This is a genomic window from Pseudoalteromonas sp. OFAV1, assembly GCF_021532595.1.
GTDB classification, from domain to species: domain Bacteria; phylum Pseudomonadota; class Gammaproteobacteria; order Enterobacterales; family Alteromonadaceae; genus Pseudoalteromonas; species Pseudoalteromonas lipolytica_C.
On the sequence record NZ_JAKGBG010000018.1, the window covers coordinates 1 to 57,671 of the forward strand.

A 57,671-nucleotide genomic window follows, 5' to 3' on the forward strand; every position below is an offset into this window, starting at 1 on the left:
ACTTGTCGCTCTTTACCTATTTTACAAACTTGATAATTATTTTTTGCTAAATCAATCGCAATAACGTTAAGATTCACCATGTATGGACTCCTTTTGTAAAAGTTTTGTCGCTTATTACGTTACCCCCCCTGTGGGAGGGGAGTCCATACATCTCTGTGGTTCAAATTATTTTCACAAAGAGAAGTTAATGAGAAGATAAAGAGGAAGTGAAAACACCTCCTCCATAATTGTAATATTTTTGCTATTTCGAACTACTAACAACTCGCTCGCATATCTCGCGCATTTGTTGTTTAATTTTAGGCTCTTTTTCTTCAAACAGCTTATTAATGCAATCGATATAGGCTTGGTTCTCTTCAAACGGTACGCCTATTTCGTAAGCGTCTGCTGCTTCTCTAAGCATCTCTTTATCAAATTCACTGAAGATATCGACCATTTCTTGGGCTTTTTCTCGCTCAATACCAAGCGCTTCAAAAGCAGAACGGCCCATCCGCATAGTGCTGTCGTACGTTTCGCGAATAATATCGCGACAACCGTATGTCCATAATTCATACACATGGTGACGGTCTACTGCACGGGCAACAACATGTAAATGCGGGTAATTTTGCATAGCATAACGCACGAGTTTAGTTATTTGCTCGGCATCATCAAGTGCTACAACCAGTAATTTTGCATCCCCAATGCCAGCTGCACTGAGTAAATCTGGACGAGTTGCATCACCAAAGAAGTTACGAATACCAACATGTTCAAGTGCTTCAAGTTGTTTATAATTATAATCAATTACGGTGGTGTTATATCCACCTGCTTGCAAAATACGGTCAACAAGGCCACCCATTCTGCCTGAGCCTGCAATGATCACATGGCTATCATCAGGAAACTCTTCTTCATCTCGCTTGGCTTGCTCACAAATAAAGCGAGGCGCTATCACACGTTGATACAGAATGAATAAGCCCGGTGAGAGCAGCATTGATAAGGTCACAACCAGTAATAACTGGTCGGCAAGGGCTGCTGCCAATACATTGTTAGACACACTGTAAGCAAGTAATACAAAACCAAATTCACCAGCTTGCGCAAGCCCCAGTGCTAGCAACCAGAGTGAGGCGCCTCTAAGGCCAAAAACACGGCCTAAAATTAACAACACAGCTGTTTTAGTTGCAATCAGTGCCCCAGTTAATAGCACAATAGTAGCGAGGTTATCAGCGAGTAATTGAAAATTGATGCTCGCACCAACGGTAATAAAAAATAGACCTAGTAATAGCCCTTTAAAGGGATCGATATTGCTTTCGAGTTCATGTTTATAAGGTGAATTTGCAAGCACAACACCTGCCAAAAAAGTGCCAAGCGCAGGTGATAAGCCAACCAATGACATCATCAAAGCGATACCAATAACAAAGAATAAAGCCGTTGCGGTAAATAGTTCGCGAAGCCGTGCTTGTGCGACAAATCTAAAAATCGGTGCTGTTAAGTAGTTACCACCAAAGATCACTAGTGCAATCATACCCAAGGTTACCAGCGCAGCTTGCCAGCCCTCAAGATTTGCCACTAAACTTAAACCAGCATGCGCGTCTTCGCTTGCATGGGCTGTATCTGCAATTGCGGGCGCTAATTCTGGTAAAGCAAGCAATGGAATAAACGCAAGCATAGGTATTACAGCAATATCTTGGGTGAGTAATACGCTAAATGAGGCTTGGCCGCCATCTGACTTTAACAGCCCACGCTCTGAAAGCGTTTGCAGCACAATCGCGGTAGATGAAAGCGATAATATTAAGCCTATTGTAAGAGCTGTTTGCCAAGCATGACCAAACGCTAAGCCTATACCTGTAAAGGCGGCAGCGGATAAAATTACTTGCCCACCACCTAGACCAATAAGCTGTTTTCGCATAGACCACAGTGCTTTGGGTTCAAGCTCTAAACCAACAATAAATAGCATCATTACCACACCAAACTCAGCAAAATGCTGGATGGCAATCACATCAACATTTAAAAATGTCAGTGTTGGCCCAATAACAATACCTGCGAGTAAGTAGCCAAGCACAGAGCCAAGCCCTAATTTACTTGCAATAGGTACGGCAATAATGCCGGCCAGAAGAAAAATGTAGGCGATTAAGAGAAAGTCAGTCATCGTAATCCTGTTTTTTTAATTAACTATGGTTGTTTTTGCTAGTTTTGCCAGCAGTTAGGTAGTGAATGCAATCAAAATGCGAATTTAGTCTATAAAATGACAACAAGGTATGATGTTTAGTAAAAGTGCTTAAGATAAAGTGAGGGGTAAAAAATCATTGTTTTTTCTTAAAAATCGCTTGCGTAGAGTTTGGCTAGGTATATACTCGCAACACATTTAATAGGAGCAAAAAATGAGCAAAAAGAAACAACGCACACAAGGCCAAGTTGATACTGGTCGCGGTGTAATTAACGACAATGTGTACGCCGCATTGGTGACATCTAAGCTGTTTGCAGCAAAAGTAGAGAAACCAAAAAAAGGTAAAGGCGCTTATCAACGTAAGGCAAAACATGCAGGACGAGAGTCCTATTTAATCGCTGCTTAATTAAGTTGTGATCAAATAGGATTTTTGTGAAAAGCAAACACTCAGTGTTTGCTTTTTTTTTACCTAAAATTCGCGTTAAGAATAATTTTAAGTCAATTTTTTTAGAAATTTTTATCTAAAAACTAATTTATTCGTTATATACCTAAAATAGATACTTCAATTATTTTTGTTTTTCCTAATACAAGCTTTGCCTGTTTTTCATACAACCCAGATGTACTGCACTTCCTTTGGTTAATTTATTGTTAATTTTATGTTCACTTTTGCCTTGTAGAATCAGTTTGTTTTTTGCTGTTTGATATAAATAATTAATTCTTTTTTAGTGTTTTTCATTTAATTATACATAAAAAATAACTGGTAATTTACCGCTTATGGGTAATTTGAGCTTGACGTGATAGTGCTTTGTGTTACTTTAAAGTTGGATTTGTAAAATAAATGTTATCAAAACTTTGGGCGGAGGGAGCGAATGAGCTCGCATAAATTAATAAAAAATGCCTTTAAACTGAGTGCGCTGTCGCTAGGTTTATACGGCTTTACAGCACAGGCTGCGATTGATTGCAGCAACTTAGAAGTGTGGCAACAAGGGCAAACTCATGTTGGTGGTGATCAGGTTCAAGCACAAGGTAGCGCTTATGAAGCGAAGTGGTGGACGCAAACCAATCCTGTGGAGACCTCTGGTGTCGATCAAGAGTGGCGTTTATTGGGCGCTTGTGACAGCGTTGTCAGCGAAAATCAAGCACCTCAAATTAGCAGCTTAACACCAGTAGAAGGTTCTTTATTTACTAGTGGTGACAGCGTTGTCATAAATGCGGTCGCTGTGGATCCGGATGGCAGCGTGGCAAATGTTGAGTTTTTTGTTGATGGTACATCGCTGAGTGTTGTGACAAGCGCACCTTATTCAGCGAGCTGGCAAGCAACGCAAGGCAGCCATGTGATAAGTGCGGTCGCAACGGATGATTTAGGGCTAACCTCTACAGCGGTCGCACATTCAGTGAGTGTATCTGATGACGTTGAGCCGGTTAACCAAGCGCCCGTGGCGAGCATTGAATTTAGCTCACTACCATCACAAGTAACGGTGGGTGACAGTGTGGTGTTTGCGCTTTCTGGCACTGATAGCGATGGCCAAGTAACTGCGTTATCGTTAACTGAAAACAGCACTGAAGTTCATCAAGCCAGTGCCGCTTCTTCAAGTTATACGTGGCAGGCTCCAGCACTTGGACAATTTTCATTTACCTTAACGGTGACCGATAACGAAGGCGCGACGAATACGCAAAGCAAAGTTGTGAATGTTGTTGAAGCAACAGAACCTGGTAGCGATTGTAAACCGCAAGGCTTATACCAAACACCGGGTGTGAATACCCCATACTGTAGCGTGTATGATACAAATGGCCGTGAGAAAATGGGCGCCGATCATCCACGTCGAGTTATTGGTTATTTTACGAGTTGGCGAAATGGTGCCAATGGTCAGCCAAGCTACTTAGTGAATGATATCCCTTGGGACAAGATCACCCATATTAACTATGCCTTTGCGCATGTTGATGGCAATAACAAGGTCTCGATTGGTGATCCCAATGCAGCTGGCAACCCAGCGACAAATATGACTTGGCCGGGCGTTACAGGTGCTGAAATGGATCCAAGTTTTAGTTACACAGGTCACTTTAACTTACTCAATAAATTCAAAAAACAACACCCAGATGTAAAAACCTTAATCTCTGTAGGTGGCTGGGCTGAAACAGGTGGTTATTTTGGTGAAGACGGTACTCGCGTAAACAGCGGTGGTTTCTACACGATGACAACCAATGCCGATGGCTCTGTGAACCAAGCGGGAATTGATGCTTTTGCGAAAAGCGCGGTTGAGTTTATTGAAACCTACGGTTTTGATGGTGTCGATATTGATTACGAATACCCATCGTCAATGAACGACTCAGGCCACCCTGATGATTTTCCTATCTCTAATGCACGTCGCGCAGGTCTTAATGCCTCGTATCGTGTATTGATGCAAAAACTACGCGAAGAACTTGATATTGCAGGTGAAAAAGCAGGCAAGCACTACTTATTAACGATTGCTTTGCCATCTTCAGGTTACTTATTACGTGGCATGGAAACATTCCAAAGCGTGAAGTATCTCGACTACGTTAACATTATGTCTTATGACTTACATGGTGCATGGAATTCACATGTAGGCCACAACGCAGCCTTGTTTGATACTGGCCTTGATTCTGAATTATCGCAATGGGGCGTTTATACCACTGCAGAGTTTGAAGGAATTGGTTATTTAAATACGGATTGGGCTGTGCGTTATTTCCGCGGCGCGGTTTCTGCGGGTCGAATCAATATTGGTATTCCATATTACACCCGTGGCTTTAAAGATGTGTCGGGTGGTACTAATGGTTTATGGGGCCAAGCAGCGCTGCCAGATCAATCAAAATGTGCGAAAGGGACTGGCGTTGGTGAGAAAAACCAATGCGGTAATGGTGCACTTGGCATAGATAACCTATGGCACGATAAGAACGATGTGGGTGAAGAAATGCCAGCAGGTTCGAACCCACTATGGCATGCGAAAAATCTCGAAAACGGCATTAACCCTTCTTACCTTGAAATCTATGGTCTAACGCCAGAAACCGATGCAGATGATGTGTTAACAGGTACTTATACACGTTTTTACGATGATGTAGCAGTTGCTCCATGGCTTTGGAATGCAGAGAAAAAGGTTTTCTTATCAATTGAAGATGAGCAATCAATGGCAACCAAAGTTGATTATGTTATCAACAATGGCCTTGGCGGCATCATGTTTTGGGAGCTTGCCGGTGACTATGATTATGACTCAGCGAAAGGTGAGTACTTCATGGGCTCAAGCTTAACTACACTTGCTTACGATAAATTTAACCAAAGTGGTGTGGCTTATAACACTCATCAAGGTAATGTTGATTTTACCATTCCAAGCGAAGCGGTTGACGTAAGTTTTACGGTGAAAGACTTCCCAATTGGTGATGATAACTACCCGATTTCACCTACATTCGCATTCACCAATAACTCAGATATCGACTTAAGCGGCGCGAAAATCAGCTTTGATGTGCCTGTTTCTACCTCTGCAATTTTCAAATCAAATTGGAATGCACAAGAAAAGCTCGGCATGGCTGTTGAAGCGAATGGCTCGAATGCAGCTGGCGATAATATCGGCGGCTTTGAAAATGAGTTCCATCGTTTTTCAATCACCTTAGTGAATGAGTGGGGCGGTATCGAAAAGTCATTTAACACAGGTGAAACCGTTGAGGCACAAGTTATGTACTACATGCCAATTACGGGGCCAACTAACTTCACCATTGAGAAAAATGGCAAAACCTACGCCTTCAAATACGAATACCCAATGCTACCAGATGGCACTCCTGGCAGTGGTGATACTGGCGGTGACACCGGTGGTGATACGGGTGGCGAGGGAAGCTGTAATGGTGTTGATGTAGCAAGCATCCCTGTGTATCCAAATTGGCCGCAAACTGATTGGGCTGGCAATCCAAGCCATGCTGTTGGCGGCGACCTAATGAATCACAACAACGTGATTTACGAAGCAAAGTGGTGGACGAGCACAGAGCCAGGCACATCGGCTGACTGGACGGTGAGTTGCACGCTTTAACCAACTAAGCGGAGCAAGGACTTTGCTCCGCATTTCTACAGCGAGAACAACAATGAAAGTAATGAAATCAAAGGCATTGTCTTTATCGGCAGTGGCAACCAGCATGCTGTTTGCCTGTGCATCAAGCCATGTGAATGCCCACGGATTCTTAGAAAGCCCGAAGGCGCGCCAAGCATTTTGTAATGCCGATGGCGGTTACTGGTGGCCTGCAGATGGCACGGGTATTCCTAACCTTGCTTGTCGTGCAGCATTTGTTGAAGCAGGACATGTGCAGTTTGTGCAAGACATTGAATTTTCAGCTAATACCATTGAATACACAAACCTTGATGCAGTAAAACAAAGTGTACCTGATGGCCGATTATGTGCAGCAGGCGACCCAGAAAAACGCGGTATGGATTTACCTTCAGCGCATTGGCAACGCAGTGAAGTTATTCCTAATGCTAAAGGCGATATTTTAGTGCGCTTTTTAGCGAGTACGCCGCATAACCCAAGTTTCTGGCAGTTTTATTTAACAAAACCGGGCTTTGATAGTGCGACTCAAGTGCTTACGTGGGATGACCTAGAGCTTGTTGAAGAGTACGGCAATGTTGATTTTAGCATTGACGCTAACAACGACCGTTACTATGAAATGAGCGTGTCGATTCCACAAGGACGCAGTGGCGATGCCATTTTATACACGCGCTGGCAACGAGATGATGCCGGTGGCGAAGGCTTCTACAACTGTAGCGATATTAATATTGTCAACGATGCGACCCCGACAGAGCCAACCGATTGGACAGCAATCAGCTACTTTGTTCGTCAAGGGCAAAACGGCGAGGTTGGCGGTAGTGTGTCAGCGCGGTTATTTGATGAAAATGGCCAAGAGTTACTTACTCAACAAATGCAGATCACAACTGATAATCAAGCTAATTGGCAGGCTGAATTTGCAGCGCTGTTAAACCTTAATTACGCGCACTTAGTTAATATTGGCGTGCAAAATAGCGCCGGAGATATTGCCTTTGATGCGTCTGATTTAATGACTAATCAGGTCTTTACAACGAATGCAAACTACAGCTTTGCACTAAGCGTACAAGCGGCTCCTGAAAATACCGCGCCAATTATTCATCAACCAGATGACCTTCAAGTCGAAGAAGAAAGCAGCACAGCGATACACCTGCACGCCTTTGATGATCAACAAAGCACCTTAACTTATAGCTGGGATGTACCTGCACCACTGAGCTTTACGGGCAGCGATGCCAACATCACGCTAACTGCCCCTGCTGTGGATGCTGATACAAGTTACACCGTGAGTGTATCGGTGTCAGATGGCGAGCTCACAAGCCAAGTAAGTTTTACCGTGACTGTACTTAATAGCACTGTAATCGACCCTGACCCTGTTGATCCGAGCGTGCCTGTTTGGAATAGCACAAGCCAATACAACACGGGCGATAAAGTGAGTTTTAACGGCGGAATCTACAGTGCGAAATGGTGGAACCAAGGCGCACAACCAGACAGTAGTGATGCATGGCAGCTTGAATCTGGCAGTGCATCAATCGAGTGGAAAAGCGGCAAAGCCTATCAAGGCGGCGACGAAGTAACCTATCAAGGACAGCGCTATCGAGCGCAGTGGTGGACCCAAGGAGATGTACCGGGTGCCAGCCAAGTATGGACAGAAATCTAAAGTTTTGTAGTTCAAACTTTATCAATAACAGCGTAACGCTATATAAAAACAGATAAGAGAGAATCATGAATATAAAACAATTAACTGCAGCCATTGGTGTTGCACTCTTTGCAAGTGCAGCGAATGCAGCACCTTCAACACCAACCATTATTTGGGAGCCACAAGAATACTCATTTGTTGAGGTTGATCTTGAGGGTACAGGTTCATATAAGAGCTTGGTGAACCGTGTAGATGAAGTCACCATCAGCATTGAATGGAACGCATGGAGTGGGGATGGCGGCGACAGCTACAAAGTGTATTTCGATGATATGCTGGTTAATGAAGGGTCACTTGCAGCAGGCACCAAAAGTGGTGTTATTAGCTTCCCGTATGATAAAGCCGGTCGTCACACATTATATTTAGAACTATGTGAAGGCGGTACTACCTGTGCTCGCAGTGAAGGTAAGCCAATTGTTATTGCCGATACAGATGGCGGTCACTTAGCGCCATTACCGATGGATTATGATCCAAACAACCAAGATATTGGCACCAAAGACGGTCTTGTAACCGGTGCCTACTTTGTTGAGTGGGGTATTTATGGCCGTGACTATGATGTAACCAATATTCCAGCGCAAAACCTCAGTCATATCTTGTATGGATTTATTCCAATTTGTGGACCTAATGACTCGTTAACAGGTGGGCCTAAAAACGCGCTAAATACTGCCTGTGCAGGCTCGCAAGATTTTGAAGTGGTGATCCACGACCCATGGGCTGCGATTCAAAAAGCGCTACCAGGTGTTGATAGTAATGACCCAATTCGTGGTACGTATTCGCAGTTAATGGCGTTAAAGCAGCGTTATCCTGATCTGAAAATTTTACCATCAGTAGGTGGTTGGACTTTATCAGACCCATTTGCTTACTTTACCGATAAAGCCAATCGCGACACGTTTGTGGCATCAATGGAAGAGTTTTTAAGAACGTGGAAGTTCTACGACGGTGTTGATATTGACTGGGAATACCCGGGTGGTCAGGGTGCTAATCCAAACTTAGGCGACCCAGTTGCTGACGGCCCAGCATACGTAGCGCTAATGCAAGAGCTGCGCGCGATGCTTGATAAGCTTGAAGCCGAGACAGGCCGTGAGTATGAGTTAACATCAGCGATTGGTGCAGGTTACGACAAAATTGAAGATGTCGACTACTCACAAGCTCAACAATATATGGATTACATTTTCTTAATGAGCTACGACTATTATGGTGCATGGAGTAATGTAACGGGCCATCAGGCTGCGCTTTATTGTTCATCGCATTTCCGTGTTGGTCAGTGTGATGGCACAGGTGTTGATGAAGAAGGCGTTCCATATAAAGGCCCTGCTTACACAACCGATAACGCAGTGCAAAATCTACTTGCGCAAAACGTACCGTCGAAGAAAATCGTGGTAGGTACTGCTATGTATGGTCGTGGCTGGGAAGGTGTTTATCCAGAAAACGCGACTATCGCTGATAACCCAATGACAGCCCCCGGTAATGGCAAGCTAAAAGGCACTACAGCGCAAGGTGTATGGGAAGACGGTGTTATCGATTATAAAGGCATCAAAACTTACATGTTGGGAGCTGCTGAAAATGGCATCAATGGGTTTGAAACAGGTTATGACGAACAAGCCGAAGCTGCTTATGTATGGAACCGTAGCAACGGTAAATTAATTACATACGATAACCGTCGTTCAGTTTTGGCAAAAGGTGCTTATGTTAATCAATATAACCTAGGTGGCTTATTTGCATGGGAAATTGATGCTGATAATGGTGATATCCTCAACGCAATTCACGAAGCACTTGGCGGCACAGTCACTGAGCCTAGCAATAGAGCGCCCGTGCTATCTGTATCAAGCACCGTATCTGTTAATGCGGGCGAAAGTGTATCTGTTAGTGCATCGGCAACTGATGCGGATAACGATCCGCTAAGCTTTAGCTGGACAGCTGACAGCGCGTTAACAGTAACAGGTGAAAATTCAAATACCCTTGTTATCACAGCGCCATCAGTGATTGCTGATACGCAATACACGGTTGCTGTGAGTGTGAGCGATGGCGAGGCAAGTGTAAGCCGTAACGTTACAGTGAATGTTGTAGCACCAACAACAGGTGAGAACCAAGTACCAGTGGTTGCGGCAATTGCAGATAAAACCATGGCAGAAGAGGCGAGTGTGGCTGTTGCGGTTTCGGCATCTGATGCTGATGGCGATGCGCTTTCATACAGCTGGACAGTGCCAGCAGGCTTAACGTTAGTGGGCTCAGGAGCTGATGTGAGTTTACAAGCGGGCAGCGTTGATGCAGATACTAGTTATGTTGTATCGGTTTCGGTAAGTGATGGTCAAACTGCAACAGCAGTGAGCTTTAATGTCACCGTGACAGATTCTGGCACAACAACTCCGCCAGATGGTGAAACCAGCTGGAGTGATACTGCAATCTATGTAGGTGGTGATAAGGTAACGTACAACGGCGTAGAGTACACAGCTAAGTGGTGGACACAAGGTGACCGCCCTGATTTAGGTGGCCCATGGGAAGCAAGTTCACAACCAACCGATGGGAACGGTGATGTTGTGTGGCAAGCGGCGGGTATCTACAACGGTGGCGACCAAGTCACTTACCAAGGTAATAAATACGAAGCGAAATGGTGGACTCAAGGAGACGAGCCAGGTGTCGCGGATGTATGGAAAGCACTTTAAGTGTAATAACCACATTTAATGCCCATCATTAAAATGTGATTTCCCTTCAAAGCAGCCGCATGGCTGCTTTTTTGTGGGTAGCAGTTAGCGAGATGCGATAAAAGAGCTAATGACGGGGTGTAAATGTGCTGCTACGAGTTTGCTGCCGGATTAGAAGAAAATAGGCAAAAGTAGTTATGAACCATATCCTAAGCGAATTCGTAAAATTGTTTATGTAACAACCAATTTAATAAACAGAACAAGTACCATGAAAAAATTTATATATTTAGCCGTTTTATTGCTTATACACACTACCTTTAATAACACAGCATTAGCTCAAGAAGATAAGACAGTTTTAGTTCCCCTTCCATCTATTGATGATTTCACCAAAGGTGAAGATGGCTGGGCATTTGGCTTAGGTGTGGGGTTAGAATATGAATCTGCTTACGAAGGATCTGATGAATTTGGACTGGAAGCACAGCCAGCCGGTGCCGTGCAATGGCGCAGTGGTGATAATATTTATTACTTTGCAGGAGAAGCATTTGGCTGGCGAGGATTACTTAATGATCAATGGCTGCTAGATGCTTTGATTGGATTTGAAGAAGGTCGAGAAGAAAGTGATTCTGACGATGGCAGATTAGATGGCCTTGGTAATCAAGAAGAAGGGTATGAAATAGTTTTACAAGCTCGCCGCTCATTTACCCAAGATTGGCGTTATTGGTTAGTTAGTCGTTTCGTTGCCAGTGAAAACGGCAATTTAGCCTTATTTGGTGTTGGACGTCGATTCGGTGAGCAAACGGACGGCACAGGCTCTGAAATCAATCTTGTGTTTGTAGTACACGACAGTGAATACGCCAATAATGGCTTTGGTGTTGATGCTATGCAATCAGCGTCATCAGGCCTAGAAGAAACAAATTTAAGTGGTGGATTGCGCTCGTTTGGTATTGATTATAATTACCGACAAAACCTCAACAGTGATTGGCAAATCTATGGTGAAGCGTTGTTCGAGTATTTTAGTAGTGAAGTCAGAGATAGCCCTATAGCACGCAGTGATTACGAAGCTGAAGTGGGCGTTGGGGTTATTTATACGTTTTAGTTTAACCACTTATTTATTAACTGAACTAGGTAAACCAACAGCTTACTTTGGTAAATGCTAAGCCATATTGCCACCCTCTGAGCGCAATGAAATGACCATTCATTGCGTTCACATAATCTTTTTATACTACCTAAGGCTAACTTAAAATCGTAAAAAATGTAGCCAACTGTTTCGATTAAAAACAACACCTAATTATTAGCAAAATAAACCCCAGAAATAGAAACCTTGATTCGGCTTTGATAAGCACAGCTAACAATTTACTAGAAGTGGTTTTATGTTTGCTTCATGCTCATCGCAGCCTGTCGGATGAAGCCCTTCCTATTCATAGACACAGCAGGAGAGCTTCTGCACTACACCCACGTAGCAGAGGCTTTATGCCGCGAAGATTAACGCGATATAAAATCGCTACTACATGCTCTAATCTTGAAACTAGTAACTTTCCCTTTCTTATTTTATACACTGGTCTTTCAGGTATTATCAACCATACTTGAATAAAGCGGTCTGTAGGTAGTTAAGCTAAGGTGGGTTGATGGGGTTAAAAGCGCTGTTTTTACTTGTTGTTGCTGTAGTAAGCAACTCGGCTTTTAGCTGCGATAAAACCTTAAAAGTGGGAATTAGTCAGCAGTGGGCGCCGTATACTTTTACGCAAAATGGAAAGCTCACAGGTATTGATATAGATGTGGTTAACTTAGTACTTAAAGAAGCTGGGTTTTGCGCTAAATACGTCATTATGCCTTCGTCAAAACGGGGCTTTGCTGAACTAAAGCATGGCAATGTTGATCTGTTGCCTGCGGCGAGTTATAGCAAAGAACGAGATGCATTTAGTTATTTTTCAGAGCCTTATCGTCTAGAAGTCATGCGGTTATTTTGGTATCCGAAACCATTTTTAGAAAAGCTTGATCTGCAAGGCTTGCTTGAACAACAACAAATTATCTTATCAAACAGCGGTAGTTATTATGGCCCCGAATTTTCACACTTTAGTACTGTGGAAAAATATAAATCGCAGCTGATCACTGTCCCTTCGTTACGTCAGCGCGTTGCTATGCTTAGCGCTAAGCGGGTTGATTTTTTTATTGATGACGAATTAGCAGGGCTTTATTTAATTCAAAATAATCAACACAGTGGTATCGCCCTTCACCCCTATATAATACACAATAACGATGTGTATTTGATGCTGAGTAAAGTAACTTTGGATGCTAATGAAAGGGCTGCGATTAGCCAAGCAATTGTGTCGAATAAGCAAGCGATAAAAGAAATTATCGCTCGCTATGTTACAAATTAACCTAATCGCGTAACACGAAGTTTTATGCGGCCCGCGTTTGCACCATAAAAGCGGTTTAGGTCGTTGGCAAAAGGGCAAAACTCGCCTGATTTTGCAATCCGAATATCGGCACCTTCGGCAATCTCAAACAAGTTTTCATCGTTGTTGTCTATTGCGCCAATCAGCGCAAACCATTGTGCGTGTGGCAAACGTCTAAATGGTTCAAGCACTGCCATTGGAATTTCTTTCACTCCAAGTTGAATATTGTCGCGATGCCAACCGCCGGGCCCACAGCTGATACCATCGTCATACCAAATTTGTTCTGGGTAGGGAGTGAATCGATAGGTACCACCTTGCTCTAACATTAAGCCTGTATGATTGTACTTTTCGGCGCCATACACAAATACATCTTTACTTTCATCTATGCTAAGTACCGTCATATTTTGTTTATCAAGTGCAATATGTGGGCTTAATCCTGTAAAACTTAAACGAGTTTCATCACTGTAAAGTACATCATAATTAAGGCTCTTTAGTGATTCAGGACGGTAACTTGTTAAGCGATTGATACGTTCTGCAACCGTGTAATGAATAGTAGGTGGGTGTTCGCTTTGTTCGTTATCAACCAACACGCAACACTCGCGATCTACAAGCTTGAATAACGGATTGAACCAAAAATAATTTTGCTGATGGCTCAGAGCAAGCGGATCTGGGGTTACTGTCACATCATCTTGCGCTATCAAATTGCGATGCTCAGCTGGGAGCAAACTGTTGTAGTTTATTTCTGCGCTTGTCAGTAGATTAAGTGAGACACTTTGTTCAATCAACCACTCAATGGCATAACGTAAGCAAATATCTGCTAATCCATCACGATAATAACCGCCACCTACGTCTGAATGAGCTCCCGCAAACCATATTTCTTCAACATGGGGGGCTTTGTTAATTAATGTTGGCTCAAAAGCACGGCGCTTTTCATCAAGAGCCACGCAATGAAGGGCTGATTTTATATTGCTTGCTAGCGTGTAGTTTTCAAAAATAACATGCTCTGCACCGCGAGTTGCTTTAGTTACTTTTGAAAAACCAATTGATGCCACAGTGTCAAATACACAAAGGTATACGTCATCACTGATCAGTGGTTCAAGGCATTTTGCAAAGCGCCGCGCAAGAGCCGCACCGCGGCTAAAACCGGTTAATAAAACTTTATCACCCACAGCGTAGTAGCTTTTAAAGTCATTCATTGCACGGTTTAAAATGCTGGCAACGTCATCACCTCTAGGAGCTAAGGCCTGGTTAAATAAACGCTTAAAGCGACTACCTTGAGTACCTATACCTTGGTAATAAAAACTAAGCTGGCTCGGGAAGGGGGTCTCAGGTTCACTATTAAGTGCACCGCCAAACAGTAAATGAAGTTTGAGAATATTTGAGATACTGGCGTCTTCTTTGAAGTGTGCGGCACTAAATTGTTCTGCATCACGAGGCTCACTGCCCGTGCCATCAAAGTTGAAAATCAGCGTTTTAGCGTTCATAGCGTCATTCCTTTAGTGGTTTGTCATAACATACAGAGCATTTATTAAAATTAGAAGACAAATTCATAGCGCGATAAAAAATACGGGCTTTGTTCTGACAAAGCCCGTATTTTTTTATCGTTATTTATTAACTTACTCTCGCTATGGTGTGCCTTTGTAATATGCTGAGTAATATCTCGTAGTCTTTCTCGATATCGATTAGCTTATGTTGGATATCTTTAAGGGTATTTCCTTTGCTAGCAGCGAGTACTTCTAACTCTGTAAAATGCTGATGTAATTTAGTGGCGCCAACGTCACCACAGGTGCCTTTTAGGGCATGGCTTATTGTGGCAATACCGTGATAATCTTGCTCTTTAATTACTGTGATTAACTGCGTTATTTTTTCATTAGAACTGTCTAAAAACATCTTACACACTTTATTAAGAAGCACTTCGTTATTCATCAACCGGGCAAGGGCAGCTTCTTTGTTCCAATGAATTTTTTCGTCGGTAATTAGCTCGCTATGTTCTGGTTCTGAGGTAACTTGCGCCTGATTTTCGGGAGCTTTGTTCTTCGAGTTTGGCTGTTTAGGAAACACTGATGATATCCATTTTGCTGTTGTCATGATTAATTTATCAGCACTAATGGGTTTAGTTATGTAGTCGTTCATTCCTGCATTTAGACATTTATTACGTTCACCCAACATTGCATTTGCCGTCATAGCAATAATAGGTATATTAATATGATGCTCTCCTGCAGCTCCATTCCTAATTTCTGTGGCGGCATCATAGCCATTTAATACGGGCATTTGGCAGTCCATCAACACACAGTGAAAAGGATCATTTACATCTGTATTTGCCAAAATATCTACAGCTTGTCTACCGTTTGAAGCCACTTCAAAGCGAAGTGAAAGACTTGTCAAAGTACCTTTAGCAACTGCTGCATTTATCTCGTTATCATCGACTATAAGTACTTTTGCACCTTCGACGCTGGCGTCAATGTGTGTTTGCGCATCGCTATCTCGACGTTTTTGGTTTTGCACACTCAGATCTTGTGCAACTCGTTCATCGGCGAGTTTTAGTAAAAACTCAGAAATAAGCACTGGTTTAGATAGTCGTGTGAAAGAGCAAAATCTTGCCTGAGGGGGGGGTTCTGTAGGATTTATTAGCACAACTAATTTAAATGGTAATGAGCTTGAACATTCATTTTCACAATAACTATCTAACTTAGCTAATAGTGGGTTTCCGGGTTCTAAAATAAGGGTTTCGAAAGGCATACTCTTAGTGAGTTCAAAGTCTTCAATGTCAATATTGGATAGTTCTCCGCCATACACGTTTATGAGTTTGGCCATGCTACTTTCGAGCTCTGGGTGCTTAACAAAAAGTGCAAATGTTTTGCCACTTAAACGCTGATTGCTAGGGGATTTTTGAACGTCATTAATTTTTAAGCGAATCGAAAACTCAAATGTACTACCTAGTCCTTCGATTGACTCAAAACTTATCTCGCCATCGAGTAAATTGGCAAGTTGCTTACAGATTGAAAGCCCAAGCCCCGTACCGCCATATTGTGATGCAATGGTGCTATCTGCTTGGGTAAATCCATTAAATAACTTGCTTTGATGTTCGTCAGGAATACCTGAGCCAGAGTCTTTAATAGTACATGTTAATACGGCGGTGTTTGTATCAATGGTACGGGTGTATGCTGAAAACTTAACATAACCAGTTTTGGTAAACTTAATCGCGTTATTAATAAGGTTGGTTAGTACTTGTGAATAGCGATGAGGGTCAGTGACGATAGAATTAAATTCTACATCGGCGATGTCTAATATAAATTCTAAGTTTTTCTCTTGTGCTTTAACGGCCATGCTGCCAGCTAAGCTTTCAAAAAACTTAATAGGATTAAACGCTTTTTTATCAAGGTCTAACTTGCCTGCTTCAATTTTAGATAGATCGAGAATATCGTTTATCAACACGTTGAGGTTATTCACACTTACCTCAGTCATTGCTAAGTAATGCCTTTGTTGATTACTAAGTGATTCGCGTTTAATTAAATTCAGAGTACCAATAATACCATTTAATGGTGTACGCATTTCATGGCTGATATTAGAGATAAAGGCGCTTTTAACTTGGCTGGCTTTTTCAAGTTGTGCGGTTCTTTTTGCAACTTTAACTTCGAGCTCATTGTTAGCTTGCTTTATTTTGTTACTAGCTTCTTTTTCGAGAGTGTTATCTCGAATAATAATTGCTGTGCCGCATTGCTGTTGATGCTCGTTAATAATGGCAGAAAATGCGACTGTTAAGTGACAGCTAGTCTGTGACTGAGGTGTAAAATCAATGTCAATTTCATATCGCTTGCGACTATCTCTTAACTCGGTACATACCTTTTGTATATCGATATTTGGCAAAAGTTTAAGTGTATTAATGTCAGTGCCGAGTACTTGCTCTCGTTGAAAGCTAAATAAATTTGTTGCTGCTTTATTCCAGCTGGTAACAACCCCTTTGTTGTTTATGCTAATGATTGCATCTTTAGAGCCACTAATTATAGCGGATGATACGGCTCTTGCCTGAGCAAGCTCTTGATTGCGCTTGAGGTTTCGATAAAAAAACACCAACATAAAAAGCAAAAATAGTGAAACACCAAGAAAGAAAACATACGTACTGATCCGTCGCTCGAGGCGGATTTTTGCAATGTCGTCATGGGAGAGTAAGATATGAGATGTTATAAAGCCTGATTCAGTATCACCTGAAAGTGGGATTCTGCGACTGAGCACTTCACTCTTTTTATTATTATCATAGGTAGCGTTAATACTCACTAAGCCACCGAGGTTTTCAGTATTAGTTTGATAAGTGGTATCCCAGCGATTCGAAGGTGCAAGATCTCGGCTAAAGTTAAAACGTTGATCTGGATGTATAAGAAAGTAACCTTCATTATCTGTGAGAATTAAGCTGTGAGGAGTTTGAACAAGCTCAGACAGAGAGTTAAACAGAATTTGGGTATTTACATTGGCTATAATAAAACCAAAACGTTGCATGTTTTCATCAAAAATAGGTAAAGCAAGTCGCAACATTGGTTTGTATGGAAACTCAAGCTTACCGTATTCACGGTTTAAGGTAATGGCAGATAGGTACATATCACCCAAAGAAAGCTGCGCACTTTGCTGATAGTAATCACGACTACTTTTATTCTGTAGTTGGTTGATCGCTTTTACGACGATGCCACCGGCTGCTCTATCAACACGAATCAATTCTTGGCCGGCATCTTGAGTACTGATAACCCGTAATTGCTCAAACTCAGAGTTTGCCTGTATGAAAGCAACAAAGATTGTTTCAAGTCGTTTTCTCCATTGTGCAGTTGTCGTGTTGTCGAGGGGGTCATTGCCATTATTTGCCGCTGCTCGTGCGAGTCCTGCAATAGGCGGTGTGGAGTATAGGAAATGTAAGTCATTTTTGTATTTACTGATATTTTCTTGGACTTGAAGGGTCACTGTACTACTTGAATCCTCAAGACGTGATTTAATCGAAGTAGTTAGCTCTTTTTCTAATTGTTGTTCAAATACAAAAATAGCTAAACACAACACCGTCATAATAAATAAAAAAGCCCAATAAAATTGATGACGACTTTCTGAATATTGATGAGAAGTTTTACGCACAAAGTTGTATGACATCATCTTAATCTTAGTTGGAAGGTGTTATTTTCGATTACATTGAGATTAGGCAATGATTGATATTTCAGCAAGTAGGCAAACGCTGCAGTTTCTGCCTCGATGTTTGGCTTGATACAGTGCTTTGTCAGCACATTTTATCAATTGTTCAGAATCTAAGTTTTCGTGCCCCTGCAAGGTAGCGCTGCCAATACTTATAGACACCGTTGTCGCTTCTGGGTTTGGGTGGGTGATATTTAACGCTTTGACATTAGCTAATAGTTTATGAGCTATATACTGAGCCCCTTGGATATCAGTATCTGGTAATACACATAAGAACTCTTCACCACCAAAACGCACAGTGGTGTCGGTTGAGCGGTTAACACTTCTTTTAATTTCTTGAGCGACTAACTTTAAACACTCATCACCTTGTTGGTGGCCGAAAGTGTCGTTGTATTCTTTAAACCAATCGATATCGATCATTAACACCGAAAGAGGATTATCATAACGTTTTGCTAAACGAATATTTTGCTCAAGTGTACTTTTTAAGTAGCGTCGGTTATTTAACCCTGTGAGGCTGTCTTGTTCGCACATTGTTTTTAGTAGGTCAGCTTGCTTTTTGATGGTTAAGTGAACATTAACTTTATTCAATAAGATATTGCCGTATACGGGCTTAGAGACAAAATCAACGCCGCCCACTTTCCAGCATTTATCCTGAGCTTCAAGATCCATGATTGAGGTAATAAAAATAACCGGGATATGACTGTACTGAGAGTGTGCTTTTAACTGCTTACATACATCTAAACCATTTGTGTTGCCTAGATTAACATCTAAGAGGATTAAATCAGGAGAGTGAGACTCGCACATGGGCAAAACACTCTCGCCGCAATCGGCGGTGAGAGTTTTAAAATGCGGAGCAAGTAAACTTTCAATCACTGTTGTATTAATTGGTTCGTCATCAACTATTAAAATAACAGACTCATCAAGTTTTAAATCGTTGGCTGCCAAAGGTTGCAAAATGATTCCTCTAGTTGTTGTATAAAGCGTAGCCGCATTTTTTAAATTCCTATAGTTAAAGGTGCTAAAAAATAATTTTAATTGGCGATGGCAATAATAAAGGACTAGAGTTTTCTTAATGATTTTAAAAGAGGCGACGGAAGTGCTTTTTACTCATCAAGAGAACAAACCCAGTAAAATTATGGTTGTTGATGACGAGCCAACAAGCTTAATGATTATGTTAGAGGCTTTAAACGACCTTGGTGAGATTGAATGTGTCGATAATGGCGCTGAGGCGCTTAAAAAAGCGGTATTATTTCAACCAGATGTTATTTTACTTGATATTGAAATGCCAGATATGGATGGCTTTGAGGTTTGTAGACAGCTTAAAAACAACCCTATCACCCAATCAATTAGTGTCATATTTGTAACTTCACACAATGGACAAAAATTTGAATACCAGAGTTTTGCAAGCGGTGGTATCGATTTAATCATTAAACCTGTCGATTTAACTATTTGTCGTTTAAGAGTACAAAATCAATTAAAAATCAAACATCAAGAAAGACAAATTCTTGCAGCAAAAAATGATATTTCAACATTGGTTGAGCAAGTTCCTGTGTATATATCTTACTGGTCAAAAACAGAGGAAAATTTATTTAGTAATGATGAAACCGCCCATTGGTTTGCAAAAAGCAGTGAGCAAATGCTTGGTTGTTTCGCTAAAGATGTATTACCTGAAAAGCTGTATGAGGCTTTTCATCGTTGTTTAACTGAAGGCATAGAGCAAGAAGTTTTAAATATACAGTTGCCCAATCCTCGTAATAGGATTGAATATGTTAGAGCGCAAATAAATTTGAGAGTAATAGAGCAAGAGGTTACTGGTGTCATTCTTACTCTTTCGGACATCACCTCTATTACCAATACAAAAAAACAGCTATCGAATGAATCAGAACGTCTACGAGTTATGCTCAATTCAATTGGTGATGCAGTGATTGCCACGGACAACAACGCAATAATTAACTTTATGAACCCCATTGCAGAGCGTTTGACGGGATGGCATGCCGATGACGCAAAAGGCAGGCATATTGAAGAAGTTATGAACCTGGTTGATGCATCATCAAATACACGCTTAGTGAATCCTATTTTAGTTGCTTTAAAAGAGCATCGTATTGTTGCAATGGCCCTTAATAGCCAATTGGTTGGTTTTGATGGCCGTGTTCATCGCGTTGAAGATTCTGCTGCTCCTATTCGTGATATTGAAAACAACATTATTGGTGGCATCATCGTTTTTCATGATGTTAGTGAGTCGGTAGCAATGGCAGTAAAAATGACCCACTTGGCAAATCATGATTTATTGACAGATTTGCCTAACCGAGTTTTGCTACATGATAGGGTGGTTCATGCGTGTAAAGTCGCCTCAAGCATGAAAAAAAGTGTGGCTTTGATGTTGATAGACATCGACCACTTTAAATATTTAAATGACACATTAGGGCATCATAAAGGCGATTTGATTATAAAGCATGTTGCCAATCGGCTAGAGTCATTGCTTGATTTAAATACTACACTCGCACGTATTGGTGGCGATGAGTTTGTGGTGCTGATCCCCGATGTAAAATCGACAAGTAACGTAGATAGTATTGCTCTAGAAATTATAAATACGATGGCAATGCCTTTTCGCATTGATGGTCAAGATTATAACTTGTCTGTGAGTGTTGGTGTGAGTATGAATCCAAACGACTCATCTACCGCAGAAGAGCTTATGACTCATGCAGACGCTGCTATGTACAGAGCAAAAGAACAAGGGCGAAACCGGTTTTGTTATTACTCTGACGACTTAGAACATCAATTTAAGCAGCGTCAAAGCATTGAAAAGCTATTAAGAAATGCAATTGAACACGAAGAGATAGACGTTTATTACCAACCCAAGCTGGCTCTTGCCAGTGAGGAAATTGTAGGCGTAGAGGCTTTAGTACGTTTACGGGATGAGAATAATAACCTTGTCTCGCCACTGGATTTTATTCCGCTTGCCGAAGAAACGGGCTTAATTCATGCATTAGGGTTATCGGTTTTAAAACAAAGTTGTGCTGCAGCCAAAGATTGGGCTGATAAAGGCTATAAAATAAAAGTAGCGGTAAATATTGCCGCGAAACAATTTACTGACAAAAACTTTTGCAATACTGTTGCTCAAACACTCCAAGAGATAGGGCTTCCAAGTGAGTTGCTAGAGTTAGAGGTAACAGAAAGCGCACTGATGCATGATTTCGAAGAAATCAAAAGTATGTTGAATAACCTAGCTTCGTTGGGGTTAGCGATTGCTATTGATGACTTTGGTACAGGTTATTCAAGTTTGTCATATTTAAAACTGTTTCCGGTGGATGTGTTAAAAATTGATCAGTCATTTATTCGCGATATGCTCACTGATACGCAAAGTATGGATATTGTTAGAACCATTACAAGCTTAGCGCATACTCTAAATTTACAGATTGTAGCGGAAGGAATCGAAGAAAAAGCACATTTAGAGAGTTTATTAGAATTAGGCTGCGAGCTTGGGCAAGGGTATTATTTTTATAAACCAATGCCCAAAGAAGCGTTTGATGAGTTGTTAGATTAAGCCATAGTATGACTGTACAAGATACCGCAGCCAATTAACACTAGAGCTATACCACCAATCGCTTCAGCTTTTTTACCAACCCAGCCACTGATGACATTGCCAAGTAATGAACCAATAGTGACCATTACCGTTGTTGCAAGGCCAATCATGGCGGCTGCTAAGTAAATGTTTACTTTCATGAATGCGAGGCTGATACCCACTGTCATAGCATCAATACTAGTACCAACAGCAGTAAGTAAGGTGGCCATTAACGAGCGTTTATTTGTTGCTGTTAATGTATCGTCTTCATCGTCATCTTCTTTACGGCTTTCAAGCAACATATGAACACCTAGGCCTACCAATAGCACAAAAGCAATCCAGTGATCATAGGCTTCAACATATTCAGCACCTGCACTGCCAATTAGCCAGCCAATAACAGGGGCAATGGCCTCAATACAGCCGAAGATCAAACCCAATTTAATCGCACTTAAAACGCGCGGGCTTTTTAGTGTACTGCCTTTAGTGATTGATGCGGCAAATGCATCGGTAGACATAGCAAGTGATAATACACTCAGAGTAACAATGTTCAATTTTTGCGCCCCACAAAAAGTGCGTATTATACGCACTAGAACTTTAAACAGATAGGTTAATTTTTGTTTTTAGGGCTCTGTATTGAACTTATAAAGCGCTATATTGATAGTTATTCATGAGTGTACCTTCAGCAGGTGTGAGTTTTGGCTCAAGTTTAATAAGCGCTTCATAGACGCTTGGAGCGAGTTCTTTGAGTCGTTGTACCCGGCTAAAATGATTTTGCTCGAAATGGTTAACGAGCTTGAGTGCATTTGGCATATAGTCAACAAGAGTTTGCGTGTTATAACTTTGCTCAAGTGCTTGATCGAGAATATCTAGTCCTGGTTTTGAAAAGTCGTGGGGTACTCCCAATTTGATTAAAAACTCAATTGCTTTATTCGAGTGATCAGTCGCATAAAAATACATATCCATGTTAAATGTATCTGTTAACGAAAAATCAAAACCATTTTCGGCTAATGATTGCCAATCTGATAGTGGAAGATTCTTCAGTAAGTAAAGGGCGCTTGGTGGAGGTGGAGTTGGATTAGCTCTGCTTTGCCAAATAGCGTTCATTTGTTCGATATTTTCTAAGGTTTTTGCAAGCAGTAAATTCGTTTGGTGCGTGCTGAGTTTGGCACCCTGCGTAATAGTTGCGAGGGCATTAAAGTCGTTATTGTTAATTGCTTCTTTAAAGGCATCTGGTTGATAAGGGGTTTGTTGCCTTAAATCACGAAAATGCATGAGATGCCAGTAATGAACAAGCATGGGGTCAATCTCTTGCAACATGTCAGCGGTCAATGGGCCTTGGCGCGCTTCGAGTTGTGTTAATTCATCCATTGCTTGTGAGCGGGTTTTAATCGCTTCTAAATTACTTAAATCTTGTTCTACCTGTTGGCACGTTTCATCAGCGGCTTTAAATTGTTGCTTTTGCTTTTCGTAGGCACGCAGCGCGTCTGAAATAGCTGAATCATCTTTGCTTTGATGCTTGAAGGCTGCTTTGTTTGCAATCAGGGGAATATCGCTTAATTCATCAAATGCTTTTGCGGCAAATTGCTCACCTACGAACAATAAGCTGTTTGGTAAAAATGATGACTTAAACATCAACAAGCGATCTTCTGATGTGCCTCTCACATGCTCGCCATGGGCTTTGTAGCCTTTATCCTTAAGGTACTTTAATGTCTCTCGGTGTTTGTTTTCAATAGGTTGTACTTGACTGTTTGAGCTACCTTTTAAGTTAACAAGAGCGATATCCATCGCCGTGAATACATCGGGCAGATTGGTTGGCTCAATACCGCGCTCATTCAAAAGCTCTAATATCGGCACGTTGAACTCACTGACTGCAACATCAGCCAGATTTAAATAGAGCTGCTCATGAATAAAATTATCACTCATGGCTGTTGGTACACCGCTTAACTGTGCCGTTTGCGCTATTAATGCTGCTATATACGTATTGGGTAAGTTGCTTTTTATGGCAATGGCTATGTCATTTATCGTAAAGTCTTTTGTCGATATGGCATTTTCAAATTCTGTCTCAGTTAAACTATGCGCATTTAGAATAAATAAGATTGACGGCGAAATAAGTGCCGATGGACCTAGCTGAAACGGTGATTTTAAATACGTATTAAAGTTATCAGTGTTATCTAATAATTTGTATAGCGCTGTTTTATTTACTTGCTCTGGGAGTGGTACGTCGAACATGATTGAACGGGTATTAATGTTCAGAGACTCAGCATTAGATGTTAATTTTTTAACAGTGTCGGCATCAAAATAATCAACAACCTCAAGTCCTTGCCAGTTTTTTAATATACTTATTGAGTCTGCATACTGAAACTGCTCTTCGGCATTACTTTTAATTGCGTTTATCAGTAAGGACTCAAATGAGCGATAAGATATTTTGGTTAGTTCTGAATAACTTAAAATTTCTGAGAGGGGTAAACCGTCTTTGAGTGCTTGCTTAAGAGCAGCATCAATTTGGCTATGATCAGTGGCCGCTTGCGTGGCTTTTATACTTTGTTGCTCACACTCAAGCTTTGCAAGTCGTAACTTTTTTAGAGCTGATGCTTTGCTGGTGTTTTGTTTATTTACATCTTCAGTTACAGAGCTCTGGCTAGCAACATTATTAGTGTGTATGGGCAATTTAGCAGTAACTGTCTCGCTTTGGGTCTGTTTATCAAAGTACAGGTAGGTTCCTACTGCACAAAGGCCTATAAATACTGTGAGTGAAATACCTTTTTTCATATTCAATCCATGGACTTAACTTGCAGAAATTGTATGGCTTTATATTGTGATGTCAATGACTTAGGGACGAAGAGCATAAATAGCCGACAAACAACTGATTTGTCGACTATGTTTTGCTTGTAGCCTAATGCAGTTTCATTTTTGGCCTAACAACGCGCAGTACTTTTTCGCTGATCCACAATGCAAAGGTTTTTGCGCTGCCATGAATGGCTCGTTGATGCATACGATAGAGCGAAATATACATAAATCGCGCTATTTTCCCTTCAATAAAAAAGCTATTACTGGTTAAGTTACCCATTAAACTACCTACCGTGCTGTAGCGTGACAAATTAACTAAAGAGCCATGATCACTGTAGGTAAAGGCACTGAGTGGCTGATTTTTGAGTGTGGCTATTAGGTTTTTTTCAACACATTGTGCCATTTGATGAGCCGATTGCGCTCTGGGGGGCACTTGCGTGCCATCTTCTTGAGTAAATGCACAGCAATCACCAATAACAAAAATATCGTCGTTAACACTACTTTGCAGGTATTGATTCACCTTAATTTGATTATTGCGGGTGAGTTCAAAAATACCAATGTCTTTAATGAAATCAGGGGCTTTTACGCCTGCAGCCCAAACCATGATATCGGCTTTAATATGTTCATCGTTTTTGGTGATAAAGCTGTTTTCTGTGGCTTCTTTTACTTGCGTGCCTTCGCGTACTGTTACTCCTAACTTAACCAGCTCACGTTTAGCCGAATTTGCAATGCGCTCGGGTAAAGCGGGTAAAATTCGCGGCCCCGCTTCAATTAAATCAATGTGTAAGCGTTTAGCAGTCATTTTATTAAGGCCATACATTTTTAGCATGTCTGACACATGATAAAGCTCTGCCGACAGCTCAACCCCGGTTGCACCACCGCCGACTATAGCAATGGTTAAAGAATGCTGTGGATCATCATCTTGATGTAAACGGGTGAAGTTATCGAGTAGGGCATGCTGAAAGCGTTCAGCTTGTTGGTTTGAATCAAGGTAGAAACAATGCTTGTTAACGCCTGGGGTATTAAAGTCGTTACTGACACTGCCTATAGCAAGTACTAGGTAGTCATAACTCACTTGGCGCTCAGGTAAAATACGGTGGCCGAGCTCGTCTTTTAACTCGCTTAAAGTAATGGTTTTGTTGGTTTGATCTAAGTGGCAAAAGCTGCCGAGTTGAAAATTATAATGATGTTTTGCTGCATGAGCTGAGTATACAACGCCGTCTAAATCGGCATCAATCGACCCCGTCGCTACTTCATGAAGTAACGGCTTCCAAATATGGCTGCGGTTTTTATCGATTAAAAGTATCTCTGCTTGGCGTTTTTTCCCGAGTTTGTGTCCTAATTGTGTTGCCAGTTCTAAGCCACCAGCGCCACCACCGACTATCACGATTTTAGGAGGTTGGTTAATCATTACGTTGCCCTCAAAAGTATAATACCTAAACAATCTTGCGAAAAAGCGCTTAGGTATTGCAAATCCATCCATCAATACCCCATGGCAACCCACCCATTGTGCGCCTTTTTGGTGGTTTTGTCAGTACCCATTAAGAACAATGTAGTTAACTTAGTTATATGAATGACCTTGGGAGATTGAGCCAAACACGTTAGTATGGCTAATTCGCAGTAAGAGACCTATCATTACCTGAAAAAGGGAATGACAGTGAGGGATCAGGATGACTACACCACTACACACTTCGTTGAATCAATACTTTGGCTTTAATGAATTTCGCCAAGGTCAGCAACAAACCATTGAGCAGTTATTAAATCAGCAATCGTCGTTGGCAATTTTTCCAACTGGCTCAGGTAAATCTTTGTGTTATCAATTAAGTGCATTGCACTTACCCAACTTGACCTTAGTGGTATCGCCATTATTGGCGCTGATGAAAGATCAAATCAGCTTTTTAAATAGCAAAGGTATTTACGCGGCAAGCCTTGATTCAAGCCAAACCAGTGAGCAAAGTCATACGGTAATGAGTGATGTGCGAGCAGGAAAGGTGAAAATTTTAATGGTCTCAGTTGAGCGCTTTAAGAATGAGCGCTTTCGTGAATTTATTAAACAAGTGCCTATTTCAATGCTGGTGGTTGATGAAGCACACTGTATATCTGAATGGGGTCATAACTTTAGGCCTGACTACTTAAAGCTACCGCGCTATCGTGACGAGCTTAATATACCCTTGGTATTGCTACTTACCGCCACTGCCACTAAAAAAGTAAAGCGCGATATGTGTGAGCGTTTTGCTATTGCCCCAGAATGTGTGGTGCAAACTGGCTTTTACCGCAGCAATCTCGATTTGTCAGTGCTCAGTGTTGCAAGCCAAGAAAAGCCTCAGCAATTAGCAAGTATTATAGCCAGCCAACAAGGGGCTGGGATTGTTTATGTCACCTTACAACATACCGCCGAGCAAGTAGCCGAAGGCTTGGCAAGAGCGGGCTTTAATGCGGTGGCTTATCATGCAGGCCTTGAGGATGATAAACGCTGGCAAATTCAAGACGATTTTATGGCGGGTAAAATCAACATTGTCGTGGCAACCATTGCTTTTGGTATGGGCGTTGATAAATCTGATATTCGTTTTGTGATCCACTATGATTTGCCAAAATCGATTGAAAATTATAGTCAAGAGATAGGCCGCGCAGGCCGAGATGATGCGCCATCAAACTGTTTTACTCTGGCAAATTTAGATGGCTTAAATACCGTTGAAAACTTCGTTTATGCCGACACTCCCGAGCAAAATGGGATTGACTATGTCATCAATAACATTCGTAATGAGCAAACTAATAACCAGTGGGAAATGCAAGAGTACAGCTTATCGAGCGAAAGTAATATTCGTGCTTTAGCGTTAAAAACCTTACTGGTGCAGTTAGAAATGCAAGGGGCTATTACGCCTTTATATGCCTATTACGCCGATTTTAAATATAAGTTTTTAACAGACAAAGACACACTTCTTCAGCAATTTGATGAGCAGCGCCAAGCATTTCTACAGCAGGTATTCAAACATACTGAGTTTAAGAAAATTTGGGGCACACTCAACTTTGACGCCTTAACACATGCCACGCAAGTCGATAGAAAACGGGTGGTTGCTGCGCTCGATTATTTGGCCGAAAAAGGTCACATAGCCCTTGAAACTAAACGTATCACGCAAGTGTATGAGGTGAATAACTCGGTAATAAACCACGCTGATTTAGCACAGCAACTTCACCAATACTTTATCGAAAAAGAACAGGCTGAAATTAAACGTATCGCCACTTTAGTGCGCTTTTTTGAACTTGATAGCTGCTTAAGTTATAACTTAGCTCGCTATTTTGATGATCAGAATGCACCCCAGCAATGTGGCCATTGTTCAGTGTGTAGAGGCCAGCAAGTAAAGCTTAGCTATTCATTAGTGCATCAAATGCCTGAGCAAAATGTGATTGCCAGTAAAGTTGCTGAGCTTAAACAGCACTTAGCCGCAAAAGGGATTAGTGATGTGAGCATCGATACACAGTGCCGCTTTTTAGCGGGCATGAGCGTGCCTTTATTTACTCGTAATAAAGTCAGGCAACTATCAGGTTTTGGCCTTTGCGAACAGCAACGCTACAGTGACATTAAAAGCTTGCTACAGCAGTTGTAGCGGATAGATTAATGTTTAATAAATATTTATAGTTTGAAATATACAAAAACGTGTATAAAGTTTATTCGCGAAATAAAATTATACTTTCTATATAAGGCTTTGAGTTTTTAAGGATATAAATGTTAGCTGTTACGGAAATTGTCAGACAATTTAAACAAGGCCAGACGACACCATTTTTGTGTAGGACTGAAAATGATGAGCAATACATTGTAAAAGGTGCTCGTGCTACAGCTAAAGGGTTGGTTAAAGAGTGGATTGCTGCGCATTTATGTAGAAGTTTTGGTTTACCTAACCCTGATTATGATCTCATATATGTTGATGATGCACTTGTTGAATATGGATATGATGATCTTGGTCCTGGTATGTGTTTTGGTTCTAGATTTATACCTAATATTCAAGATGTTACATTTGCTGAGTTGGAATTTTTATCAAATGAACTTTTAAGAGATCTCTATATTTTTGATTATTGGATAAAAAATGATGATAGGAATCTAACAAGCCTTGGAGGTAATCCAAATCTGTTCTATGAGCCCTTAAAAAAAGAAGTTTATGTACTCGATCATAATTTGTCTTTTGAACCTAATTTTTCTTTAGAGAAGCATAAAGAATTACACTTAGGCAGGTCAGCTTGGAATGATCCGCAGTTACCACTTTGGAGCCGGGTTGAGTACGAAGATAAGATGGAGGCTTCATTAAAAAATATTGATGCTGTCATAAACTCTTTACCTGAAGAATGGCTTGAATATTATGATTTAGATAGCATTGAGAGTGAAATAATCGTAGTATTAAAACAATTTAAATTGGCAAAATTTTGGGAGGATATAAGATGAAAAATTTATGCAAATACTCAATCATACGTTTTATGCCTTTCAGTGAAACACAAGAATTTGCCAATGTTGGAATATTATTATTCTCTCCAAAAACAGGTTTTGTTGACTACAAATTAGCACCTAAAAGCTTTGGTCGAGTTACAGAATTTTTTGACGATTTAAACGGTGAGCTTTATAAAAGTGCTTTAGTTACTTTTGAAAAAGAATTAACAAGAGTGAAAAGCTTAGGCTCTAGGTTTTATGGCGAACAACAAGTTAAGTTGCTTGAAGAAGTTACTCGGTTCAGGGAAGGGATTGTTAGTTTTAGTGAGACAAGAGCTGTACTGCATGAAGCTCCTCAAATCGCACTTGAACAGCTATATAACAAGTATATAGCCAGAAACTTTGTGACTAAAGAGTACCGCGAACAGCAAATGGTTAAGGCTCTAAGACAAGATTTAAAAGATAATATCAGGGGCGTGCATTATACTCAGCAGAAATTGCCTGCTGGCTTGGGTGTTCAAATTGATATTCCTTTTGTAACAAAAGGAAGTCAAATTACTAAAGCAATAAAGCCATTGTCTTTTAATCAAACAAAACCATTAGCATTAATAGAACACGGTGAACAATGGATAAATCGCGTTAGGCGATTAATTCAGGCTGGAGCTATTGAAGCACAAAACATGCTATTTACGCTTGAGAAGCCCAAAAGCCAAAAAACAGAGTTTTTAAAAGCATACGATGAAGTTACTAATGAAATGGAAATGCTTAATACAAAATTCACTCTCTTTGAAGATAGGAAAAGTATCTACAGTTTTGCTACTAGTTTTGAAGATGAAGAATTTAAGTTAATTTCTACTTAGAAATTCCAAATAAAGTCCAAAGGCAACCTTTTCTTGGTTGCCTTTTTTACAGATTTTTAGCCAATTTGAATACTGGTAGTAGGGTAAGTCAAAGGTTGGCTGTGCTGGCGAGCAAAACAATAAGCAAATGTTAGTGGCCCAACTCGACCTATCAACATCAGCAATATGATGATGAGCTGACTAGGCGCACTTAAATTCCCAGTAATACCTCGCGAAAGACCTACGGTACTGAGTGCCGAAATTGCCTCAAAGGTAATATCAAGTAACGACCCTTGTTCAAGCTTGGTGATGATCATAATGCTGGTAAAAGCGATAAATAAGTACAGTATCATGACGCTTAATGCCTTGATCACTAACTTGTCGCTCAGCTGACGGTTAAACACGGTAACCGTGGTTTGCTGTTTTAAATAGCTGCGCATCGCTAAAATTAGGATCACAAAGGTGCCTAGTTTTATGCCGCTCGCGGTGCTGACTGAACCACCGCCAATCACCATCAGCAGCATAGTCAAAAGCGTTGAGTCTTGACTCAAACCATCAATCGGTAGGGTATTAAATCCTGCTGTACGGGGTGTCACCGCTTGAAACCAAGCCGTTAATATTTGCTCAGACGTTGATAGCGGCGCTAATGTTGCGGGATTGGCGTGTTCAAAGAAAAAAATCAATATAAATGAGATGCAGTTGAGCACTAAGGTAGCAATTAACACCAGACGGGTATTGGTTGATAGTAATGACCAGCGCTTTTGTTTGTAGATATCAATCAGCACCGTAAACCCTAAGCCACCGATGATAAACAAAGTGGTGATCACCAGGTTTACGGTTATATCGCCTTTGAATGCCGATAAGCTATCGCCACTTAACGCAAAACCCGCATTATTGAACGCCGAAATCGTATAAAACAGACTGTGATAGGTGCTTTTTAGTGCGCCGTAGTCATCGAACCAACTAATAAAGAGTAAGCAAAATGCCACCGACTCAATCACTAATGAATACACTAAAACATACTTAGCAACCTTGATCACCGAGGTTAAATCGTTAGTGTCGAAAGCGCGACTGGCTAGTAAACGTTGCTGTAAGCCTAGAGTTTTTCCTAAACTTAATATTGAAATCACCGCCACTGTCATAAAGCCAATACCACCTATTTGAATCAGCAGCATTACTACGCTTTGACCAAATACAGTCAGATCAGTACCGGTGTCGATGACCACCAGCCCTGTTACTGTAACCGCAGAGGTTGCCGTAAATAATGCATCGAGCCAGCTGATCGGTTGGGTGCTTGCCATTGGCAACATGAGTAAGCCTGTGCCGAGCATAATTAACACAATAAAGCCGATAGTGAGCACTAAAGGTGGGTTTATTTTTTGCCGCTTACGACACTTTACACCGCTAAATTGTTTAGGGTAAACATTGGCTTGCCAGTTAATCATAATGCACGAAACCGTTTTGCTAATTTAGTTAAGTAGGTTTTAGAGCCAAGTAGCACCAGACTATCGCCGTGGCGCAGTTCGGTGTCGTTAGTCAGCTCTGTATTGAAATAATCATCACGTCGTAGTGTGAGCGGTTTAATATCGCTATTACGCTCTTTGAGTAGCCAGCCAATTTTGCGACCTGAAAGTTGCAGATCAATGCCTAGTTCAACAATAAACGTGGATTGGTTAAGCGGGAAATATTGATTAACCATTGGGTAGTTAAGCGCTTGTGCAACCCTCACGCCCATTTCTTCTTCAGGGTGAATAATGCGATCAACGCCGAGTTTACTTAGTATCTGATGATGGCTTTTGGTACAGGCCTTTACCCAAATTTGCTTTACGCCTAAGTTTTTTAAATGCAATACACATAAAATACTGGCTTCAATATTCTCGCCAATGGCCACCAATACGGCTTGGCAACTGGGTAAATCGAGCCGTGCTAATTGTGTTTCATCACTGGCATCAACCACCACAGTAAAACTGAGTTGGTCGGCATAGTGATTAACGGTGCTTTCGCTAATATCGGCAGCACACACTGTATGACCTTGTTTTGAAAGTTCTAAACAGGCGGTTACGCCAAAACGTCCTAATCCGATTACTGCAAACTGAGCCATTGTCTTTCTCGCTATTGTGGGTACGCGCTAAATGCTAATAGCAAAAAAACAGAAGTCTTTAGAGAGGTTGAAAGCTTTATAAAGATTTTATGCTGAGATAAAAAAACTTTATAAAAACTTTATAGTGACAAAACTGAAAACCCTTTAATCTAATAGGGACAAACGATAAGTGAAAAGATGATGCAGTCAGTATTCAAAATACAGTATTTAAAAGCCGCATTTTTAAGTGTGTTGATGCCACTTGTGGTGGTGCTCGTGATATTCCCGTTTCGAGAACTGTTTACAACCACCGATATTGTTATGTTACAGCTGCTGTGGGTGACCTGGGTTGCGGTGCGCAGTAATCGTCGTGTTGCTGCGCTTACTACCTTGGTGAGTGTTGCCTGCACGGACTGGTTTTATGTGGTGCCTTACTTTACTTTTCATATCGAAAATATTGAATATGTGGTCACCTTTTTGGTGATGCTGATTGTGGGTTTAGTCATAAGCCACCTAGCCGGTGAGCTCAATACTAAGGTTCGCGATGTGCAAGCCCATGCAAGTAATAGTCGCTTATTGTATGAATTAGCTAAAAAACTTAATGATCTCGATAGCCTTGAGGAACAAAAGCAGCTGTTTTTAACAACCATGGCCGCACATTTAAAGGTTGCATGTGATTGGCAGTTAACAGCGTCTAAGCAGTTTATTTATTTAAATGAGCAACAAGCTGAATTTGGCGGCATCGCGTTTGCTAAAGCGCTTAATGCCGAGCAACTTGCTTTGGCGAATACAGCGTGCTCTTTACTGTATCAGGTTCAAGAAAAAACCTTACTACGCGAGCAATCAGCGGCGATAAAAGTACAGGCGGAGCTAGAGAGGTCAAAAAACACCTTGTTGCGCAGTTTATCCCATGACTTACGAACACCATTAGCGACCATTATGGGCGCATCAAGCATGTTGGCTGATGATGATATTCAACTAAGCTCTGAGGTTATCAAAGAGCAAGCTGCTAATATTTATGAGCAAAGTAAAATTCTTAACCAGCACTTTGATAAAGTCATGGAGCTCAGTAAAGTGAATAAGTTAGCTGAGAATATTAAATGGCAAAAACTACCCATTTTGACCTTAATTAGCGAAGCTAAATCACGCCGTCAGCAACAACTACATAACTTTAAACTGCACATCGAAGCTCAGCATCAAAGCATCTGTTTTGGCGATGAAACCTTACTTGAAATTGCCTTTGCCAATATGCTCGAAAACGCAGCTCGTTACGGAGATGGTTCGGCGAACATGCAATTTATTGAAACACAAGACGAATACCAAATTGTGTTAACTAACCCTTTTGCTAATAAGCACGAGACGAGTCAAGATGAAGGCGTTGGCCTTGGGAGTGTTATTTGCGATGTGGTTGCTAAATGTCATCAGGGGCGCTTTGAATTAACCCTCAATGAGCAGACAAAGCAGGCAACAGCTATATTAATTTGGAGTAACAGCCGTGGCTAATATTTTGGTTTTAGAGGACTCACCGCCTCTGCAAAGTTTTTTAAAAACACTGCTCAAAGCAAGTAACCATGAAGTCAGTGTGTGCGCGAAAGGGCTTGATGCGTTTGCACTTTTAAGCCAGCAGCAGTTTGATTTAGTGCTGCTTGATTTAGGTTTGCTCGATATGGATGGGCAAGATTGGCTGGTGGAGTTTAGGCAGTGGAGCCTGCTCCCTGTTTTGGTACTTTCTGCGCGCGACGGCGAAACAGAAAAAGTCACCGCCCTTGATAACGGCGCTAACGATTATCTGACCAAACCATTCAGCGCAAACGAATTACTAGCACGTATTCGGGTGCTACTGCGTATGCAAACAACACCAAGCCTGACCCTACAATGTGGCGATATTCACATCGACCCGCATAAACATGTGGTGCGTAAAGGTGCTGAAGAAGTCAAACTAACGAAAAAAGAGTACGCTATTTTGCTGTTGTTATTTCAGCAAAAAGACAAGGTATTAACGCATAACGCTATTTTATCTGAGGTGTGGGGAGAGCAGTATATTAATCGTCCTGAATACGTGCGTGTACATATTGGTCAGTTAAGGCAAAAGCTTGAGCAAAATGCGGCAAGCCCTAAACATATCTTAACTGAGCCCGCTGTGGGTTATCGATTAGTTGATTGAGTTTAATAATAGTCACGACTTTTTTAATTTGCTGTTGAGCTTATAGACTTTTTAAACTATTGTTTTAGTTTACGAAAATAATGAAAAGGTGCTTGATAATTGGCTACTGCTGATCAAGGTGGCAAACGGATATTTTCACTTTCAAATAAACAACTTGAAGAACTCATTGCTGCAATTGAGCAAGCAATTGAATGGCATCAATGTTGGTACAAACGCTTACTGCGTAGCCTTATTGCCAATGTACCAGCATGTGAAGAAGATCTTGACGATAATGCTCATGCATTATGCGAATTTGGCCTTTGGTTTAATAAACTCCCCTCTAGTTCTAAAAATTTACACCCGTATTTTGCTGAAATTGAAATAGCACATCAAAAAATGCACCACGGGGCTAAAGTACTTTTATCTTTGAATGAAGCTAATTCACAAATCCCGGTCAATCTTTTGGATCAATTTCATGAAGATTTAGATAGAGTCCGCTATTTATTTGAGGCAGTGAATGAAGACTTCTCTAAACTTTTGCATAATCGTGATCCTCTAACAGGTGCAAACAACCGCACTCATTTACTTAGCAATCTGCGAGAGGAGCATGAGCTTGCGAAAAGAAAGTCACTTAGCTGTGCGTTGATTATGATCGATCTCGATCATTTTAAACGTGTTAATGATCAATATGGTCATTCCGCAGGAGATAAAGTATTGGTTGCTCTTGTTAAGTGTATTAACTCTCACCTAAGAAAATATGATCATCTGTATCGCTATGGCGGCGAAGAGTTTTTAGTATGCTTACCACAAACAGACCTAAAAGGTGCTCAATCATTTGCTGAGCGCTTGAGGGTCGGTGTTGAAGAACTTGAAATAGATATAGGTAAAGATAAATCGATAAAAATTACCGGCTCTTTTGGGGTCTCTTCTATTCGCGCTGACGATGATATTGAAACAGCAATAGAGGCTGCGGATATAGCTATGTATCAGGCAAAAGAATCGGGACGCAACCAAGTGTGTGTAACCTGATTGGTAGCTTTGCAGCTTTATTTTCTTGAAGAAGGAAAACAGTGACAGTTTATAAATTGTCACTGCATATTAGATCAGTCGTATTTTGCTTCTAGCTCATTGGCTGTGTGATAGCTTTCGTGAGTTTTTAGCTGCTCAAAGTAGCGTTCGATTTCAGGGAAGTACGACAGCTTACCCGCCTGAGCAACTTGCTCTACAACAAAAGACATCATGAAATCAGCACCGGTCAATGTGTCATCGACTAAGTACTGCTTACCTTGTAATTGCTGGTTAACATAGCTCAGTATTTTAGCAATTTCATTATCGGCATAGTCGGCAATAAAGTTGGTTTGACAGCCATCTTTAGTAATAAAGAGTTTTAGTAAAAGAGGTACCATGGCAGAGCTTTCAGCAAAATGCAGCCATTGCTGATAGTCAACATAGCTGTCGCTTTGCTGGCTTGGCATAAACTTGCCTTTGCCGTACTTACTAATTAAGTAGTCAGTAATTGCGCCAGACTCGGTAATTACTTTACCGTTATCTTCAATAACGGGCGATTTACCCAGCGGATGAATTTGTTTTAGTTCATCAGGTGCTAAGAAGGTTTCTTTATTGCGTTGATAAGCAACAATTTCGTAATCGACACCAAGCTCTTCCAGTAACCAAATAATACGTTTAGAGCGTGATTTATTTAAATGGTGTAATTTAATCATTCGTTATCCTTAAAAATGGCGTAGCCAAGCTGACCACGCCTTGAAATTTAAATTGGCTGCTGAACTTGCACGACAGTTTTACCGAAGTTCTCACCATTTAACATCGCATTAAAGGCGTTCAGCGTATTTTCGAAATTAGCTTCAAGATGCTCTTTATATTTGATTTTTCCTTCGCTTAACCATGTTTGCATGTCTTTTGCGAATTCCTCATAACGATGGGCGTAGTCATCAAAAATAATAAACCCTTGCACTTTAATGCGTTTCTTTAAAATGTGACCCATAAGCATAGATAAGCGATCTGGACCTGGCGGCAGCTCGGTAGCGTTGTACTGTGATACTAAACCACATAACGGAATACGTGCTTTTGTATTCAACAGGGGTAACACGGCATCAAATACATGGCCACCGACATTTTCGTAATAAACATCAATACCATTATTACACGCTGCGGTTAACTGCTCTGCAAAATCATTTGCTTTGTGATCAATACAAGCATCAAAGCCTAGGTTTTCAACGGCATGTTGGCATTTTTCTTTACCGCCAGCTACGCCAACGACCTTACAGCCTTTTAATTTGGCTATTTGCCCTACAGTTGCACCAACAGGCCCTGTAGCTGCAGCAACCACGACTGTTTCGCCCTGCTTTGGCTCACCAATATCTAAAAGCCCCATGTAGGCGGTAAAACCAGGCATACCCATAATACCAAGTGCATTCGAAGGATTTTCAGGGTTTTTCCCCAGTTTCATTAAGCCTTCAGTGTCGCTTATTGCGTATTCTTGCCAGCCTGTATAGGCCAATACCCATTCACCTTCTTGGTAGTCAGGGTGGTTTGATTGCTCAACTTGGCATACGGTTGCGCCTACCATCACATCACCAATCTTTACAGGATCAGCGTATGATTCAGCATCGCTCATTCGTCCTCGCATATAGGGGTCAAGTGATAGATAAATGGTCCTGAGTAATACCTCGCCATCTTTTGGCGCTGATACTGAGTTAGTTTTTAAGACAACATTGTTTTCATTCGCTACGCCACTTGGGCGAGATTCAAGAATATATTGACGATTTTGAATATCAGACATACTAGGCTCCTTTTGCCAGCAGTAAATTAAGATACGCCTTTAACGTTTTGCGGGCATAACATTAAAAATCAACACTAAAATTGTAATCACTTGATAACGCACCACCTTTTTTAGGATGAGTTTTTGCGCTAAATATGGGAACGGTGTATGCTGTTTTAAAATTAAGCTAACTTAAAAGGATAGTAATGAAGCGTATTTTGTTAGTGGGCTTGGTGACTGTTAATGCTTATGCAAATAACGACGTGTTATCGGTTGATCCAGTGATGCTGCAAAGCGGTAATTTTGCATTTGAAAATGATGACAAACATTACCCAAAGCAAAGTCAATTTAGCATTGTCCATAGTGTATTAATGAGCAGTGAAAGTGGTCGTCGTTTAGCTGTTGTGACGATTGAAAACAAAGCATCAGGCTCGCGTATTTTACAGGCTGACCACATTATGGCGCTGTTTGCTGATGGGCGTCGTGTACATCCGCAAAGCTTTGACGAAGGCATTAAGTTAGATGATGGTGAAAGGCGCTCTTTGACCTTATCTTTTGGTGAAAACGAATATCCCATATTAGCAGTGTATACCAGCTTAGATAATTAAAAGGATTACCATGAAATCAACGCGTCATTTTTTCGTTTTGAGCGCACTTATTTGCTCGCCTGCTGCGCTAGCGATAGATAGCCAAGACTTTGTTAAAGATAACGTTTTTACTCAAGGCGTTGAAGGACCAACCATGTATAACGGTGCCTTGTACGCGGTGAACTATGCCCAGCAAGGAACCATTGGCCGCGTTGATAACATGGGCAAAACATCGTTATTTGTACGGCTACCAAATGACAGCGTTGGTAATGGCTTACAGTTTGACTCGCAAGGTAATTTATTTATTGCCGATTACGTGAATCACAATATTTTAAAAGTACCTGCAGGCAGCAATAAAGCAGAAGTGTTCGCCCATAATAGCAACATGAATCAACCCAATGACATTGCTATCACCCAAAGCGGTGCGTTGTTTGCAAGTGACCCTAATTGGACGAACGAAACGGGCCAACTTTGGCGTATTAATGCAGATGGCAGCACGCATTTACTCGAAAAAAACATGGGCACCACCAATGGTATTGCCGTTAATAACGACAACACTAAGCTCTATGTGAACGAGAGTGTGCAGCGAGTAGTTTGGCAATATGACCTAGATGAGAACTTAAACATTAGCAATAAAAAAGTTTTGATTAAGTTTGCTGAGCATGGCTTAGACGGCATGCGCGTTAATAATCAAGGACATGTGTTTATCACTCGTTACGGTGCTGGAAAGGTGCTTGAAGTATCGCCTACCGGCAAGCTATTAAATAGCTACCAATTAAAAGGCCAGCATCCAACTAATTTGACCTTTAACGATACGCAAAGCAAAGTGTATGTCACCATGCAAAAGCGCGGTGCAATAGAAGTGATTGAGCTTTAGCCTTGCTTTGCTCGCGTTATAGCGGCGTTGATTGCCGCTTTCGCTTGCGGGCTATTTTGCCAACAACTTGAATGCAGCATTGATGCTACTCGCTCAGCAATGGTGTTGGCATCAAACCCGGCTAACTCCTCAAACGATTCAATACCGATTTCTTCAAACCGTTTTATCACCGTTGGCCCCACACCTTTGAGCGCTAAAAGCGCGCTGCGTTCTTGCTGGTTAAATGGCATTTTTTCGCTCCTTGTTGATTGAGTCTTTAAAATGATGAGGGTTATCTAGTCCTAGAAAAACAATGTTGATATCACCAATAGGCTCAATGAGCGTGATTTTAATATTTGGGCAACCTGAATAATTATAGCGCTTGATTGTTCGAGCGCGTGAAATGAAATCGGCATTTAAATCAATGGTTTTGATATTTTCTAAAGCAATATTGTAAGCAGGATATAGCCCATAGCGGATAATGAGTTGCGTTTTACTAATTGAAACAGGGCGCTTTGCGACCGCTCGATACTCTGCAGTAAAGAATAAAAGGCTAAAAATAGTTAAACCAGTGATAATGTTTGCTGCTAATGATGACCATACAAAGTGTAAAAATAAATGCATCAGTGGCAGTTCTAACAAGATAATAAAAATAAAGCCAAGTAAGTTAGCTTGTGATCCATCTTTTTTATGGTAACTAAAATGTTGTTCACCAGTGAAATAGCTTGGTTTAATGTGTTTAGCGTAAAATAAGAAAGCCCACATCCGTGTTTCGAAACATAAAAAGTTTGCAATTACGCTTTGTTTGAAAAGCTTATTAATTGGTCTTTCTATAGCTATATCTGGATCGGCTTGCTTGCCTAAAGCGGATTTTATTGCCAGGTACACAGTAATGAGAGCACTTAGCTCTAAAATTACAATCAAAGCTAAAAGCCCGTAACGACCTTGCTCTAAGTAATTCATTAAAAATTTGTTTTGTTCGGGAATAATGTAACTCCCCACTAAAATCGCGAGTGAGCACAGCATCAATGCTTTAAAAGCCGCTTCTTTCTTATTTTTAATTAATATTAAGCAAAGTACAGGTAATACTATCAGTGCATCAAGTAGGTATAACCATTCAAAGTTTGCTTTACCAAAGTCATTTAATGGGTGGCTACCTTGGTAATACATACCCCAAAAAAGACTAATACTAATCAGGAAAATAAATGGGATTTTTGACTTTATTGATTTGAGCATTACATCTTCCTTGCTGCTTTTTGTTGCTCATATCATAACCAACAATCTAAACGCTGTCCCTTTTTTATTGTTGATATATGACTGCCTGTTTAAAATAAAAAAGCGCACCGGGCAGGGTGCGCTTGAGGGGATCAATCCTGTGTAGCTAAAACAGTAGGATTAATTAAAAGCTTGGAGCATATCTTAGTGAAACACCGACCGAGCGGCCAATCACACTATAATCACTCACAGTGTTAAAGTGGTTTGCGCCTATTTCAGGTGTTGGTGGTTCACGGTCTAATAAGTTATCGACACCAAAGTTAACAGCAAGTTCCTCATTAACTTGCCATGCAGCGGCAAAGTCTAAGTAATTTTGTGCTGAAATTGTTTCTGAACGGTCAACAGCATACTCTACTTCACCAATTCTGCGCCAGCCAAGTTGGAAGTTCATGTTATCTAACTGCCAATCAATGCTTGCTCGGTGTTTGTAGTCAGCTTGTAAAACACTGGCAAAGTCACCCGAACAGGCACTGCCATAAGTTCCTTTACAGTCAACTTCAGGCACTGTGCTGTTGTTTTGGCGCGTTTGTTTAGTAACAAAGTTACCTTGGTACGAGAATCTAAAACGACCACCCATTTGCTTTGGTGCATCAATGACATAATTTGCTGCAACGTCGATACCTTCTTGCTCAATTGCGGCTAAGTTAAAGTCATTAACGATAGCTGTGCTAATGAAACCGGTGTTTGGATCGCGAAGTACCGCTCCACACAATGGGTTGTTCGGGTTCGGGTCGTCAACATAACAGCTTTGTAGCGCAGCACCTGGCTGAATTTGGCTTACCGCATCTGTTACGCGAATACTGTAGTAATCGAGTGATAAGTCAAAGCCTTCTAAATAGCTAGGTGTGTAAACAATGCCTAATGTATCTGACTCGGCTTGCTCAGGCTTAATATTTGGGTTACCACCATAGGTATATTTTGCTGTACTTGAGTCGAACTCAGTGCCAACTGGCGGCGCACCAAACGCAGCACATTGGGTCGCATCACCGGTACCAAGTAAACATGGATCGCCGTTATAACGCCCTGCTAGTCGTGGTACAAATTGATCGCTATTTTGGTCAAATAATGATAACGATAGCGCTGTGATTGGGCTGGCAAACTCACCTAAGTTAGGTGCTCTAAACGCGGTTAAGCGGTTTGCACGAATACGAATATCGCTGTTAATTGCCCAGTTGATACCTAGTTTGTAGGTGTCTTCTGCTTCGGTATTTGAGTAATCAGAAATACGGTAGGCACCTTCAAAGCTAAGCTCTTCAGCAAAAGGTTTATCAACTAAGATAGGCACTAAAATTTCAGCGTAGAACTCTTCTGAGCTAAAGCTTGCATCCATATCAAATGCGCTGATAGACGCAAAGCTGGTACCGTTTCTAAATGCATCGCCCGGTGTTTGTTTACCGGTTTCTTTACGGTATTCATAACCGATTGCAAAATCGATAGCACCGGCTGGTAATTCAAATAAGAACCCAGAATCACCCGATAGTGTTGCTGAGATCACACTTTGAGTACGGTCGCGAGTGGTATAAAGCAGCGGATCGCTAAAGTCGCTGAAATCATGGTTGGGATCAAAAATATCCACTGAATTTGCAAGGGCTGCAAAGCGACTATTACCACTGTTATCATTGCGATACGCATTATTATAAATGGTGGCTACTTCGTCGGTTTTACCGTACTGACCATATACGTCATAGTATAGGTAGTCTGTTATATCACCTTTTAAACCTAGTTGAAATTGCATTGAATCACGTACCGCTTCGGTGTGTTGCACACCTAAACCTAGGTTACGTTCAACATTAACAAGGGCATTGCCTTCACTGTCAAACGTCAGTTGGTTGCGTAGTTCATCAGGAATATATGCATTGTCTTGCGTTAGGGTTACTTGCTCGTTAACAAAAATCGGTGTTTGGCCACTGGCACCAGCACCATTTACGGTCACTTTAGAATACATTGCGCGGCCATAAGCAATGGCACTGTCGCTGACATCAACGTCGAATAATAAGCCCGCAGAAAAACGGTCCATTGGTTGAGTTAAATAACGATCAGGAGTGAAATCAGCTGTTTGACGCTCACTTGTTACAGCACCAGAATCAGCAATACCGATACTATTGCCAGATGCAACGTCAGTATAATAACCACCGCTGTTGATCATGCTTGTTGAGTTTTCAAGCGCGTAGTCACGCTCGCCGGCTAATAGTTCTTTACGCTCAGTATAACCGATATAGCCAGTTACATGGCCGCTGCCATCGGCAATGTCACCGCCAAAAATAGCTTCAAAGTTAAGCTTTTCGTTACCGCCGTCGGCACTTTCGTAACTGGTTGAGAATTCAGCGCCAGTAAAATCATCGTCTAAAACAAAGTTAACAACACCAGCTACGGCATCGGCACCGTAAACCGCTGCTGCACCACCAGTTAATACATCAACGCGTTTAATTAATCCGGCAGGAATGGTATTTACGTCAACCGAGTTACGAAAACTAAATGGTACGGCGCGAGTACCGTCAATCAGCACCAATGTGCGGTTTTGGCCAAGGCCACGTAAATCAATGGTTGATGAGCCGAAAGAGTCACCCACTGTTGCACCTGTGCTGTTAGCACCTGCTGCAGCCTGTGGTAGTTTTGCGGTAATATCTTCAACGTTCACTGCGCGATCTAAGTGAATTTGTGCTTCATCAACACTTACGACAGGGCTGCTTGAAACCAGCTCAGTTCGTTGGATGCGTGAACCTGTAACAGTGATCACCTCAGGCTTTTTAACTTGTTCGGCGTCTTCTGCGTGGGCATAACTTATTACTGAACTTACAGCTAGAGCTAAAGGCGAGAGCAGCAATAGTGAGCGATGTCCGGTTGTTGTCTTTGCTTTCATGATGATTCCCTTGCGTTTTATCATTTAAATCAACGCAGGTTGGTTTACTACCTAGACCATTTAGTTAATTTAAAGAGTCATACTTTTTGTTATGATACGTCGTGTTCTCCTTTTGGGGAGAACACTGGTACAGTTTTAAAGCAATTTAAAAATCTTTGCAATAATTATTCTTTAAATCTATTATTTTAAAATATAAACTATTCCAAGTCGTCAACCCGCTTATTTACATCTAATAAGCTGATTTTAAGTGATTTATTTATGCATCAACATATTGAGAAACTGTATTTAAGCGCAAAAAAAGAAAAAAAATTAATTATTGGTCTGATGAGTGGTACCTCGTTAGATGGTCTTGATATCGCTCTATGCGAAGTATCAGGGCAGGGTATGAACACCCATGTAGAAGTATTAAAGTTTACCACCGTTGATTATGACGATGATTATAAAACGCGTGTAAAACGAGTGTTCGCCAAACGCGAGTGCGACCTTGAAGAAGTCACTTTACTCAACCCATGGATTGGCCAGTTACATGGTGAAATGGTCGCAAAAACGTTAGCCTCTTGGGGGGTCGAAAATGAGCAGATAGATGTGATTGCCAGTCATGGTCAAACAATTTATCACTGCCCTAAAAACCAACATAAGCGCCCAGAATATGACAATGCAACGCTACAAATTGGCGATAGCGATCACCTTGCAGTGACTGCTGGCATTACCACCATAGGTGATTTTAGACAAAAACACATAGCAGCGGGTGGTGAAGGTGCACCGCTTGCTGTATATGGTGATTATTTATACTTCACAAGTACCAGTGAAAACCGCATATTGTTAAACATGGGCGGCATTGCAAACTTAACCTACTTGCCAAAATCGGCTGATCCACGAGCGGTTTTTAGCTCTGATATTGGCCCAGGCAATACCATTATGGATGCCTATGTACAGCGTTACTTTGCACCCCTTCATTATGATAAAGATGCCGCTATTGCAACAAAAGGCGCGGTAAATGAAGCTTTACTCACTGCGCTGTGTGATGATGCATTTTTTGGTTTAGGGTTTCCAAAAACCACCGGGCCAGAAGTGTTCAATCTAGACTATTTAGCAGCGGCACAAGCACGTTCAAATACGCAAGCGTTATCGCACTTTGATGTTATGGCAACTTTAGTGCAGTTTTCAGGAGTCATGATTGCCAAGGCAATTAACCAATGCAGTGAAGGCTTAACTGATGTGGCTGTATACGCCAGTGGTGGTGGGGTTCATAATCCATTATTAATGAAGATTATTTTGGCTCATTGCCCAGAGCTTACTGTAATAAATAACACTGACTCGTTAGGTATAAATCCAGATGCAAAAGAGGCTGTGTTATTTGCTATTTTAGCGAACGAATGCTTGTCGGGTGGGCAACAACGCTTTGGTAATACCGAGCAAGGGATCCCCGATATTACCATGGGTAAAATTAGCTTTGCTGACTAGACCCTAAAAAAAAGCTAAAAAGGTTGCGCCAATATTGCTGATGTAACGGCGTAGACCTTGGTTTTTAGCTTGCTCGCTAGTTAAAAGCTCTGCTGATGTGCTTGCAGCAATGCTAACATCGAATTGGGCGCTGTCTTTAAGTGTTGCATGCATGCCATGCAGCATTAATTGCAGCACAAATTCGCCACTGTGCGTGACATTTTCTAAAGTAAGGCTGATCACGTGCTGTTCTAAATCGTGTTGTGTTAACGTGTACGCAGTAAAATAGGCAGACTCGCGGGCATCAGGGCGTGTTGCACTAATAGAGATCACATCACCTTCGTGAGCATCGTCAGGTAGCACACAACAAAATACAACACGCTTTTGCTCATTGGCAGCAAAATGCAATTGTTCATATTCCATAGTATGCGCAAGCGCTGCACATAAAGGGTCTTCATTAGAGGGGAGTGCAAACGAAAGTTGCACCAAGGCACTGTCCATTACTTGTTCATTACATTAGGTGATTAAATTAGCGCCAATTATGAATTAATTAAATTACAGATTTATGACTATTGTCATATTAAGTATTATTTATCGTAAAATCAGAACAAAGTTGAATGTTTAATTTGTTTATTAAAACCTAAGTCTATTTATTTGATTGTTGTTGAACTCCTACAAAAGTTAAGAGAAAACAGTATTTCGTCCCCCTTCTTTTGCCTTATAAAGGTGTAAATCAACCCTTTTCGTGGCCTGCTCCGTTGTTTCGTTAGGTGCAATTTCAATGACACCCAGACTAACAGTAGCGCTTATTGATAATGAGGTATGCTCCTTTTCGGCAACAGAAAGCCTAATACGCTCAGCAATCTCCTGTGCATTTTCTAAAGATTGATTCTCAAGCACAATTAAAAACTCTTCGCCACCAACACGACCTACCCGGTCAGAGCAACGGACTGTGTGCACAATCGTATTGACTATGGATATGATTAATTCATCACCTATATCGTGACCGTATTGATCATTGACCGCTTTGAAATAATCAATATCGATAGAAATCAAAGAGCTGACTTGTTTATTGAGTTTGTTTTGCAGCATGACGCTTCGTTTTAAATTTAGAATAGCTCTTCGATTCGGTATGCCGGTAAGCTCATCTTTTAAAGCGAGTATTTCAAAATACTTTTTCTGGCGAACTTGTTTGAAGGTATAAATGGCGAATAGCAGTAAACATACGCAAGTTATCATCACCGTTAAGCCTTGCCAAAATGACTTATCTTCGGCTACTGCTAAAAGCTTTTGTTGTAGCTTTGACTCATGTTCTAAACGAGTAATTTCGCGGTTTTGTTGCTCATAGTTAAAGTTTAATCTGGCAGAAATAAGCATGTTATTTGCTAAAGCCTGCTGTTTTTTATTTATTAAATCGATTAATTGCCGCTGAGATGTTATTTGTAAGAAAGTATCTCCTGTTGCAGCGGCAAGCTGTGAGGTTAAATTTAAATAGCGCTCCTGTAAGCTCTCGGGCCAAGATTGTTGTTGCCCGGCTATCTTCTCATGAGATGTAACGGCTGCTTGCAACTGAGCTGTAGCCAAGTACCATTCTGATTTAGTGAAGTTGTAAAGAGTCAAAATCCAACTGTCATCAACAGAAAGTGTTTTTAGCTCAGTTAGATATGGCTCTGCCTGAGATAACCTGTTTAAATTTATATTGAGTTCTGTCAGCTTTATTAATATGTAAGCATAGCCATTATCACTTTCGAAACGACGAACATCTTTTTTAATCGACTCGTATAATTCAACCGCCTTTATTAAGTCGCCTTTTTCTTCATAAGCATACGCGAGTAAATCGAGTACCTTGTATTGCTCTTGCTCATTAAATTTCGATAGCGCTAACTTAGCACGCTGCAATTGTTCAATTGCAAGTTCATAGTTGTACAACGCTATGTGAATATCGGCGATTTCTTTTAATGCGAGTGCTTTTTCGTAGTCGTTACCTGCTTTTTCAAATAACTGATAAGCAGTTTTTGCAGAGTCGAATGCCTCTTGATAGTTGCCTTTAGCTAACTGAATTCGGTTAAGTACAATGTGAGCAGTAGCGATGGTTGATAATTGCTTAGGGGAGGTTGTTTTTTCTACTGATGTAGTGTTGATTATAGGCTTTAAGTGCTCAAGAGCTATTTGATAATGACCTTGTGTATACTCTTGATTTGCTTCACAGACAGCAAGCTCATGTTTTAAGGTAATATTATTTGCTTTTTGGATGATTGGCTTGGCTGTTTCTAGAAAATGTTTATATTCACTAAGCCCGCTAGGAGTAGATGTATTAGAAAACCAACATTTAAATGCCATTACATGCGCATCATCTTGCACATCTGCATAAGGTATTTGCTGCTCTAATCTAGCTAAAATTTCGACAGATTCAGAATATGTTGTATAACCGTGAAGAACACGGTTGATTTCACTCTGAACATCATTTGCAGCCACATTGGTTGCAAATAGCAATATGCACAATATCCTTATCATCTGATCATTACTCCATACAGCTACTCTGATACCAATCAATGATATTTTTTTATAATTGCAGCTAGCTTAGCATAATGAAATTGTTGCTTGTAAGATTTAATGTTGAAAAAATATAAATAATTTAATGCTTTAATCTGTTTTGATTTTCTTTCAAGCTTGAAAGTGGCTCAACTGAAAATTATGTAATTTTTTACCCAAATGGTATGGTTTTCAAAATAGTTTTAATCAAAAGGATTTATTTTTTCATGTTAAACAAAATATTACTTTGTAGTGCTTTTTTATTTTCTGTTACAGCACTGGCTGAAAGACCAGACTATTTTAATGATGAAATAGATAAAGAATATCGCGCGGTATTAAAGCACATGGATGAAATGATGCCGCAAACCGATTTAGAGCTTGCCTACTTACCCTCTTTTTATCCGTTTAGCATCTTTGATATTCATGCCACTAAATTTAAAAATGACAAAGATAAGCAAGCGTTCACTAACTTTAACTTAGGTGTGCTTGGTAGCCAGTTTTTAAATGTTAAAGAGCAAGTTGGAACAAAACTTCCAAATTTAGTTATTTGTAAAAAAGAAAAGTGTACTGAACAAAGACTTAAGTTAATTCGGTCATTTTTAGATGTATCGGAGGCAGAAATTTTGGCATTTAAAAATAGCCAAACTTTAAAACTTGTCCAGCAATCTGCGCCGCACGTGTACCGTGTTAACAATACTTTTTATTCTCCCACCCAATTAATAAGTTATACACCATCAAAATATGCTGGGTTTGTACCCTCTGCCGATTATAAAATTCTAAGCCCTGATGCAGAGCCAAACTTGATGGAGCTATCAGCTGATACACAAGAACTCAGAGATTTAATGGTTGAGTATAAGGTTGCAGCTATTACAAAAGATGAGTATGACAGCGTCAATGTGATCTTTGGTGGCCTTAGCGATAATCATTGGGGAGTAGTCCTTTTAGACAAATACACTATACCTAAAAGCGGTGATAGAAATGCTTTTGGCCTAGAGTACGACATAATAAAACCACTCTCTAAAACAAGCTTTTATTACCAAACAAATTAAAATTACTTTACCAATAAGCTGATGAATTAATTGGAATACACAATGAGGATGTTTGAAAATAGCCAATCAAAGCATCCTTGTTTTGTGTTTAAAAGTTTCACTTAGCAGTCTTTAGCAGGAAGAACCAGCAAACTTAAAATACAGCAACGAGTAATTGCGTTTGTTAAAGGCAATATAAAGGTCATTTCAAAAGTTAGTCATCTGATAAAGGTAAAGCATTTTTATCAGCGTAGTGATGGCAAAGCATCTATATTTTGGACACATCAAACCGGCAATGTTTGGCTAGATTAATGAAGAGCTTGCCATTTGATTGCGCGTATACAATAAAAATGATCCACGTCACTGCTACAGCAAGAAAGCATTTTGTGTTTCCAAATTTATGGCAGTAACTTGATTAGTGATAGCCTGATAAAACTTTTTTTATCAGGCTATCACTCAGGTATCAACAAATATGGTACTCACCCTGCGGTTTGCTGCTTGATACAAAATACTCAAGCTCTGATTTTAGCACTTCAATAATATCTGATGTAAAAGGGGTTCTTATTTCACCTGAATCTAGGTATCTAAGTAAATCGATTTCGTATCTAAGTGCAGACTCAATTGAGTAACTAATTGGGTAAGTTATTTTAAACTGTTTCTGGGAGCATAACTTATCGCTGCTGTTTATGTTCACATAGAAAGTTAGTTGTTCATCTTCTTCATGAAGATCACTGCAGCTACCTTGCTCACGTATGCAATTTAAAACAATATTTTTAATGAAAATATCAAATTCGTTCATTGTTGTTCCTTTAACTAAATCCCACTCCATGGTTCAAATTAATTTAGCAAAAAGATGTTAGGTTATCCAGTTGGTCTTACTTCTTTATTATTGTTTTATTGAGGATTTAGAAAATAAGTATTGCTAAATAATGGCTTAAGTTTTTTGTAGTGGGTTATTTGCTTAAAGAATTTCTTTTTTAAAAGTTAAATTGATGGTTGGGCGTTAGAACAGGTTTGTTTATTTTGCAGATGATTAACAAGTATTGAGTAGTTACTTTAATCGAGTTGCTGTAAATGAGGTGCGAAGGCTAGATGTAAACTATTAAGTGGCTATTTTAATAACCACTTAATAGAAAAATAATCGCTAAAAGGTCCAGTTTATGCCTAAATAGTAGCGACGGCCATTAGTCCACTCATTAACAAATATCTTATCTAAATGATTTTGGTAATAAGGTTTTAACTCTTCAACAGGAATACCACTTGCTTGCGATAAAATGGCAAAGGCCTCTTCTCCTGAGACAGAAGACTCAATAATATTGTTGCCATTTTCATCTTTAGCGACAACGCGATTGCCTGTTGCGACACCATCTTCGCCAATCTCGTCGATCCATTTCATTTTATTAATAACTGGGTCATTAACAATTTGTGATGTTTTTATGTATTGCACAACATTTTCATTGGTTAAGTTTGTTACTGCAAAGCTTGCTACTAAATTGTCTAGGATTTGATAGGTCGCTTTGAAGTCGAGTTGTTGGCGTGCATCAGTGTAACGAATACCGTCTGTAAAGCTGGCATTGGCGAATTCACTTCGATAGTTATATGACAACCGTGCCGAAAAAGTGTCATTTTCAAAATAAATAGATGCATTGAGGGTGTCTTGTGACTGTCCAAACATAGGTTCTGTTTGACTAACTGTTTGAGTATTAAACCCAGTAACTTCAAAGTACTCACGTTGAGACGGATCACTCAAATGAGTTTCTGTATCAGTCATATCAGCTATTTCATATGAAAAGGTTGAGGTGTTGAACTTTTGATCCGGCACATCTGTATAAGTGTAATTAATTAAGCCACCAAAACCATTACCGAAATCATGTTGTAACTGAAATTCAAGCCCTTTTACTTTTTGCTCACCTGTATTGAAGTAAGAACTAACAACGTAGTCTCCGTATATTGAGTAACCGTTATCATCTGTTTTCCCTTCATCCCCTAGGTAACTTAAGTCTTGAACTTGAGATGATGATCGCACCATATCTTTAATATCTTTTTGAAAGGCTGTAATGGCAAAAATAGATGACTCAGCAAAGTACCACTCTACGCCTACTTCAGAGTTGACTGATGAATATGAACCTAAGTTTGGATTACCAACCGATCCTCGGCGCTGCGAATCCATTGGTAGGCGCTCAGCATCTCCATTTGGCGTTAAATCTTGCTGTCTACCGTCAGTATAGAATCGGTAACGTTCGGTTACTAAGCTAAAGTTACTTCTGAGCTGAGTAAGGCTCGGATGAGAAATATTCTTTGACGCGGCGGCTCTTAGAACAAGATCGTCAGCAAGGTCATAAGCAATATTAAAACTTGGTAAATAGTCTTTAGTACTACTTTTTTGCACAAGCGGCGAATACTGATTAAAACCAGCAAGACCCGCGACATAATTTGGATCGGTTTCATCAATAGGGTATGAAAGAAGCTGACCATTTTCATCTTTTGCCACTTCATTACCGACAGATTCTCGTTGTGTGTCGACTACGCGAATACCTACATTACCTCTGAATTTTTCACCACTGAAGTTTGCCATTGCATAATAGGCTAGTAATTCTTCAGTTACTTTATAGGCTGATCCTGCCGATTCAGTTAAACCAGAACGACAGCCATAATAGTTTTCAGGGTTTGCTGAGTTTGCGATTGCATCTACACAAGCACCTTCATTCGGTGTGCCTTCTGAATTGAGTAATAAAAAGTGATCATTGAGCAATGAGTCACGTTTTGCTTGGTCGATATCAAAATATTCATTAGGTATATCATGACCCGCAGAGTCTAAGCCAGATACCGTACCACCTACAATTTGCTCTGCTAGAATGAGAGGGAATTCACTTGATTCATTTGCATAGCCATGAAAACGCGCTCCTTCTGTATAGTAGCGCTGTGTACGTTCTATATCGCGATACTTAGCGCCAAATTTGATGCTATCAATATAAAAGTCATTCTCGAAAGACCACGTAATATCTCCTTGCAGAAAATCTTCGGTGTTTTCACGGTAGCGAGCAGAGTTATTTAAGCCACCCGTTAGTAAATAAAACTCGTTAGTAGGCGCAAGCAAGAAGTTTTTAGCGCGCTGTTGTGCATCGATAAGCGCTTGCCCTGTTAGTGATGGGTCAGCCTCAAGCCCCCAATATACTTTGCCGGTATCGGGGTTATATCCATACCCTAAATTGACCCCTTCATAAGTTGGGATTTTTAAAGATGCATCGTCACCTGAGTAAAGCGTTTCGTAATCCCCATAACGACTGGCAAGTGTGGTTCCACGATCGAGTACGGTACTCTCTGCTTCTGTGTGACCAGCTTGAAACTTCATTACAAAGTCATCGTGTTCAAAATCAACAGTAAGATGGTAGCGATTTTGTTCAGTTTCGGTGCCACTTCTATCGTTTGAGTCGCGACGGATCATTTCACCCCATCGAATATCGCCATCGTAATAGTTGTTACCATCCCAGACCATGCCTGCACCGCGAACTAAATTTGTGCCATCAATAGGGTAGGTTGCTGATAAAACAATATCGCGTTCAGGATCCATCACGAGTCGGGGATCGATGCCAGGCACTTCGTTGCTATACAGCAGTTGTACAATACGGTGTGGTTGAGCATATAAATTGTCATTTTTATTATCTCGATCAGATTTATTCTGATTTATCTCTAGGTTTAAACTTAAGTTATCAATAGGTGCCCACTGAAAGTTTAAAGTTGTATCTAGGCGGCTTTCATTGGTTGAGAAAGCTGGCGCGTAGACCATGTTACCTAATGTTCTAGCAGGAGTTTGACCTAACCCTGCTTCTCTTCTGCTACCCCAAAAAAGCCCCCATACTGGGTCAATATAAGTTGGGTCTATCACTTCATCGAGTTGCCCCCAATTTTGTGTATAGTTGTTCCATACACCAGAGTTACTGGGATCTTCTGTTGGCCAATAAGCACCATTATTTGCGACTGCTTCTAAGTCACCGTAGGTATAACCATTTAACGCCATGTGACGTGTAATGATTAGGGCATGATTATTCATATGGCGCAGATTGATATCGCTGCTCGCACATGCTTCTGTTGGACACTCTATTGCATCTGTTTGTGCAAAGCCTGTGCTGATCGCGCCTTCATTACCAGCAATACCATCTGATTCAAAACCGGTACGAAATGCCTTGCGTTGTTGATGACTTACGCTAATTGAAGCGCCAAACTTTTTATTTTCAGAGACAAAGTTATAGGCTGTTGATACTTGTGGTGAATACTTCTTTGAAGAGTCGTTATACTCTGATTCAACATTAAAATACCCATAGCCATCTTCTTGTTCCAAAGGTTTTTTAGTATGTAATATGACGGTGCCGCCAATACCACCGGCATCAAGGTCGGCACGGGCTGATTTATGGACTTCAATTTTAGAAACACGCTCTGCTGGAATATTTGAAAAATCAAAGGCATTACTTTCTGATTGGCCTGGTAAATAGGATGCTGATTTGGCTGATTGACCATTAACTAGGGTATTGGTTAGTTCGGGTGACGTGCCACGAATAGACACTTTCGAGCCTTCACCAAATTGTCGCTCAATTTGTACCCCAGCCACACGTTGCAACGCTTCAGCCATATTTTTATCAGGGTTTTTGGCAATATCTTCTGTATTAATAGAATCAACAATAACATCTGAATATCGTTTGTTATTCAAGTTCTCACGCAAAGATGAGCGAATACCTGTTACTTGAATAACTTCGATTTCTTCATCTTTGAGATTTTTTTCTGAATTTTTATTTGTGGGTAAGTCCTTTTTCACCTCTTGTGAAAAGGTTGGCATTGACATACTTGCAGTCAATAGCATTGCTGACTGAACTGCAATGGTCATTTTAGATAAGCGAAGAGCTTTCATTTTGCACCTTTCAAATTTGTTATTATTTTAATCTGACTCGTTGTTACTGAGCATTAATAGCGAAACTAAGACCCTTAAAGGATCTTACTTTTTAATTACCAGTGACCGAAATACAACACCTATACAGTCGCTGCCTAAATTAAAATAGTACAAATATAGAACAGATCAAGAATATTTTATTATTTGTTTAATGTTTTTGGATTTTCTTTTGTTTTGTACCTAAAAACATTTAACTTTTTGTATTTAATTGAGTTTTTTCGTTTTGGGGACGAGGTGTTTTTTCTGGTGTTTATTTATACATGATCAATTAAAACAATTGGTTGAGCTTTTTGGGTGTCTTTGCTTTGAATATTTTATTCTTTATTTTCTTGTTTTTTATCCGCTGATATTGCTGTGCTGCGGCTTTAAACTGTCATTCACTTAATCAGTTGTTTTGTTTTTCGTTAATAGGCACACTGATAATCCAAATGGGTTTTATGCAGTAAGGTTTTGTAATGAAAAATGAGATAAAGCAACACATCGGCAGTGTTGCACTGGTGGTAAATGATTACGATGAAGCCATAGCCTTCTACACCGAAAAATTACAATTTACATTGATTGAAGATACCGATTTAGGCGAGGGAAAACGGTGGGTTTTAGTCTCGCCACCGGGTTCTAACGGTACACACCTGCTACTTGCAAAAGCCAGTAATCAACAGCAAATGCATGCTGTTGGTAATCAAACCGGTGGTCGAGTATTTTTGTTTTTACACAGCAATGACTTTTGGCGTGATTACAACAGCATGAAAAGTAAAGGTGTTGTATTTAATGAATCACCAAGGGAAGAGCCTTACGGTACTGTGGTGGTGTTTCAAGATTTATATGGCAACAAATGGGACTTGCTTGAGCTTAAACACCCTAAAGGTTAACAATGGCGCTAGGGGTTAAGTTCTCGGGCGCGCGAAACACGTTTCACGCTTACGTATAATCCGGCTCTATTTCAAATTTAAAATTTGACGGGCTAAAGCCCGACCTACAAGGTCGTCATTTATGGCGACAAGGGATGAGGTAGGTGCACACCTCGATCCTCGTAACTTTCCCCTTTCCCCTAGTAACTCGCTAACATACTCTCGTAAAAATAAAACCATAAACGCGATGTGAAATCGCTGCTACAGAATCAGGTCCATTTCAAATTTAAAATCTGGCGGGCTAAAGCCCGACCTACAATGTAGGTCGTCATTTATGGCGACAAGGCTCGAGGGAGATGCGCACCTCGCACCTCGATCCTCGCAACTTTCACCTTTCCCCTAGTAACTCGCAACTACTCCTAGAGCTAGAGCCTAGCCGCTAGAATCTCCCCCCTCACAATCTCTGCGCCTTTACTTAGCGCACTGAGCTTGGCGCTTGCTATGTTGCGAGGGAGGGGGGCCATACCGCAATTTGTGCATGGATAAAGCTTATCGGCATCAACATATTTAAGCGCTTCACGTAATGTGTGTGCTACCTCGTCAGGGGTTTCAATTTCATTGCTTGCTACATCAATGGCGCCAACCATCACTTTTTTGCCGCGTATCAGTGCTAATAGCTCAATGGGTACGCGAGAGTTGTGGCACTCCAGCGAAATAATATCGATATTCGACTTTTGAAGCTTTGGGAATACTTCTTCGTATTGGCGCCATTCATTGCCCAGTGTTTGTTTCCAGTCAGTGTTGGCTTTGATGCCATAGCCGTAGCAAATGTGCACGGCGGTTTCGCACTTTAAGCCTTCGATTGCTCTTTCTAGGCACTTAATGCCCCAGTCATTAACATCATCGAAGAACACATTAAACGCAGGCTCATCAAATTGAATAATATCCACACCCGCGGCTTCGAGCTCTTTTGCCTCTTGATTGAGGATTTTGGCAAATTCCCACGCCAATTGTTCACGGCTTTGATAGTGCGCGTCGTACAAGGTGTCGATCATGGTCATAGGTCCTGGCAGCGCCCATTTTATAGGTTGCTTGGTCTGCGAACGTAAAAACTTCGCGTCTTCAACAAACACTGGTTTGCTGCGTGATACCGGGCCTATCACACTCGGTACACTGGCTTCGTAGCGATTACGAATGGTCACTGTTTTACGGTTTTCAAAATCAACGCCATTTAAGTGTTCGATAAAGGTGGTCACAAAGTGCTGGCGGGTTTGCTCGCCATCGCTCACGATATCAACGCCAGCTTGTTGTTGCTCTTGTAAGGCAACGCGTAGTGCGTCTTGTTTGCCGTCGGTAAGCTCTGCACCTTGTAACTTCCAAGGTGACCATAAGGTTTCAGGTTCAGCAAGCCAAGCAGGTTTTGGTAAACTGCCTGCTGTAGATGTCGGTAATAACTTTTTCATTTTTACTCTCATTAAATAGTGCAGTTAGTAGACCACTTCTCAAGTACTGATTGATAAGGCTTAATAAAGTGTTGTTCAGTAAATTTACCTTGTGCAACAGCCAGTTGACTGCGCTCTTCACGGTCGTAAACGATTTGCGTGATAGAGTGATCGTTGTTTCTTAAATTTGGTTGATAGCAACTACCCGCCACGGCATTGGCGTTATAAATTTCTGGACGGTAGATTTTTTGGAATGTTTCCATGGTGCTGATGGTGCTGATCAATTCTAGGTTGGTGTAATCATTCAGCAGGTCACCAAAGAAATAAAACGCCAGCGGAGCAACCGTGTTTGGTGGCATAAAATAGCGCACCTGTAAGCCCATTTTTTTAAAGTATTGCTCGGTTAATGACGACTCATTCGGTTGATACTCAACACCTAAAATCGGGTGTTGGTTTTCAGTGCGATGATAGGTTTTATTATCAGAAACGCTTAAACAAATAACAGGAGGTTTTTTAAAGTGTTGTTTATAGGTTTCTGAATTTATGAAGCTTTTAAAAAGTTTGCCATGAAGATCACCAAAGTTATCTGGAATAGTAAACTCTGTTTTGTTTTTATTATGGTCAAGCAATAGCACGCTAAAGTCGTAATCACGTACATACGATGAAAAGTTATTACCAACAATTCCTTCGATACGTTCATTAGTTTGGTGATCAATGATGTTGGTTTTTAATACCTCAATAGATGGGAAAGCTTCAGCGCTCCCCGCAATTTCTAAATCAACCGAAATGATTTCAAGTTCTACGGAATAGCGGTTGCCTTGCGGGTTATCCCAATTTGCTAGTGCATTAAAGCGGCTATCAATCATTTTTAATGCATTACGCAAATTTTGTTGACGGCTTGCGCCTCGTGCCAAGTTAGCAAAGTTAGTTGTAATACGCGTGCTGTTAGATGGGTGATAGTTTTCGTCTAGCTTTAAACTTTTAACTGTATATTTAAAATCGTTGTTCATAGCAATGTGTCCATATTTCCTGAGATAAATGATTGCTGCTCACCTTCCTTAAATCGCTAGGTCATTAACTTTGAGGTGGCTTGGGTATCAATTTATACGTGCTCAGTATCATGAAGAAAAACGTTTTTATTTCAGGTAAAACATGAGGCAGATTCATAAATATTTACTGTTTTAGTAAAACTTTTAGGAACGGATAGTGAAAAAATGCTTTTAAGTTGTTTTGGACGTCTAGATTTCTAAATTAATTTATTGGAGTTGCAGTAATTTCATATAAAACGTGAGTAATATTCACTACTTAACAGGACTTTTGAGAGCAACCCCGTACTTTATTGTTGTTATACTCGGTTCCCTAAATCAACAACACAGACAAATACAATGAACGAATTAATCGTGCTTATTATTGCTTGCGCCGTACTTGGCAGCGGGGTTGGCTTTTTAGCTGGGCTATTAGGAATTGGTGGCGGTTTGGTGATTGTGCCCATATTAAGCATGATCTTGCTGCACTTTCAGGTGTTACCTGCTGAGCAAGTTGTGCTGGTGGCGATTGCTACATCGCTTGCCTCAATTCTGTTTACTTCAACCTCATCAGCTATTGCCCACCACAAAAATGGCAATGTGCCTTGGCAATTGGCTCCGTGGGTGATGACAGGGGTTGCATTAGGCGCACTTATCAGTGGCTTTTTGGCTTCACTATTACCAGAACATGTAGTGCGAATTGTATTTGCTGTGAGTGTATTGCTTATTGCACTAAAAATGATTTTAGGCAGTAAAAATGATAGCCAAACAACACGCTCGCTACCTAATAAAGGCCTTTTAACATTTTATACAAGCATCACGGGGGGGCTCTCTGCCATGATAGGCATTGGCGGTGGTGCGGTACTTGTGCCGTTACTGACGTTTTTCTCGGTCGATATGAAAAAAGCTATTGGCTGTGCTTCGGCGTGCGGTATTGTCATTGCGCTATTTGGCTCAGTGGGTTACATCAGTTCTGGCAGTCAGTACTTTACATTAAAAGAAGGCTTTGCTGGTTTTGTTTATTTGCCTGCCTTGTTTGGTATTGTTTGTACTTCGTGGTTTACCGCGCCATTAGGTGCAAAAGCAACGCATCGTTTACCTGTGTCTACCATCAAAAAAATCTTTGCAGGGCTGCTGGTTATTATGGCTGTGAATATGCTTGCTAAGTAGTATTAACTTATTAATTCGACAAGGCGAAAGTCGTTTGTTAATGTCATTTAAGCAGTTTTAGGCTGCTTAATTGCCTTTTTTCGAAAGCTGTAGGCGCTATTTAAGGACTATATTTAAGGAAAATGTTATGGAACGTCGGTGCTCTCAAGCGAGTAAAAAAACGCTAAGCTCTTTATTTGTTGCTCTATCGCTGGTGGCTTTACCTGTGACTGCAGAGCCTACAAAGCCTCTCGAAACTCACCACGCTTTAATGGGGCAAATTCTCAATGCAAATCAACAAGCTCCCCTTACAGGTTTTGCACTTCATGTGATTGTTGATGATGGACATGCTTTTTCAACGGCAAAGCAAAGTAAAGAAAATGCGCCGCAAGTTATTAACCCAAATAGTTTATTTAGAATTGCCAGTGTCACTAAAACCTTCACTGCGGCAACGGTGCTACGTTTGCATGAAGAAGGTAAATTAAACCTTGATACAACGCTTGATAAGTTAATTTCTGACGACTTTTTTGCGCTTCTTGAAAGCGATGGCTATGCCCTAGATAAAATGACGCTAAAGCAAGTGCTGAGTCATACGGCAGGGTTATACGATCACGCCCAAAGCGATCAGTATTTAGCTGGCATAATGGCAAATCCGCAGCGAGATATTACGATGCGCGAGCAAATTAAAGGGTGTGTAGAGTGGGGCGATCCAGTTGGCAAACCTGGTGAACGTTTCTCATATTCAGATACCGGTTATGTGTTACTCGGCCATATTATTGAAAGAGTGACAGGTTTACCTTTGCCTGAAGCGGTTCGCCAATACTTAAGTTTCGATAAAAATCATATCGAAAATGTGGTCTGGGAACGTGGTGATACAGTTGCTGTGGATGAGTCGCGACGCGTACATCAATATTTGCATGGCACCGATACTTTTAATTGGAGCCCAACAGTCGATTTATATGGTGGCGGTGGGCTTGTTGCCAGCCCAATCGGTATGGCTAAATTT

Annotated in this window: 40 protein-coding genes (1 of these 40 running past the window's edge); 20 read left to right on the plus strand and 20 right to left on the minus strand. The window is 40.8% G+C overall.

The genetic code is table 11. The features are described from left to right. Positions 1-241: 241 nt before the first annotated feature. Positions 242-2,119: a monovalent cation:proton antiporter-2 (CPA2) family protein gene (locus L1267_RS11740; RefSeq protein WP_235382933.1), complete on the minus strand. Its 1,878-nt coding sequence runs from the start codon at positions 2,117-2,119 to the stop codon at positions 242-244. Between the two features lie 232 nt (positions 2,120-2,351). Between L1267_RS11740 and arfA the strand changes: the two genes are divergently transcribed. From arfA to L1267_RS11770, 6 genes are all read left to right on the plus strand, one after another. Then, positions 2,352-2,543, plus strand: coding sequence for a ribosome alternative rescue factor ArfA (arfA, locus tag L1267_RS11745; protein ID WP_235382934.1), 192 nt, complete (start codon positions 2,352-2,354; stop codon positions 2,541-2,543). Positions 2,544-3,006: 463 nt separating this feature from the next. After that, entirely contained in the window at positions 3,007-6,171 is a 3,165-nt protein-coding gene (locus L1267_RS11750) for a glycosyl hydrolase family 18 protein (protein WP_235382935.1), read from the plus strand. Between the two features lie 52 nt (positions 6,172-6,223). Continuing rightward, entirely contained in the window at positions 6,224-7,831 is a 1,608-nt protein-coding gene (locus tag L1267_RS11755) for a lytic polysaccharide monooxygenase (protein ID WP_235382936.1), read from the plus strand. A 65-nt stretch (positions 7,832-7,896) separates the two neighbouring features. After that, entirely contained in the window at positions 7,897-10,530 is a 2,634-nt protein-coding gene (locus L1267_RS11760; RefSeq protein WP_235382937.1) for a glycosyl hydrolase family 18 protein, read from the plus strand. Positions 10,531-10,777: 247 nt separating this feature from the next. Next, positions 10,778-11,605, plus strand: a complete 828-nt coding sequence (locus tag L1267_RS11765; protein ID WP_235382938.1) for a MipA/OmpV family protein — start codon at positions 10,778-10,780, stop codon at positions 11,603-11,605. A 529-nt stretch (positions 11,606-12,134) separates the two neighbouring features. Next, the gene (locus tag L1267_RS11770) at positions 12,135-12,887 is read left to right on the plus strand and encodes a substrate-binding periplasmic protein (RefSeq protein WP_135926743.1); all 753 of its coding nucleotides are present in this window, start codon (positions 12,135-12,137) and stop codon (positions 12,885-12,887) included. Here the strand turns inward: L1267_RS11770 and L1267_RS11775 are convergent. The 3 genes from L1267_RS11775 to L1267_RS11785 all read right to left on the minus strand — a co-directional run bounded on the left by L1267_RS11775 (position 12,884) and on the right by L1267_RS11785 (position 19,025). After that, entirely contained in the window at positions 12,884-14,389 is a 1,506-nt protein-coding gene (locus tag L1267_RS11775; RefSeq protein ID WP_235382939.1) for a phospholipase effector Tle1 domain-containing protein, read from the minus strand. The two genes, L1267_RS11770 and L1267_RS11775, sit on opposite strands and share 4 nt — an antisense overlap. Before the next feature lie 127 nt (positions 14,390-14,516). After that, positions 14,517-18,035 (minus strand): ATP-binding protein, encoded by a 3,519-nt coding sequence (locus tag L1267_RS11780; protein ID WP_235382940.1) that lies wholly within the window; start codon positions 18,033-18,035, stop codon positions 14,517-14,519. A 42-nt stretch (positions 18,036-18,077) separates the two neighbouring features. Further along, positions 18,078-19,025, minus strand: a complete 948-nt coding sequence (locus L1267_RS11785) for a diguanylate cyclase (protein WP_235382941.1) — start codon at positions 19,023-19,025, stop codon at positions 18,078-18,080. A gap of 118 nt (positions 19,026-19,143) precedes the next feature. Here L1267_RS11785 and L1267_RS11790 point away from each other — a divergent pair, with 118 nt between their 5' ends. After that, complete coding sequence (locus L1267_RS11790; protein WP_235382942.1) at positions 19,144-21,615, plus strand: EAL domain-containing protein; 2,472 nt, start codon at positions 19,144-19,146, stop codon at positions 21,613-21,615. Here L1267_RS11790 and L1267_RS11795 read toward each other — a convergent pair. From L1267_RS11795 to L1267_RS11805, 3 genes are all read right to left on the minus strand, one after another. Then, complete coding sequence (locus tag L1267_RS11795) at positions 21,612-22,184, minus strand: manganese efflux pump MntP (protein ID WP_235382943.1); 573 nt, start codon at positions 22,182-22,184, stop codon at positions 21,612-21,614. The genes L1267_RS11790 and L1267_RS11795 overlap by 4 nt on opposite strands. Before the next feature lie 88 nt (positions 22,185-22,272). Then, on the minus strand, positions 22,273-24,402 hold the full coding sequence (locus tag L1267_RS11800; RefSeq protein ID WP_235382944.1) for a hypothetical protein: 2,130 nt from the start codon (positions 24,400-24,402) through the stop codon (positions 22,273-22,275). A gap of 124 nt (positions 24,403-24,526) precedes the next feature. After that, on the minus strand, positions 24,527-25,831 hold the full coding sequence (locus L1267_RS11805) for an NAD(P)/FAD-dependent oxidoreductase (protein WP_135926749.1): 1,305 nt from the start codon (positions 25,829-25,831) through the stop codon (positions 24,527-24,529). Between the two features lie 259 nt (positions 25,832-26,090). On the opposite strand from L1267_RS11805, the gene L1267_RS11810 reads away from it, so the two are divergent. From L1267_RS11810 to L1267_RS11820, 3 genes are all read left to right on the plus strand, one after another. Further along, entirely contained in the window at positions 26,091-28,025 is a 1,935-nt protein-coding gene (locus L1267_RS11810) for a RecQ family ATP-dependent DNA helicase (protein ID WP_235382945.1), read from the plus strand. 119 nt (positions 28,026-28,144) lie between these two features. Next, complete coding sequence (locus L1267_RS11815; RefSeq protein WP_062564731.1) at positions 28,145-28,855, plus strand: HipA family kinase; 711 nt, start codon at positions 28,145-28,147, stop codon at positions 28,853-28,855. Continuing rightward, positions 28,852-29,697, plus strand: coding sequence for a DUF3037 domain-containing protein (locus L1267_RS11820; protein WP_138558190.1), 846 nt, complete (start codon positions 28,852-28,854; stop codon positions 29,695-29,697). Before L1267_RS11815 ends, L1267_RS11820 begins: the two co-directional genes overlap by 4 nt. Before the next feature lie 56 nt (positions 29,698-29,753). Here the strand turns inward: L1267_RS11820 and L1267_RS11825 are convergent, their stop codons facing one another. Together L1267_RS11825 and L1267_RS11830 are read right to left on the minus strand one after the other, a co-directional pair. Beyond that, the gene (locus L1267_RS11825; protein ID WP_235382946.1) at positions 29,754-31,121 is read right to left on the minus strand and encodes a TrkH family potassium uptake protein; all 1,368 of its coding nucleotides are present in this window, start codon (positions 31,119-31,121) and stop codon (positions 29,754-29,756) included. Further along, positions 31,118-31,777: a potassium channel family protein gene (locus tag L1267_RS11830; RefSeq protein ID WP_054553462.1), complete on the minus strand. Its 660-nt coding sequence runs from the start codon at positions 31,775-31,777 to the stop codon at positions 31,118-31,120. The genes L1267_RS11825 and L1267_RS11830 overlap by 4 nt, the downstream gene beginning before the upstream one ends. A 177-nt stretch (positions 31,778-31,954) precedes the next feature. Between L1267_RS11830 and L1267_RS11835 the strand changes: the two genes are divergently transcribed. The 3 genes from L1267_RS11835 to L1267_RS11845 all read left to right on the plus strand — a co-directional run bounded on the left by L1267_RS11835 (position 31,955) and on the right by L1267_RS11845 (position 34,928). After that, positions 31,955-33,259, plus strand: coding sequence for a DUF4118 domain-containing protein (locus tag L1267_RS11835; RefSeq protein ID WP_235382947.1), 1,305 nt, complete (start codon positions 31,955-31,957; stop codon positions 33,257-33,259). Further along, the gene (locus L1267_RS11840; RefSeq protein ID WP_062564727.1) at positions 33,252-33,920 is read left to right on the plus strand and encodes a response regulator; all 669 of its coding nucleotides are present in this window, start codon (positions 33,252-33,254) and stop codon (positions 33,918-33,920) included. Before L1267_RS11835 ends, L1267_RS11840 begins: the two co-directional genes overlap by 8 nt. A gap of 99 nt (positions 33,921-34,019) precedes the next feature. Then, positions 34,020-34,928: a diguanylate cyclase gene (locus L1267_RS11845; RefSeq protein ID WP_235382948.1), complete on the plus strand. Its 909-nt coding sequence runs from the start codon at positions 34,020-34,022 to the stop codon at positions 34,926-34,928. A 74-nt stretch (positions 34,929-35,002) separates the two neighbouring features. Here the strand turns inward: L1267_RS11845 and L1267_RS11850 are convergent, their stop codons facing one another. Together L1267_RS11850 and L1267_RS11855 are read right to left on the minus strand one after the other, a co-directional pair. Then, positions 35,003-35,620, minus strand: a complete 618-nt coding sequence (locus L1267_RS11850) for a glutathione S-transferase family protein (protein WP_235382949.1) — start codon at positions 35,618-35,620, stop codon at positions 35,003-35,005. 47 nt (positions 35,621-35,667) lie between these two features. Next, on the minus strand, positions 35,668-36,699 hold the full coding sequence (locus L1267_RS11855; RefSeq protein WP_235382950.1) for an NADP-dependent oxidoreductase: 1,032 nt from the start codon (positions 36,697-36,699) through the stop codon (positions 35,668-35,670). Between the two features lie 185 nt (positions 36,700-36,884). On the opposite strand from L1267_RS11855, the gene L1267_RS11860 reads away from it, so the two are divergent. Beyond that, positions 36,885-37,286: a hypothetical protein gene (locus L1267_RS11860; RefSeq protein WP_138558187.1), complete on the plus strand. Its 402-nt coding sequence runs from the start codon at positions 36,885-36,887 to the stop codon at positions 37,284-37,286. A gap of 10 nt (positions 37,287-37,296) precedes the next feature. Next, positions 37,297-38,142, plus strand: coding sequence for an SMP-30/gluconolactonase/LRE family protein (locus L1267_RS11865; RefSeq protein WP_235382951.1), 846 nt, complete (start codon positions 37,297-37,299; stop codon positions 38,140-38,142). Here L1267_RS11865 and L1267_RS11870 read toward each other — a convergent pair. The 3 genes from L1267_RS11870 to L1267_RS11880 form a co-directional block, all read right to left on the minus strand. After that, complete coding sequence (locus tag L1267_RS11870) at positions 38,139-38,372, minus strand: helix-hairpin-helix domain-containing protein (RefSeq protein WP_235382952.1); 234 nt, start codon at positions 38,370-38,372, stop codon at positions 38,139-38,141. The genes L1267_RS11865 and L1267_RS11870 overlap by 4 nt on opposite strands. After that, positions 38,362-39,357 (minus strand): hypothetical protein, encoded by a 996-nt coding sequence (locus L1267_RS11875; RefSeq protein WP_235382953.1) that lies wholly within the window; start codon positions 39,355-39,357, stop codon positions 38,362-38,364. The genes L1267_RS11870 and L1267_RS11875 overlap by 11 nt, the downstream gene beginning before the upstream one ends. Before the next feature lie 163 nt (positions 39,358-39,520). Further along, the gene (locus L1267_RS11880) at positions 39,521-42,256 is read right to left on the minus strand and encodes a TonB-dependent receptor domain-containing protein (protein WP_235382954.1); all 2,736 of its coding nucleotides are present in this window, start codon (positions 42,254-42,256) and stop codon (positions 39,521-39,523) included. Between the two features lie 258 nt (positions 42,257-42,514). Between L1267_RS11880 and L1267_RS11885 the strand changes: the two genes are divergently transcribed. Continuing rightward, on the plus strand, positions 42,515-43,720 hold the full coding sequence (locus L1267_RS11885) for an anhydro-N-acetylmuramic acid kinase (protein WP_235382955.1): 1,206 nt from the start codon (positions 42,515-42,517) through the stop codon (positions 43,718-43,720). Positions 43,721-43,723: 3 nt separating this feature from the next. Here L1267_RS11885 and L1267_RS11890 read toward each other — a convergent pair whose 3' ends face one another. Together L1267_RS11890 and L1267_RS11895 are read right to left on the minus strand one after the other, a co-directional pair. Further along, entirely contained in the window at positions 43,724-44,200 is a 477-nt protein-coding gene (locus tag L1267_RS11890) for a hypothetical protein (RefSeq protein ID WP_135926760.1), read from the minus strand. A gap of 180 nt (positions 44,201-44,380) precedes the next feature. Continuing rightward, on the minus strand, positions 44,381-46,192 hold the full coding sequence (locus tag L1267_RS11895) for a GGDEF domain-containing protein (protein ID WP_235382956.1): 1,812 nt from the start codon (positions 46,190-46,192) through the stop codon (positions 44,381-44,383). A 266-nt stretch (positions 46,193-46,458) separates the two neighbouring features. On the opposite strand from L1267_RS11895, the gene L1267_RS11900 reads away from it, so the two are divergent. Further along, entirely contained in the window at positions 46,459-47,280 is an 822-nt protein-coding gene (locus L1267_RS11900; protein WP_235382957.1) for a hypothetical protein, read from the plus strand. A gap of 442 nt (positions 47,281-47,722) precedes the next feature. On the opposite strand, the gene L1267_RS11905 is transcribed toward L1267_RS11900, so the two are convergent. Together L1267_RS11905 and L1267_RS11910 are read right to left on the minus strand one after the other, a co-directional pair. Further along, a complete protein-coding gene (locus L1267_RS11905) occupies positions 47,723-48,058 on the minus strand; it encodes a hypothetical protein (RefSeq protein ID WP_138558180.1) in 336 nt (111 codons plus the stop codon). A gap of 345 nt (positions 48,059-48,403) precedes the next feature. Beyond that, on the minus strand, positions 48,404-52,162 hold the full coding sequence (locus tag L1267_RS11910) for a TonB-dependent receptor (protein ID WP_235382958.1): 3,759 nt from the start codon (positions 52,160-52,162) through the stop codon (positions 48,404-48,406). Positions 52,163-52,656: 494 nt separating this feature from the next. Between L1267_RS11910 and L1267_RS11915 the strand changes: the two genes are divergently transcribed. Then, positions 52,657-53,070, plus strand: coding sequence for a VOC family protein (locus L1267_RS11915; protein WP_199527479.1), 414 nt, complete (start codon positions 52,657-52,659; stop codon positions 53,068-53,070). A 404-nt stretch (positions 53,071-53,474) separates the two neighbouring features. On the opposite strand, the gene L1267_RS11920 is transcribed toward L1267_RS11915, so the two are convergent. Both L1267_RS11920 and L1267_RS11925 read right to left on the minus strand, forming a co-directional pair. Then, complete coding sequence (locus tag L1267_RS11920) at positions 53,475-54,512, minus strand: methionine synthase (protein ID WP_235382959.1); 1,038 nt, start codon at positions 54,510-54,512, stop codon at positions 53,475-53,477. Positions 54,513-54,523: 11 nt separating this feature from the next. Then, positions 54,524-55,501: a DUF1852 domain-containing protein gene (locus L1267_RS11925; protein ID WP_235382960.1), complete on the minus strand. Its 978-nt coding sequence runs from the start codon at positions 55,499-55,501 to the stop codon at positions 54,524-54,526. Between the two features lie 375 nt (positions 55,502-55,876). On the opposite strand from L1267_RS11925, the gene L1267_RS11930 reads away from it, so the two are divergent. Together L1267_RS11930 and L1267_RS11935 are read left to right on the plus strand one after the other, a co-directional pair. Next, positions 55,877-56,686 (plus strand): sulfite exporter TauE/SafE family protein, encoded by an 810-nt coding sequence (locus L1267_RS11930; RefSeq protein ID WP_235382961.1) that lies wholly within the window; start codon positions 55,877-55,879, stop codon positions 56,684-56,686. A 127-nt stretch (positions 56,687-56,813) separates the two neighbouring features. Beyond that, a protein-coding gene (locus tag L1267_RS11935; RefSeq protein WP_235382962.1) for a serine hydrolase domain-containing protein crosses the window boundary here: on the plus strand, positions 56,814-57,671 show its 5' portion. It continues 279 nt past the right edge of the window; 858 of the gene's 1,137 nt are visible here — the first part of the coding sequence; the start codon lies at positions 56,814-56,816; its stop codon lies beyond the right edge, outside the window.

What these genes read in the sequence shown, in the direction of transcription:
- L1267_RS11810 (WP_235382945.1), top strand. Translation starts at nt 26,091, where the DNA reads ATGACTACACCACTACACACTTCGTTGAATCAATACTTTGGCTTTAAT.
- L1267_RS11875 (WP_235382953.1), bottom strand. Translation starts at nt 39,357, where the DNA reads ATGCTCAAATCAATAAAGTCAAAAATCCCATTTATTTTCCTGATTAGT.
- L1267_RS11820 (WP_138558190.1), top strand. Translation starts at nt 28,852, where the DNA reads ATGAAAAATTTATGCAAATACTCAATCATACGTTTTATGCCTTTCAGT.
- L1267_RS11760 (WP_235382937.1), top strand. Translation starts at nt 7,897, where the DNA reads ATGAATATAAAACAATTAACTGCAGCCATTGGTGTTGCACTCTTTGCA.
- L1267_RS11925 (WP_235382960.1), bottom strand. Translation starts at nt 55,501, where the DNA reads ATGAACAACGATTTTAAATATACAGTTAAAAGTTTAAAGCTAGACGAA.
- L1267_RS11880 (WP_235382954.1), bottom strand. Translation starts at nt 42,256, where the DNA reads ATGAAAGCAAAGACAACAACCGGACATCGCTCACTATTGCTGCTCTCG.
- L1267_RS11910 (WP_235382958.1), bottom strand. Translation starts at nt 52,162, where the DNA reads ATGAAAGCTCTTCGCTTATCTAAAATGACCATTGCAGTTCAGTCAGCA.
- L1267_RS11905 (WP_138558180.1), bottom strand. Translation starts at nt 48,058, where the DNA reads ATGAACGAATTTGATATTTTCATTAAAAATATTGTTTTAAATTGCATA.
- L1267_RS11915 (WP_199527479.1), top strand. Translation starts at nt 52,657, where the DNA reads ATGAAAAATGAGATAAAGCAACACATCGGCAGTGTTGCACTGGTGGTA.
- L1267_RS11800 (WP_235382944.1), bottom strand. Translation starts at nt 24,402, where the DNA reads ATGAAAAAAGGTATTTCACTCACAGTATTTATAGGCCTTTGTGCAGTA.
- L1267_RS11860 (WP_138558187.1), top strand. Translation starts at nt 36,885, where the DNA reads ATGAAGCGTATTTTGTTAGTGGGCTTGGTGACTGTTAATGCTTATGCA.
- L1267_RS11930 (WP_235382961.1), top strand. Translation starts at nt 55,877, where the DNA reads ATGAACGAATTAATCGTGCTTATTATTGCTTGCGCCGTACTTGGCAGC.
- L1267_RS11890 (WP_135926760.1), bottom strand. Translation starts at nt 44,200, where the DNA reads ATGGACAGTGCCTTGGTGCAACTTTCGTTTGCACTCCCCTCTAATGAA.
- L1267_RS11900 (WP_235382957.1), top strand. Translation starts at nt 46,459, where the DNA reads ATGTTAAACAAAATATTACTTTGTAGTGCTTTTTTATTTTCTGTTACA.
- L1267_RS11815 (WP_062564731.1), top strand. Translation starts at nt 28,145, where the DNA reads ATGTTAGCTGTTACGGAAATTGTCAGACAATTTAAACAAGGCCAGACG.
- L1267_RS11775 (WP_235382939.1), bottom strand. Translation starts at nt 14,389, where the DNA reads ATGAACGCTAAAACGCTGATTTTCAACTTTGATGGCACGGGCAGTGAG.
- L1267_RS11830 (WP_054553462.1), bottom strand. Translation starts at nt 31,777, where the DNA reads ATGGCTCAGTTTGCAGTAATCGGATTAGGACGTTTTGGCGTAACCGCC.
- arfA (WP_235382934.1), top strand. Translation starts at nt 2,352, where the DNA reads ATGAGCAAAAAGAAACAACGCACACAAGGCCAAGTTGATACTGGTCGC.
- L1267_RS11765 (WP_235382938.1), top strand. Translation starts at nt 10,778, where the DNA reads ATGAAAAAATTTATATATTTAGCCGTTTTATTGCTTATACACACTACC.
- L1267_RS11885 (WP_235382955.1), top strand. Translation starts at nt 42,515, where the DNA reads ATGCATCAACATATTGAGAAACTGTATTTAAGCGCAAAAAAAGAAAAA.
- L1267_RS11870 (WP_235382952.1), bottom strand. Translation starts at nt 38,372, where the DNA reads ATGCCATTTAACCAGCAAGAACGCAGCGCGCTTTTAGCGCTCAAAGGT.
- L1267_RS11865 (WP_235382951.1), top strand. Translation starts at nt 37,297, where the DNA reads ATGAAATCAACGCGTCATTTTTTCGTTTTGAGCGCACTTATTTGCTCG.
- L1267_RS11850 (WP_235382949.1), bottom strand. Translation starts at nt 35,620, where the DNA reads ATGATTAAATTACACCATTTAAATAAATCACGCTCTAAACGTATTATT.
- L1267_RS11855 (WP_235382950.1), bottom strand. Translation starts at nt 36,699, where the DNA reads ATGTCTGATATTCAAAATCGTCAATATATTCTTGAATCTCGCCCAAGT.
- L1267_RS11740 (WP_235382933.1), bottom strand. Translation starts at nt 2,119, where the DNA reads ATGACTGACTTTCTCTTAATCGCCTACATTTTTCTTCTGGCCGGCATT.
- L1267_RS11835 (WP_235382947.1), top strand. Translation starts at nt 31,955, where the DNA reads ATGATGCAGTCAGTATTCAAAATACAGTATTTAAAAGCCGCATTTTTA.
- L1267_RS11780 (WP_235382940.1), bottom strand. Translation starts at nt 18,035, where the DNA reads ATGATGTCATACAACTTTGTGCGTAAAACTTCTCATCAATATTCAGAA.
- L1267_RS11920 (WP_235382959.1), bottom strand. Translation starts at nt 54,512, where the DNA reads ATGAAAAAGTTATTACCGACATCTACAGCAGGCAGTTTACCAAAACCT.
- L1267_RS11825 (WP_235382946.1), bottom strand. Translation starts at nt 31,121, where the DNA reads ATGATTAACTGGCAAGCCAATGTTTACCCTAAACAATTTAGCGGTGTA.
- L1267_RS11750 (WP_235382935.1), top strand. Translation starts at nt 3,007, where the DNA reads ATGAGCTCGCATAAATTAATAAAAAATGCCTTTAAACTGAGTGCGCTG.
- L1267_RS11805 (WP_135926749.1), bottom strand. Translation starts at nt 25,831, where the DNA reads ATGATTAACCAACCTCCTAAAATCGTGATAGTCGGTGGTGGCGCTGGT.
- L1267_RS11790 (WP_235382942.1), top strand. Translation starts at nt 19,144, where the DNA reads ATGATTTTAAAAGAGGCGACGGAAGTGCTTTTTACTCATCAAGAGAAC.
- L1267_RS11755 (WP_235382936.1), top strand. Translation starts at nt 6,224, where the DNA reads ATGAAAGTAATGAAATCAAAGGCATTGTCTTTATCGGCAGTGGCAACC.
- L1267_RS11770 (WP_135926743.1), top strand. Translation starts at nt 12,135, where the DNA reads ATGGGGTTAAAAGCGCTGTTTTTACTTGTTGTTGCTGTAGTAAGCAAC.